We start from the raw sequence: 57,671 nt of genomic DNA on the forward strand, positions 1-57,671 counted from the left end.
TTGCGCGAAAAAAAGGGCAACCACTCTTCACTGCATTACCACCACAAAAGAATGTTTGCCAGCCGCCCCAACAAGATCGACCGCTAACGAGTCTTCTCCCTCTGTTAGTCTTCTCCCTCTTTAGAAAGACCAAGGGACGCAGCTATGCCGGTGACATCCAATCTCAACCCCGGGTTTATGGTGGTCCATGGGAATCGCCTGGATGAGCTGCGTGGCCTTGTGGTGTCATGGATGCGGCGTTACCCCCTCACTCCGCTTGAGAACGAGGTTGCGCTGGTACAAAGCAACGGCATTGCGCAGTGGCTGAAGCTCGCTTTGGCCGAAGATGCACAGGACGACGATCAAGGGGGTTGCGGCATTGCCGCTGCGATCGATGTGCAGCTCCCTGGCAGTTTCATGTGGCAGCTGTATCGTGCGGTGTTGGGCAAGGCCGAGATTCCGGAAACCTCGTTACTTGATAAAGCTCCCCTGACCTGGCGTTTGATGCGTCTACTGCCTGGCCTGATTAATCAGCCACACTTCGAGCCGCTGCAGCGATTCTTGACGGCCGACACCGACCTGCGCAAGCGCTATCAGTTGTCCGAGCGGCTCGCTGACCTGTTCGACCAATATCAGGTGTACCGCGCCGACTGGCTGGAGGATTGGGCTGCTGGCAGGCACCAACTCCGAACCGCTAGGGGAGAGGCAAAGCCGCTGAAGGCAGAGAACTGCTGGCAAGCCGAATTGTGGCGTGCGCTGCTCCATGATGTCGGGGCAGAGGGCATGGCCCAGAGCCGGGCCGGCGTGCATCAGCGTTACATCGAACGTATCAACAGCCTGACCGAGGCACCGGCCGGTTTGCCGGCGCGGGTGATCGTTTTCGGCATTTCGTCATTGCCTGCCCAGGCATTAGAGGCGCTTGCCGGGCTGGCTCGTTTCAGCCAGGTCCTGCTCTGTGTTCACAACCCCTGCCGCCATCATTGGGCGGACATCGTGGCTGACAAGGATCTCCTCCGTCACGAATACAAACGCCAATCGCGAAAACCCGGCATGCCGGTGGTGCTGAACCCTGATGCGTTGCACCAGCACGCTCACCCGTTGCTGGCTGCGTGGGGCAAGCAGGGGCGTGATTACATCAATTTGCTCGACAGCCATGACGATCCAAACAGTTACCGGTCGATCTTTCGCGACGGGCGCATCGACCTGTTCAGCGAGAGCGAGCCCACGACCCTCCTGAACCAACTCCAGGACGATATCCTCGATCTGCGCCCATTGAGCGAGACCCGTGACGTCTGGCAGCCTGTGGACATAAAGACCGACCGCTCGATTCGTTTTCATGTCGCCCACAGTGCCCAGCGCGAAGTGGAGGTGCTGCATGACCAACTGCTCGCGCGTTTCAGCAAGGATCCGGACCTTCGCCCGCGGGATGTCATCGTAATGGTGCCGGACATCGACAGCTACGCTCCTCATATTCGCGCAGTGTTTGGCCAACTGGATCGTGATGATCGTCGTTTTATCCCTTTCACCCTCGCCGACCAGGGCCAGCGGGGCCGTGATCCGTTGCTGATCGCCGTCGAGCACTTGCTGAAGATTCCGGACAGTCGATTCCCGGTCAGTGAAATCCTTGATCTGCTGGACGTTCCCGCATTGCGCGCGCGATTTGGCATTGATGAGCGTGACCTGCCGACGCTGCATCGCTGGATTGAGGGAGCAGGTGTGCGGTGGGGACTCAATGCGAAGCAGCGCGAAGGGCTGGGTCTGCCGGAACAGCTTGAGCAGAACAGCTGGCATTTTGGGCTGCGTCGCATGTTGCTGGGTTACGCCGTCGGTGCGGGTGCGGCATACGACGGCATTCAGCCGTATGACGAAATCGGTGGGCTGGATGCGGCCCTGATTGGCCCGCTGGTGTCCCTGATCGACGCGCTTCAGGTCGCGCACAATGAACTCTCCCAGCCCGCGACGCCCGCGATGTGGGGCGCGCGCCTTCAGGCGATCATGCAGCTGTTCTTCATGGCGGACAGTGAGCACGACGACTACCTGCTCAGTCAGCTGGAAACCCTGCGTGAAACCTGGCTGCAGACCTGCGAGACCGTTGGCCTGGAAGAAGAGTTACCGTTGACGGTCGTGCGTGAAGCCTGGCTGGCCGGGCTTGATCAAGGTCGGTTGTCCCAACGCTTTCTGGCCGGATCGGTCAACTTCTGCACGCTCATGCCGATGCGCGCCATTCCATTCAAAATCGTCTGCCTGCTGGGCATGAATGACGGCGATTACCCCCGCGCTCAGCCGCCGTTGGATTTCGATCTGATGGGCAGCGATTACCGTCCCGGCGACCGTTCCCGTCGTGAGGATGATCGTTATCTGTTACTCGAAGCGCTGCTGTCCGCCCGTGATCAGCTGTACATCAGTTGGGTGGGGCGCAGCATTCGCGACAATTCTGAGCGGCCGGCTTCGGTGCTCATCGGGCAGTTGCGCGATCATCTGTCCAGCGGTTGGCGGCTGGCCGATGCCATCGAGCCCGAGGACGATAAAAAGCGTGATCCGGGTCAGCAGTTGCTGCACAAACTTACCGTCGAACATCCGCTGCAGCCGTTCAGTGCCAAGTACTTCCAGGAGAGCCCGGAGTTCTTCAGCTTTGCCCGCGAGTGGCAAGTGCTGCACGAAGCCGTCACCGAAGCAGGCGAAACGGAAGCGCTGCAAAAGCACCAGCAGGAAGAGCCCTTGAGCCTGATGCAGTTGCAGGATTTCCTGCGTAATCCGGTCAAGCACTTCTTCAGCCAACGCTTGAAGATATTCTTTGAGGTCGCCGAAGCGCCATTGGCGGACGAGGAGCCGTTCGTGCTCGATGCACTCGAGCGTTATGGCCTCAGCGACAGCCTGCTGCAAGCGGCGCTCACTGACCCCGAGCGCATTCATGAATCGCTCACCGCTCAAGCAACACGCTTGCAGGGCAGCGGCTTGATGCCGATGGCCGGGTTCGGCACGTTATTGCAGGATGAACTGATCGAACCGCTGCCCGACCTCGTCGCCCGCTATCACGAGCTGCTGATTCGCTGGCCGGTGCGGCTGCACAGCGCGCTGCCGGTCAGTTATCAGCATGATGGCGTCGAACTCGATGGCTGGGTCGATGGGCTTTATCAAAACCCTCAGAACGAGTTACTCGCGATCACCGCTATCCCCAATGCCATTGCCAGCAAGAAGACGCGCAAATGGCATCGTCTGACAACGCCGTGGGTAAACCACCTGGTCGCCTGCGCGTGCGATCTGCCGTTGACCACCGCGCTGGTGGCCAGCGACGAAACCCTCTTGCTGCCGCCGCTGGACAAAGACACCGCCACGCGTACGTTGAATGACCTGCTGCTGGCCTGGCATCAAGGCATGCAGCGACCGCTGCCGATTGCGGTGAAGACGGCATTTGCCTGGCTCGGGCAGAACGATGAAATCAAAGCCGAAGCTGCCGCGCGCAAGGCCTATGAAGGCGATGGCCAGAACAGCAAGGGTGAGCGTGCCGAAAGCACTGCCCTGGCGCGTCAGTTCCCGGACTTCGACGCGTTGCTGGGCAGCGAGGAATTCGTGGATTGGTGCGAGGCCTTGTACAAACCGATTTTTGAAGCGCCCTGGCAGGCACTTTCTCGCGAGGAGGCCGGCGCATGAGTGATGCACAACAACCTCTGGCGCTGCGCTTCCCGCTGAAAGGCAGCCAGCTGATTGAAGCCAGCGCCGGCACCGGCAAGACGTTCACCATCTCGGCGCTGTACCTGCGTCTGGTGTTGGGGCATGGCAGCGAAATTTCAGGTTTTGGCCGTGAGCTGTTACCGCCGCAGATTCTGGTGGTGACGTTCACCGATGCAGCAACCAAGGAACTACGCGACCGTATTCGTACGCGACTGGCGGAAGCCGCGCGGTTCTTCCGTGAAGAAATCGAAGCGCCTGACGCACTGATCGCCGGTTTGCGTGACGAGTTCGATGCCGAACAATGGCCCGGGTGCGCCAGCCGTCTCGATATCGCGGCGCAGTGGATGGACGAAGCGGCGGTGTCGACGATTCACAGTTGGTGTCAGCGCATGCTGCGCGAGCATGCCTTCGACAGCGGCAGCCTGTTCACCCAAAGCCTGGAAACCGATCACAGCGATTTGCTGGGCGAGGTGCTGCGCGATTACTGGCGCAAGTTCTGCTACCCCATGAGCGGTGACGCGTTGCTTTGGGTGCGCGAGAACTGGAGCGGCCCTGCGGCCCTGCTGCCAAGGGTGCGCGCGTTGTTCGGCAGTGAACGGGCGAGCGTGACCCAAACGCCCACGCAGATCATCGAACAGTCGATCCAGGAGCGTCGCGAAACCCTCAGGCAGCTCAAGGCGCCATGGGCCAACTGGGCTGCTGAGCTGCATGCGATCTGCATCGACGGCGTCGCCTGCAAAGTGGTCGATGGCCGCAAGATGCAGGAGCGTTATTTCAGACCCTGGTTCGACAAACTGACCTCTTGGGCGAATGACGACGAACAGGAGCAATTGGACCTCGGCACAGGCTTCACCCGGCTGACCCCCGACGGCATCGCAGAAGCGTGGAAGAACAATCCGCCATCGCACCCCGCGTTCGAGGCGATGGTCGAACTGAAGGTTGCGCTGGACACGCTGCCAACACCTGATGCAGCGGTGCTTGAGCACGCGGCGCAATGGGTCGGCGCGCGTTTTGAAGAAGAGAAGCGGCGCCGTGCTGAAATGGGTTTCGACGACATGCTGCTGCGCCTGGACGCTGCGTTGCGCGGCAGCGGTGGCGAGCGTCTGGCGACCCTGATCCGCGAGCAGTTTCCGGTCGCGTTGATCGATGAGTTTCAAGACACCGACCCGGTGCAGTACCGCATTTTCGACAGCATCTACCGGCTTGAGGCCAACGACGAGAGCACCGGCCTGTTCCTCATCGGCGACCCGAAGCAGGCGATCTATGCCTTTCGCGGCGCCGACATCTACACCTACCTGCGCGCCCGACAGGCCACCACCGGACGCTTGCACACGCTGGGCACCAATTTCCGCTCCAGCCACGCGATGGTCGACGCCGTGAACCACGTGTTCACGCGCGCGGAAACGAGCGAGGCCGGTCGCGGCGCATTCCTGTTCCGCACGCCTGAGGACAATCCCGTGCCGTTTCTGGCGGTCGGGTCTCAGGGCCGTAAAGAGACTTTGCAGGTCGACGGTCAGGTGCTTGCGGCGCTCAACGTCTGGCAGCTGGAAACCGATCAGCCGGTGTCGGGCACGGTCTATCGCCAGCAACTGGCGGCGAGCTGCGCCAGTGAGATCGTGCGCTTGCTCAACGCCGGACAACAAGAGCGGGCAGGTTTTGCGAAAGCCGGCGAGCCGCTGAAAAAGCTGATGCCCGCCGACATCGCGATTCTGCTGCGTGATGGCAAGGAAGCCCAGGCGGTGCGAGGCGAATTGTCGGCGCGTGGCGTGCGCAGTGTGTATCTCTCGGACAAGGACTCGGTGTTCGCGGCGCAAGAAGCCCACGATTTGCTCGCCTGGCTCAAGGCCTGCGCCGAGCCTGACGCCGAGCGAACCCTGCGTGCCGCATTGGCCTGTATCACCCTCGCGTTGCCGCTGGCCGAACTTGAGCTGCTGAATCAGGACGAGCTGGCGTGGGAAAACCGCGTCATGCAGTTTCGGGATTACCGACGCCTCTGGCGCACCCAAGGCGTGCTGCCAATGCTGCGGCGGCTGCTGCACGACTTCAAACTGCCGCAGGCGCTGGTTCAGCGAACCGATGGCGAGCGTGTGCTGACCAACCTGCTGCACCTCAGCGAACTGATGCAGCAGGCCGCCGCTGAGCTGGATGGCGAGCAGGCCCTGATTCGTCATCTGAGCGAGCACCTGGCGCTGTCCGGTCAAGCGGGGGAAGAGCAGATCCTGCGCCTCGAAAGCGATGAGCAACTGGTCAAGGTCGTGACTATCCACAAATCCAAAGGCCTGGAATACCCGCTGGTGTTTCTGCCCTTCATTTGTTCGACGAAGCCAGTGGACGGCAGCCGTTTGCCTCTGCACTTCCACGACGCCGATGGCCACGCCCAGATCAGTCTCAAGCCCACGGCGGCGCTGATCGATCAGGCGGATGACGAACGTCTGGCGGAGGACCTGCGTCTGCTGTACGTAGCACTGACCCGCGCGCAACACGCGTGCTGGCTGGGCGTTGCCGATCTCAAACGCGGCAGCAACAGCGCCTCGATACTGCATCGTTCGGCGCTGGGCTATTTGCTCGGCGGCGGGCAGAAGCTGGCTGAGTCAGTGGCATTAGGCCAATGGCTGCGATCATTGGCGCAAGACCACCCAGCCGTGAAGGTTGAGCCTGTGCCGGTGCCCACCACCGAGTCCTTCAGCGCGCCGCGCAACGAGGTCGCGTTGAGCAAGCCGCGCGTACCCCGGCGCAGTGCCCGGGAGAACTGGTGGATTGCGTCCTACAGCGCGCTGCGCATCGGCGACACCATCACCGACAGTGGCGATCAGTCGCCGGACAGCCCGCAGGCGCAGAAGCTGTTCGACGATGAGCGTCTCGACCCGGATGCGCCGCGCGAGGTGACGGTCAGTGGTGGCGATATCCACCGATTCCCGCGCGGCCCCAACCCCGGCACCTTCCTGCACGGCCTGTTGGAGTGGGCCGGCGAGAAGGGTTTTGCCGAAGCGGCTGCTGATCCGCTGTCGCTGGAGAAAGTCGTTGCCCAGCGCTGCAACCGTCGCGACTGGAAAGGCTGGATCAACACGCTATCCGACTGGCTGCAGCACTTGCTGACCCTGCCGCTGCGTTTGGGCACGGACGTGCAGCCCATGGCCTTGTGCGAGCTGGATCAGCCGAACCAGTACCGCGTCGAAATGGAGTTCTGGTTCGCCTGCTCGAAGGTCGATGTGGCGCAGATGGACGCGCTGGTTCGCCGCTACACCCACAACGGTGCGCCGCGGGCGGCGGCAGAAACGGTCTCGCTGAACGGCATGTTCAAGGGCTTCATCGACCTGACGTTCGAGCACGAAGGTCGTTACTTCGTTGCCGATTACAAATCCAACTGGCTGGGCGTCGACGACGATGCCTACACCGAGCAGGCGATGGAAAACTCGATTCTGGACAACCGCTACGACCTGCAATACATGCTCTATCTGCTGGCCCTGCACCGGCAGCTCAAGGCGCGGCTGGCCGATTACGATTACGACCGGCACATGGGCGGCGCGGTGTACCTGTTCGTGCGCGGCAGTCGTGCGGCGAGTCAGGGTGCGTGGTTCACCCGACCGCCCCGCGAGCTGATCGAAGGCCTTGACCTGCTGTTTCAGGGGCGAGCGCCGGTCGCGGCCGACGCGCTGTCAGGAGACCTCGCATGAACCGCACCTTCGCTCACTTAATGCCCACGGCGCTGGACGCCGACAGCCTGGCCGACCTGAAGCCCCTCAGCCGCGTGGAGGATTTGCTGCTGTTGCTGCAACGCTGGGTCGAACGCGGCTGGCTGCGCGCGCTCGACAAAGCCTTCGTGGCGTTTCTGGCTGATCTTGATCCTGGCGCCGATTCGCTGGTGTTGTTGGCGGCCACTCTGACCAGTCACCAGTTGGGCCACGGCCACGTTTGCCTGGACCTCTACGAAACCTTAAAAGAGCCGGACTTCGCCCTGTCACTTCCGCCCGAGGGCGATGTGTTGTTGACACCGATGCTGTTGCCGTCCTCGCTGCTCAAATCCCTCGACGGCGCGACGTGGTGCAAGGCGCTGGAAGCCAGCGCGCTGGTTGCTCACGCCGGGGATGTCAGCGAAGCCGCAGCGCAGAGGCCTCTGGTTTTATCCGATCGACGGCTGTACCTGCGCCGTTACTGGACCTATGAACGGCGGATCGATGCGGCGTTGCGTTGTCGACTGGCTCAGGTGGAAACGGGGTTCAGCGATTTGCCCCAGCGGCTGGATGCGCTGTTCGGCCCGGCCATCCAAGCGCCTGACGCCTTGATCGACTGGCAAAAGCTGGCCTGCGCTCTGGCAACCCGTGGCGCGTTCAGCATCATCACCGGCGGCCCCGGCACGGGCAAAACCACTACGGTCGTGCGTTTGCTGGCGCTGCTGCAATCGCCGGCGGTTGAGCGTGGCAAACCGTTGCGCATTCGCCTCGCGGCACCGACCGGCAAGGCCGCGGCACGGCTGACCGAGTCGATCAGTCATCAGGTGCAGTCGCTGCAAGTGTCGGAAGAGGTGCGGCAGAAGATCCCCAGCGAAGTCACGACGGTTCACCGGTTGCTGGGCAGTCGTCCGGGCACGCGGCATTTCCGTCATCACGCGGGTAACCCGTTGCCGCTGGATGTCCTGGTGGTCGATGAAGCCTCGATGATCGACCTGGAAATGATGGCCAACTTGCTCGACGCGTTGCCGCCTCACGCGCGCATGGTGCTGTTGGGCGACAAGGATCAACTGGCGTCGGTTGAGGCCGGCGCGGTGCTGGGCGATTTGTGCCGCGATGCGGAGGCGGGCATGTACAGCCCGCAGACCCAGGCGTGGCTTGAATCGGTCAGCGGCGAAGATCTTTCCAGAAGCGGTTTGCAGCAAGGCGACGACCAGCATCATGCGCTGGCTCAGCAGGTAGTGATGCTGCGCCATTCCCGGCGTTTCGTGGCGGGCAGCGGCATCGGTCAGTTGGCCAAGCTGGTCAATCAGCAGCAGGACCAGGACGCGCGTGCGTTGCTCGCGGCTCGCCAATACCCGGACCTGTTTTCCCTGGTGCTCAAGGGTGAGCAGGACCGTGCGCTGTCGCGGCTGCTGCTCGACGGTCACGGCGACGGTCCGCAAGGTTACCGCCATTATCTCGGCGTGATGCACGCGCAGCGACCGCAAGACCTGACGCAGATCGAAGACTCGCGCAGCGTCGAGTGGGCGCGGCATGTCTTGAATGCGTTCGATGAGTTCCAGCTGCTGTGTGCCGTGCGCAAAGGACCGTGGGGTGTGGAAGGGCTGAATCGACGAATCACGGAAACGCTGTTCAGCGCCGGGCTGATCGAGAGCGATCATCAGTGGTACGAGGGCCGCCCGGTGCTGATGACGCGCAACGACTACGGACTGGGTTTGATGAACGGCGACATCGGCATCGCCCTGCGTCTGCCCGAAGGGCCGATCGAGGAAAACCGTCAGGCGCTGCGCGTCGCATTTCCGCGCAACGACGGCAGCGGCGGCGTGCGCTTCGTGCTGCCGAGCCGGCTCAATGATGTGGAGACGGTGTACGCGATGACGGTGCACAAATCCCAAGGCTCGGAGTTCGCGCACACGGCGTTGATTCTGCCGGAGGCGCTGAACCCGGTGCTGACCAAGGAGTTGATCTACACCGGCATCACCCGGGCCAAGCACTGGTTCAGCCTGATCGAGCCGCGTCAGGGCGTGTTTGAAGAAGCGCTGCGGCGCAAGGTCAAGCGCTTGAGCGGGTTGATGTTGGGGCTGTGAGGCTCACGCCTCTTTGAGCGCCGGCGCTTGTTGCGTAACGGCGTGATCCAGCCCCATAAACGTGCGCACGCGCGCGCCGCACTGGTTGGCAAGAATCGTCTGCGGTGCGGCGTCGACCTGCACGATGCCGTTCTCCATGAAGATCACCCGGTCGGAAATCGACAGGGCGAAGTCCATCTCATGGGTCACGATGAGCATCGTCATGCCTTCTTTTGCCAGGTCGGCAATGACCTTCAGCACGTCGCCCACCAGCTCCGGGTCCAGCGCAGAAGTCGGCTCGTCGAAGAGCATGATCTGCGGGTCCATCGCCAGGGCACGGGCAATCGCCACGCGCTGTTGCTGACCGCCGGAGAGCTGATGCGGGTATTTGTGCGCGTGGGCCAGCAGCCCGACCTTGTCGAGCAGGGCGTAGGCGCGTTGCTCGCTGACGTCCCGGTCGCGGCCGTGATAACGCGGCGCGAGGGTCACGTTGTCGAGAATGGTGCGGTGGGGGAACAGGTTGAAGTTCTGAAACACCATGCCGATGCGCTGCACGCCACGTCGAATCTGCGGCGCGTTGGGATTGTCTCCCGCATGAATGTAGCCCTCGCCAAACAGGATGATCTCGCCCCTGTCGATGGTTTCGAGGCTGTTGACCGTGCGAATCAGCGAGGTCTTGCCCGACCCTGAGGGACCGATGATGGAGATGACCTGCCCGGCGTCCACCTCCAGATTAATGCCCTTGAGCACCTCATGCTGCCCGTAGCTTTTGTGGATGTTGACCAGTTGCAGCGCTGGCGCAGACCCCGAGCCTGTTGCCGGCTGGCGTACTACCGCGGGCTGCGCGACCAGGCTGGCGCGCAGGTTAGTCAGGGCAGTGTCGTCGAGGGTCTGCGGCTTGCGATTGCTCAACTCCAGGTGTTGCTCCAGCCAGTGAAACAGCCAGCCGAACACCGTGACGATCATCACGTAATACACCGCGACGGCTGACAGCGTTTCCATGACCAGAAAGTTTTGCGCGTACAGGCGTTGGCCGACGGTCAGTAGTTCGGTCAGGGAAATCACTGAGACGAGCGAGGTCAGTTTCACCACGGTGATGTATTCATTCACCAGCGTTGGCAGGGAGATACGAAAGGCCTGGGGGATGACGATCAGACGCTGCATGCCGATGAGACCGACGCCCAAAGCGCGGCCCGCTTCTTTCTGGCCCTTGGCAACGGAGATCAGGCCGCCCCGGTGGATCTCCGCCATGTACGCCGCTTCCGTGACCACCAACGCCAGAAGACCGGAATAGAAGGGATTGGAAAGCACGTCGCGGGTGACCGGAAACATCTGCGGCAGGTTGTAGGTGAACACCACCAGCACCAGCAGCGGGACGCTGCGGAAGAACCAGATATAAATCGACGCCGGCACGCTGATCCAGCGCGCGGTCGAGAGTTTGGCCGACGCCAGCAGGAAACCCAGCAGCATGCCGATGAACCAGCCCAAGGCGCTGAGTTCGATCACGGTGATGCAGGATTCCCAGAAGTCAGCGACCGAGAACAGAGAAAAAAAGTAGGACCATTCGAATTGCATACACACCTCAGCGGGGCGGGGCCCGGCGGGATTCTCTCATCAGGCGCGCCCCCCTGTAGGAGCGCGCTTGCCCGCGATGACTTAGGTACAGTCGCTACATCTTTATCGTCTGTCCGGGCCAATCGCGGGCAAGCGCGCTCCTACAGAAGGGCGAGCATCAAGCCGTCAGTTGGCGGGCTCTTCCAGGTTGTATTTCTTCAACAGCGCAGCGTATTCGCCGGATTTTTTGGTTTCGTCGAAGGCCTTTAGTAACGCCTGATACAGCTCGTCATTGCCCTTCTTCACGTAGATGCCAAGCGTTTGCTGATAGATGGAATGCTCGGTGCTGACCACCACGCGGCCCTTGGTGCGTTCGGCGATCATGCCGGCGGCGCCGTCGATTTCTACCTGCGCCTGCACGTTGCCCGACAGCAGCGCCTGGGTCACTTCCGGTGCAGACGGGAATTCGCTGACGGCTACTGGGCCTTTGCCCTTCGGCACGCAGTATTCGGCAGACAGCTTGTTGAACTGGGTGACCCACGTGGTGCCTTTTTCCAGGCCGATTTTCAGCCCGCACAGGTCTTCCGGCACCTTGGGTTTGAGCGGGCTGTCCTTGAGCACCATGATCGCCGCGCCCGTCACGGCGTAGGGGATGGTCTGGGCCTGGGTCTGGCGCTCCGGCGTGATGTACATGCCCGAAATGATCGCGTCGTAGTGCCCGGCATTGAGGCTGAGAATCAGGCTGGAGAACTTGGTGTCGACAAACTCCGCTTTGAGGTCCATGTGCTTGGCAAGCAGGCGCGAGAGGTCAGGGTCGGCACCGACGACGTTCTTCTTCTCGTCATAGGATTCGAATGGCGGGTAGGTGATCTCCATGCCGACCTTGAACTGCCCGGGCGTCACCGTGGTGGCAGCCTGCGCGGCGGTTGCAGCAACCAGGGATGCGCCGAGCACGGCAGAGGCAAGCACGGTCAAGCGGACAGCAGTGTTCAAAGTGTTGCGCATCGTCGGTGACTCCACGTCAGGAAGGTAGGGCTGGGTGTGCTGCGTATTCGGGTGATGCAGGGCGCCGTATCGCATCACGATACGTCCTGTGTCTGATTCTTCAGATGGCCGAAGCTCGACGGCTTGCGCGCCTTTTCGTACAGCTTGAGTTCGCCGTTCTCGACCTTGCGCCGCAGGTATTGGTAGGTCTGCAACGCCTGACCGAACATGTGCTCGCCGATGGTGATTTCTTCGTAGTCGGCAGTGCCCTTGTCGAACTGCGGAAGGGGCTTGATCTGGGTGTGGAAGTCGCAGGCGAAGAACAGCGGAAACGAATAGCGCTCCTCGCTGACCGTGCGTACTCGATGAGCCGTAGCAACGAACGTACCAGCGGTCATGACCTCCAGCATGTCGCCGATATTGACCACAAACGCGCCATCCACCGGCGGCGCGTCGATCCACTGACCCAGGTCGTTCATCACTTCCAGTCCGGGCTTGTCGGCCAGCAGCATGGTGAAGCACTCGTAATCGGTGTGCGCACCAATTCCGGGCGCGTCCTGGGCGGCGCCGTCGAACGGGTAATGAATCAAGCGCAGCTTCGACGGCGGACGGGTGACCATCGCTTCGAAGTAGCCTTCCTCCAGGCCCAGCGCCAGCGCAAAGCCATCGAACAGGCGGCGGCCCAAGGCAAACACCGCCGCGTAATACGCTTCCACCGCAGGGCGAAAACCGGGCAGGTCAGGCCATTCGTTGGCGCCGATCAGCGGGGTTTTGGCGATCACCAGCGGGTCTTCGTCGCCCACTTCAAAACCGATATCGAAGGCTTCCTTGTGGTCCGGCTTGCCCTTGGCGTACACCTCTTCGCCCTCGGGCACGAAGCCTTTGTGGCTGCGTGAAGTGCCGATGTAGTGCTGCATTTTGTAGTCGAGGGATTGGGCGAACAGGTCCTTGGCCGCCTGACGCAGACCGTCGATCAACGACGGTGCAATGCCGTGATTCCTGACGTACAGAAAGCCCACTTCCCGCGCCGCCCTGCCCAGTTCGTCGGCAACGGCCTGACGCAAAGCAATGTCGGGGCTGAACATCCCGGCGATATCGACCACCGGGATGCTGCTGAAATTGGCGACCTTCGGGGCTGCCGTGTGCGACGGATCTGGCATGACGAAACGCTCCTTATCGGCTTGTGGTGTGGGTGAAACGCTGGAAATGTTCGCGTTCGGTCTGGCCCATCCACACGTTCAGCGACCAGAGATCGGCCACCGGCACATTGGTGAAAGGCAAGTGATGCAGATAGCCGTCGGCGCCGAATTCAGGCGTCATCGTGCTGACCTGACAACCCCGCGCCTGCTGGAATTTCCACACGGCTTGCCAATGCTGCTGATGGAAATTCAGCTCGCGGGCGTACTCGGGGGCAGCGGGATGCGGGACTTGCGGACCCTGGTCGTAACCGACCCGAGCCTGAATGTGATGAACGCGCTCGACGAACGCGCTGAGGTCGTCTTCCGGGTCGTCGAGCAAACGCTCGCAAGTGACGATCCAGTGGCTGATGTCGCTGGTGAAGCGCAGATCGGGCAGTTGGCGGATCAGCTCAAGGGTGACCCAGGGATTGAACAGCGAGCGCGCGCGGTGGGTTTCGAAGGTCACTGTCTGCCCATGTTTGCGCGCCACCTCCAGCGCCTGACCGAAGAAGTCCACCTGCTGCGGCAATTGCCAACGGTCGTTGCCGGCCAGCACGTTGACGAAACGCGGTGCCAGTTCTGTCGACCAGGCGAGCTTCTGTTCCAGATCGCTAAGGTGTTCTGCAGTGGTTGCTGATTGTTCCGGGAGGACGTCGTAGGCGGTGAACACCGTGGCGATGTAAGGCACATGATTGGCGCGCAGGAAGGCACCGAATTCCGCACGCTCGACAGGCGTCAGCGGCAGGCGTGCTTCCATGCCGTCGAATCCGGCTTCCAGCAGCTCATCCAGCGCCTGGGCCTTGCTGGCGCGATAGCCCCAGAGCGTGCGGAAGATTTCCAGTTTCATCGAGCGTCCTCAAAGATTGCGTCGTGCGGCTGACGTGTGACCCCAGACAGGGCTCCGCCGCGGCGCACGCCGAGACGGGGTACAGCGGCAGTCACATCAGAAAAGGCAATCTTCGGGCCGTGTCTCTCGTGGACGGGCTCCTTTATTGCGGCCGATCTTAGATTCGGCCGATGAACGGGAAGAATAGGAAAGCTCAAATGCATAGTTCAGAGATTTCTGAACTATGGCGAGGAGGGGCAGGGCAGACGTTCGGACCCGTGTAGGAGCGCGCTTGCCCGCGAAAAATGCATCAGGCGCCATTGATGGGCCTGATGCAACGCCATCGTTGGGATGCGATCCAGAAAAAGCCCGATTGCTTACAGCGTCCGATCCCGATCCGACACATTGAGGTCGGCTGTCCAGGCGCCTTCGCCAGCAAGCCGGCTCCTGCATTTTGCTGTGTCCGATCACTCAATCCACAAACGTCATCCGATCCGCCTCGCCCGACAGAAACGCCTGATTGCGCTCAGTGGTCTCGCGGATGTAATCCCACAACAACGTGATCCGCTTGAGCTTCCTCAAATCCTCGCGGCAATACATCCAGAACCACAAGGGCGTAAGGGTCCTAACCAATGATTACGGGACCTTACGACGATGATCAACGCATCAAGCTCCTCACATGTCACAAGTCCTGTCACAAGTTTTGAGCCTCACATCAGGCCGACAACGAGGCTTTCCAAGCCGTATCACTACCGCCGTAATGGGATTTACTACTTCCGCCTGAGGGTAACGGGCAGCACAACCAAAACGGTCTCTGTATCGCTCCATACGAATGACAGAAGCAGGGCTATGGATGCGTCGAGCTACATTGCAGCGTCCGTTAGGGCGTTCCATCGGGACTGTCTCGACGCTCAATGGCACCAGATCAGGGATAGGTTGGTACAGAGTGCAGCGGGCTTACTGAATCCCGATCACCACCACGATACGCAGCGACTTTGGGGCGGTCTTCACGCCGATGTTGATACACTCCGTCCGGTGCTCAATTACGGCCCTTCACCGACCTACCCAGAGCATGAAGTTGAAAGCTTGAATACAAATACCGAGCCTGCACCTAACCCGTGCCCCGTAGGGCTCGCTCCTCTGACGTTTGAGGTGCTGTCGAGGCTCTACCTTGCAGACAGGGCTGGTGAGCAGAAACCCACTACCCTGAGCAGCACACGGTTCACCCATGGCGTAATCGGGAACATTTTAGGAGAGCTGGATTTACGAACCCATACCCGTGAAGACCTCGTGACGTTGAGGGAACAACTTGTGATGACCCGCAAGCCGTCAACGGTGAATCAGATGCTGATGAAGGTCTCGGCTGTTCTGAATTGGGGGATGAACAACGGTCACCTCGTCAAAGCATTCGATAAGAAACTGAAGTTCACCAAAGGGGTAGAGTCGGCACGGAGGGCGTTCAATCAGGATCAGATTGGCATGCTGATGGACCACGCCAGTAGGCTGCCTGAGCACTCATGGAAGCGATGGTTGCTGAGCCTTGGGATTGTTACGGGTGGTCGACTGAATGAAATCTCGCAGTTGTGCGTGAGCGACATTCAAACGCTTGAGTCAGGGGTGGTGGTTATCCACATCAATGAGTTCGGTGAGGGGAAGTCAATCAAGAATAAGCGCAGTGAGCGAAAAGTGCCGCTGACTGACGGTGCCTACGGGTTCGACCTTCAAGCGTTTTTGCGGTACGTCGAAACTTCCAGACTGAGGGGGAGCGTTTCGCTGGCACAGATCGGCTACAGGTCAGCAGGCGAGTGGGTTAACCAGCATGCGATTCCTCAGGCTCTCGGGGAGTGCTACGTCAAAGGCTTGGTGTTCCACTCACTCCGCCATTCGCTTGCTTCTCTAATGCAGGCTAAAGGAGTTCCACTGACTCACGCTCAAGCGGTAATGGGACACGCTTCAGGCACAGTCGTTTTCGATACCTACGGCTCTGGAGTCCCGGTTGAAACCATCGCAAGTTTGCTCGGAGACCTGTTCGCAGCCGGTAGCAATCGATGGTCATCATATCTTGCAGCAAATCAGACAAGCCCCGGCCTCTAGCGGAAGCAAACAGGGTCTAGCTCAAAAAAAATGCCCGTATGGCTGCAGATGGCACTTAGCTCAGCGTATAGTAGCCAAACAGTGGGCTGCATGGCGGTGCAGTTCCAAAGTTTATATGTAAAAGCGCAAGTACATTGTTCAATAAATTATGGAATTCAAGGATCGATGATGGACAAAATTACTGGGTCTCTCTTGTCAACTTTTGTTAAGCAGAATGAGTTGTCCACAAACGAATTGTCGACTCAGTTTGAGCACTTCGTCAATTACGCGATCACTTCAAAAGTTTTTAGGGGTAGCTTTGAACTTGATGATGTTCATGTGGGTTCAGGTGGTGACTGTGCTATCGACGGGTTGTGCATTATCGTCAACGGTCGTCTCATTACCGATGAAGATGTTCTGAAGGATGTTGTTGATAACTCTGGATATCTAGACGCTGACATTACATTTGTGCAGTCCAAAACAAGCTCTAACTTTGATGGGTCATCGATTGGTTCTTTTATCCATGGGGTCAAGGATTTCCTTTCCGATGCTCCGCAATTGGTTCAGAACACTGCTATCAAGAAGATGAAGTATGTGTGGGAGCTTATTGTACAAATGTCGGATCATATGGTGAACCGTCGGCCTAACTGCAGGCTGTTTTATGTAAGTACAGGGAAATGGGTCGGTGATGATAATTTGGTTGCAATCATAAATAGTGGGAAAAAAGAAATAGACCAATTGAGTCTTTTTGATGCTGTATCAGTTGATGCACTAGGAGCGACTGAATTACAGAGAATGTATCAGGAAACGAAAAATCGGTTGTCTGTAACGGTGAATTTCCAAAATCGTATTACACTCCCTGACATTGAAGGGGTTGCTGAAGCTTACCTTGGAGTTATTCCATTTGATGAGTATGTGAAGCTGATTCAAGACGAGAGTGGGACGATCTACAGTATCTTTGATGATAATGTGCGCGACTTTCAGGGCGGCAACGTTGTAAATGCTAAGATTAAGAACACTCTGGATCAGGGGAAGTTCGATCTTTTCTGTGTCTTGAATAATGGGGTTACCGTAGTTGCTGGTTCTCTAACTCCTGCTGGGAATCGCTTCACAATTCGTGATTATCAAGTGGTAAATGGTTGTCAGACCAGTCATGTCTTGCACGAGTGCAGAAAAATAGAGGGTATAGAAAAAGTCTACGTTCCAATGAAAATCATTGTTACTGATGACGAGGATATTAAAACCAACATTACGCTTGCGACTAATAGTCAGACGGAAGTTAGAACCGAGCAACTTGAAGCTCTTAGTTCGTTTCAGAAAAAATTGGAGCTATATTACGCAGCCGAGAAAAACACAATCCAGCTATATTACGAGCGCCGTTCTCAACAGTATAACTCTTTTGGTGATGTCAAACGTACGCAAATCATCTCTATTCCTACGCAGATTAAGTCCTTTGCGTCAATGTTCCTGAATTCACCCCATCTGGTTTCAGGGTACTACGGGACCATAGTTAAGCGGTTCAGTGGTAAGATTTTTAATGAAGATCACAAGTACTCAGCATATTATGTTAGTGGTTTGGCTTATTATCGTATAGAGCAAATGTTCAGAAGTGGGGAGCTGGATTCGGGGTATAAAAAATTCAGGTTTCAGTTTATGCTCATAGTAAGAATGCTAGTTATTGGTGAAGCGCTGGACTACTTCAATTCTAATGCTTTTGATAAAGCATGTGAGCGGTTAAAGTCGATTCTTCTTGATGACGATAAGTCGGCGGAGTTATTTAAGCAGGCACAAACTGTATTTGACAATTCCAAGCTGGATAAGACAAAGCGGCAATATAAAGCTGAGTCGGACACAGACCTTGTAATCGAAGCTTTCAGAACGCAAAAGGCATCGAAGGCGTAATAAATATCACGCGGTTCTCAAAAAATCGTGCTGCGGACAGCATTCAAACTCGAAGGCGATTAACCTTGCCGGGGCTGCGCTGGACCAATGGTGGCGGGTTATTGAAGAACGTAATATCCGCTCACCAATCAAGGAGCGTAAGATGAGACGGTCAATTTTCGTATTAAGCCTGTGTGCAGTATTGGGCGGATGTCCCAGCGCTGACAAGGTGTCCTCGCGCAACTCAGGTTCCGCTTCGCACCAAGCAATGAAGCTCCCGTGTAGGCGTCGTCAAATACCTGAACGACGGAGCTGGGTTTGTCAGGAAGCAACGCCGTGAGGACGCCTCCAAGCAGACGTTCACCGCTTGCAATGGACGCTACAAGATCAATGCCGAGGGCTGATCACCTGAAGGCGGTGCAAGCATCGCCAACGGAAACAGCACCTATTGGATGCAGTCAAACTACTGGTATATCCAGTTTTCCTGCCAGTAGCCTTCACAACGACTATAAATCTACTAGAAGATAAATCGATGAAATGGCTAGACTTCGATCCGCATACCACCTTCCTTAAGCTCAAGGCTGTCGTGTATGTAGTTGCCACGATATTTGCACTCGCTGCCACGGTGACATTCACTATTGTCTGTTTTACTTCAGGACTGAAGTTAAATTTTTCGAGTCAAGGATGGAACAACGCGTTAGAGATATTCAAAGTACCCCTTGGGCTGCTCGCAGTCGCGATTCCACTCATAGCTTTGCTTGCAGCCAACCATCGTTCAGTTCAGTCCAAGGCTCAGATGGAGCTAACCCAGTTTCAGATAAATCATACCCAGACAAACAATTATGTAACTAACTATTACAAACATGTTGACGAGTTCCAGAAATACCTTGGAAGTCATCATTTCGGGTTTACTGAAGAGAAAGAAGGGCATCCGGAGGTTGCCTACCCTAGGAAGCTTCATAAAACGCTATTTCCTGAAGCTAGGAGGGGCATCCTCACAGTCGATAAGGAATTTATAATCACGTTTATAGCAGACTTAGAGAAGATACTGTCTATAACTTCTGTCTTTGAAGCAAGTTACTATGATAAGCGACTCCAAGGGTGTATAGACATAAATCGAAAACTAGAATCTTTAGCTAGGAAGAATTTCATTGTAGGCTTTCGCTCCCAAGATTTTCCTCACATCGTCCATGAGGGTGGAGTAGTTAAATCAGGGCCAACAGTGCGTGAAATAATACGCCCTATAGGGATAATCGCGACTATTCTAAATGAAGCAATGCTGTTTGACGAAACTTATGATGTGCCAGAAATACTTAGACAGCTTACGGCATTTCGTTTTGATCTGGTGCCTGATGATGTTCCAGATAACAGCGTCAACTATCATTTTAAAAGGCAACTCTTGGATCAGACGATGCAATGGCCCGATGATGAGGACTAAGTGCCCCTGATATTTCAGTAACGAAGCTCACTCCGCCGCCCAGACATTCACTTTCGAGGGCATACTGCCGTTGCATGAAATCAAGGGGGCGCTGGAAGTGGCGTTGCATGAAGCTAAAGAGCGTGATGGTGTTGCACATGAAAGGCTGGAACAGGATCAGCCTGCACCAGCGACGTTTTCGCTGGAGTAGTAAGACCGATTTGTTAGCCATACTCTGCTGCGCCTAACCTTCGAAGGAATCGAACATGACCGCCGAGCTTCACATCGCTGACCAGATATCTCTCAAGGCAGCAGAGGAATCCGCCAAGCTCGATCAGTTTCTACTCGGCGCCACAATGGCCGTTTGTGCATACCTCGCACAGAACAACGTCTACATGCCGATAGGCATGAATCGCAGCACAGTGATGATTGGTTGCATGCTGATCTTCGCCACCAGTGCAGCGCTCGGGTTCATGCGACTGAACACTGTGGTGAAGGTCTATCAAGAGAACGCCAAGCTCGTGGGTGCGGACAACACTGAAGACGAGACCGATTACAAGGATGAATGCCAAAGGTTGCTATTGTCGTCCAGAAGGTATGGGCACATTCGGAACGTCTTGCTGTTTATAGGGCTCGCCTACTACATTGCTGCCAAGGTTGGAGCGTCTTACTACTGCCAAGGCTGCATGCCCAACCTTCCCGGTTAAAGTCTTCGCTGGTGATAATCCCCACTGCCCGGAACAGACCCGCGCATACGACAATCCGACCGTGCGAGCCTATCCGACGAGCGACAGTGGCAATGTGGCATTGCATCAGGATAATGCAGCGCCCTATGTCCGTTACCCTGCTGAGGATTGCAACAAATGAAGTCGTGTGTGGCTGCACTGGTGAGCTGTGTCTTTGCGTTGAGCTTGATCGGGTGGGAAAGGTTGTCCAAAGCCGGAGAAGCGTTAGCACCGGCGAAATCCGAGGCTATGCATCCGTTGAGGGAACAGGATGATCGTCACTTTGTAATGTAAAGGTGTGTGCGGAATCGCCAAGGTGCTTTTGGGCCTTTGCTGGAAAATTCGGCCCGGCAAGGGCAACCATTGCCAATGTGCCTGAGTGAGATTGCAACTTCTGGCCGTTACGCTCCCTCTCCCCTCTCATGGAACGTGCACTGATGATTTACGACGCACATGGTGTAAACGTCGTTACAGGGAAAGTGGTCATCGTTGAGGATGACGTACTGATGTCCAGCATTCTCATGGACATACTCACGGACATGGGCGGCTCTTGCATATCGTTCATCACTGCCGATGACGCACTGATGAACATGTTGCAAGACAATACCCCTTGCTCGCTGGTGGTAACTGATCACACGTTGCCGGGTCAGCTGAGTGGACACGAATTTGCCCTAATGGTGAAAGAGCGCTGGCCCACTGTGCCCGTGGTCGTGACATCGGGTTTCGGCTTTAACGTCGTGGGCGAGCTTCCTGCTGGGGCTGTCTTCCTGCCCAAGCCTTGGTCTGTGCGACAGATGGTCGAGGCGGTCAGTTTCTTGGTGAAGTAACCCCCGCCGCCCAGAACAGAGATGCACATTCGAAGGCGACTGAGTTTTCTGGCTGGAAAATAAGCTGGGGCGCTTTGAACGCTGGGGACGGATTTACACCTGAACGGTTGAGTGAGTGTCACCACTCGCAAGGCTACTTCGCTGTTTTCCACAAATAACACCTGACGACCCTGCTCGATGGCGCTCTTGGCGTGCTCACTGCTGTGGTTTGGTCACCTGTTCCGCCAGGAACAGACATGACAAAGCCCGCATCGCGGGCCTGTAGTGAGCGTGTAGGACTAGAACACGAACTCGTGGTACGTCGCAGCAACTTCAGCTTGAGTGATGCCGATGTACGCCATCGTCACGGCTGGGCTGCTGTGGTTCAGCACCTTGCATATCATCTCAATAGACCTTCCACCGTCGTACATCAGCCAGCCACGGGTTTTACGCATGCTGTGTGTGCCCAGTTGCAGGCTCATCTCATCGCCTACAGCCTTGAAGGCGTTAGCCACTGCTACCCGGCTCACCGCTTTGCCCTTGGCACGGTTGCTGTCAACTTCGAACAGAAAGGTATGGGAAGGGTGAGCTGCCCTACGGCGGGCGATGATGGCCTTCGCAGAACTATTTAGGTCGATGGAACGAGGCTTGCCGGTCTTGCCCTCCTTGATCACCAGCTTGTCACCTTGCACATCATCAAAGGTGAGACCAAGTAAATCGCTGATGCGGAGTGCGGTATTGATGCCGAAGCGCCAGATGTCGGCATACAGAGTATTGCCCCGAGCGTTCTTGGTCAGCTTACGGCTGATCGTTTCTGCCTCGCCTTCCGTCTTGACCGCCTCAACGATGTTCATCTTAATTAACACTCCGTGGCAAATTTGCTCGATGTGTTAATTAGACCATGAGCTACCACTCTGTGTCCAGCGTTTCCGTGGCTTCGCTTATTTACACAACCCTATTCTGTTAATTAGGACTGCTGGCGAGCGGGTTGCAATGGAAAGCGGATTACTTGCCGTGGCGACTCACCTCGCCGCTGGAAACAATTCTGACCTCGCGGTCAGGATGACTTGCTGGCGCTCGCCTTGCAGAATTTCCTGCACAAATGAAATCGGGGAGGCGATTTCAATCGTTAGCGTGCTAATTAATAGGTTTGAAAGCATCCAGCCTAGCAACTGGTCAGCACAGGCCCCGGAAACACTGGGCTACAGCTGAGCAACTATAAAAGACATGCAGCTAAAACCATAGTTTTCGTATGGTTAATTTGAATTATTGTGGTCTTACGACCGAATTCCCCAGATGAAAGCCAAGCGCCCTATACCGTGTAACCACTGAGTCATTTTTCTGGAACCACTGACGTGTGTCGCCGCCAAAGCTGTAAACCAACAGCAATTTGTAGTCAGCGCGAGCGAGAACGTTATGATTTCACGAAACGATAAGCTCTTTGCATGGAATTTCCATTGGCGACTCAAGCAGCACGTCATTATGTGTCGAGGCTGCCAAGCTATCCAACGGAAAGACGCTCAACACCAAGCATTTGAACATGCACCGAATTGCAGCATGGCAGGCAAAAGGGATGTGCCTTGGCGTGATCTGGATGAAATCTCAGAGCGGACGGGCTGATGTCCTTGATTGGATGCGTGGGTGATCTGTATTCTTGACGCACCCTGATCAAGATGAGTGCTCGACAGCATGGCAAAGAATGGCCCGACAGTCAGAGACGTAGACTTTGCCGGTGTGTCCTTCAATGTGTTGCTCACGCTCATCGCTATCATCTGGGGCGCTGGGATCATGTATGTGCTCGTACACATCTGATCGCCCCAACGAGAAGTCACGCTCATAGCGTGCATCGCTTCGCTCGCCTTGACGCTATGGAATGTAACGTTTTAGCTAGGATCAAATCGGCTGGAGGCCACGTATATCAAGGGGTGTAGCGTGGTTACAACTGGGCAATGACTGGCTTCGCCCCTTGGGTAAGTCAGGCTCATAGCGGAGCTATAGGGTGATGTCAGGCGTTCTGCACTGGCAGACCAAGAGCTGATGCACGGTCAAGGCAGTGATCATCACAGCGGTTAGCTGTAAGGTCATTCACCATTGAGGTTAATCCCCACCTCACGGTGGACGCATCTACCCATGACCTTCGGTCGAACACTAACCAATAAATGAGATCAACAAAAATCCTGCTCTTCGCTTGTGATCTTCTGTTTCGTGCACAATCACGAAGTGCGACAGCACTCGTTACCACGAAGAAGTGGCTAACCCGTATGCGGAGCATACAGTTTTAAGATCAAAGGCAAGAGCAAGAGCGGTTTTGTGTAGACTTATTTTATTTGAGTGTGATTCTGTGCTGAGTTTCTTCAGTGGTGCGAAGTCACAGAGTGTAAACCTTAGACGTTGACGTCTGGTTGTTCCGTATGCACTTCTGCACCTTATATATATCTTCTGTTCAAAAAGTGCAGATGCGATCCATTGGGTGTGAACCACTCTCTGACATGACTCACCACACCTGTGCACTATATGTATATTCTTTGTTCAGAAGGTGCAGTTACATGCAAAGAGCCTCATACTCTGTATCCATCGCAAGTGGCGGACGCTCAGACGGGGTGATCTGAGGCATGCGCACCACCATCCTCTCCACCGCCCGTTCCATGTGCTGGCCTTGGACCAGCGGTCCGCCCGGATAATCGCCGGTCAGTTGCTTGAGCATGTAATCACGAACATGCCATGCGGAAGCGCCGGGGCAAAGCTGGCATACATCAGCTGTCAGTTCCTCAAGCCGATCCATCAAAATTGTCGTGCCAATGACGATAGCTCTTTGAGTTGCCTCTGCCGACTGTGGGTCCATCCAATCAGGCCGGACAAACACATCATCAGGTAGTGCCCGCTTCACTCGTTGTAAAATCTTTGGCGGGATAGGTTCGCCGCTTTCAATGCCGAATGCTTTACGGATGAACCTGTTTAGTTCGCTGCGAGCGATTCCTTCCGGGCGAACACCCAGTGGAGTAATTTGCTCTATCAGGAAGTAATCAGTGTCATACACCTTCACGGTGCTTAGATTCCGTTTGCACCAGTCAAAGGTGACACCTTCACTGGAGAGACTTTCTGCAATCTGTTTGTACTGTGCCCCTTTCGAGCGCATTTGGATCGCACGTGCACGGGCTTCTTCTGTGACTTTACTCTTCGCCATTGTTCATTCTCCTATTTAAGTTCATTTCATGGGCAGTTCCTCGCGGTTGTGCCAGATGGGTAAGTGTCAAAACCCAGACATCAGAAAACCACACTCCGAGATCACCTTGCGGTGGCGGATGTGAGGTCTGGGTCTTCGTGTTGAGGGGCCGAATATACGCCTAAATGCCTTTCAGGTCAAGCGCCCATCAACGGTACAAGTTGCCATGCTGCTATTGCCTGCAACGTTCTAGATGCATTGTAGATGAGTCAAAGTGACTTCAGTGAATACCCGGCTAGAATTTCAGCTAAAACCATTGACTCAGGCTTTGCTGCAAAAATACCACGTAGCACAATGCTGGCAAGAATCGGGAATGTTTGAGCGACGGGTGTTCCGAATTTCTCTACGACGTATGTTCGAGCTGCGGACTCGTAGTCCGATTGCTGCATGATTTGCTGGTAGTTCATTGATTATGCTCCCGCTTGATAACCCAATCGCCCATGCTCCCTACTCCAGTCAAATCCGCCGGGAGGATGAAAGATTGATATGGCTGACGACCGTTGGCCTTGTTGTGCTCTGTGCATGCAGTAAAAACATGACCTTCGCCATGCTCGCTGGCTTTCATCACGAGTGTCCATGTCGCCTGCGACTTTTGCACCGGCACTTCAACTGGCAGTGTTTCAGGCGCCCAGCGGCGCCTTAGAATTAGTTCAAGGTTGTCCATTAAGCAGCTTCACCGTTTTCATTCAACTTGCCTTTCGCAATCAGTGTAGTACGAAGCTTGTTTCTACTGTCCTGCATTTCAGCTCTCACCCTATCTGCGAGTGCTTTTTGCGCAGCCTGCTGTTTTTCTGCTTCCTTTCGAGCAGCAGCGGTAAGCGCAATCTCGACTTGGCGATCTTCTTCTTTGCGCTGGGCCTCTTCGATATCGGCAAGGTATTGGCTTTTGAGGTCGGCATACATAACTTCCAAGTCTGCCGCCTGTTGCTCTGGTGTCTTCAATAGTGAGATTTGCACGAGATAGACCCCGTTAGCATTCCCCAACATGTTGAAGCTGTTCAGTGGCGATGTATCAGGGAGTTTCGCGTACCCTGCTGAAAGGAGTCGATGGTATTCATCAGCGGCAGCTTGTAGTCCTTCTACCTGAACTTCCACGATGGCGCCCTTGTGTTGACTGTGAGGCATCTGAATAGAGGACTCATAGCGAGACTTCAAATCCCGAGACATTCTGTCGAACGTAGTCTGTGAAAACACATTCTGCATAACTGTTGTAACTGGCTCAATCACTGGATTTACGATGGCATCTTTTTCAAGTGCAGCGGCGAATAATGTGTCTTTCATTTAATTTTCCTCTAAGGTTGTTGTTTGCCTGAATGTAGGCAGGGATAGCGTGATATTTGCTGTTTTGATGCTTGTTCTACGAGGGCTGTAGGCGTGTGAAAGCTGCAAGTGACACTATGCCCTTACTTGCATGTTCTGATGCCCTGTAGGGCCATTAAAATCCGTATAGCTTGAGATAAGCACGAGCAGCGACAATGCCCATGCCGATAGCGTGATGCAGATCGTATTCGTCAGCGTCAGGATGGTTACGAATCCAAGTGAGGATGTATTCTTCTCGGTCTTGCACCGAGACTGTTTGTTCCGCTCTGGTTCGCTGCGATATTGCCTTGGCGTTCCCTATCTTACCTTTTGACACTTGATCAGCAATGTGAGCGGACTTCTTCATCAGCTCGCCAATGTCTAACAGAGTCTCATGACTTTGGCTCATGTGCTTATCATAGAACCAGAGGGATTGCTCGTTAGCAAGGACAAACTTTTTCAGTTGTGTATCAATTGGCGTGTAACTTGTAGCAATAACCCCCACAACAAGATTGCTGGGACGGTTGACAACAAAGTAATTGCTCATAGTGAATCTCCATAGAAAGTTTCCTCCTTTCGTTTGGGTTGGGTTGGATTGGGTTAAGCGATTGCAGGTATGAATGGGTTTGCTTTCTTACGCATTAACGTACGATGGCAATCAAGACTGCATGTCGTAAGCGTCCCATTCTCCGGAAAACTCCGCTGACAGATGACGCAGCGTATATACGGGGTTGTTAACATAGTGGTTTTTCCTCCTAGGGTTGGGTTTGTTATTTAATACGTTTACGGTACAAGATCGTGTAGCACTTCAAGCCGCATGTCGGCGTTGATGTTGCTCTTTGTGTTGCTACAGGATCGCCGCATACGACGCACGGACGGTAGATGACATTATTGCGTTTTCTGGGCAAGATGATGCCTCCTTAATAAATGTGCAGGATTGCAAGATTAGCGAAGTCTGGATAAAAAAGAAGGCCACGAAGTGGCCAAAGCATCCAGATGCCGGGAGCGGTGTTACTTTAGGAATTTGTGCCTATGCCGAAGAAAGCTTAAAGCTTAAGGCGAAGCTTGCGAGTCACAACCACGAAACTCTAACTGTTGTCGATCCATGTTACAGCTGGAACACGAGGTAGGCGGTGGATAACGCCTCGATCTATCGTACGTCCGAACGCAACTACTCGAAGGAGGACGAGACTGGTTCGGAGTTTGAATTAGGGGTCTGGCGATATTTCGGCAGGATTGAAAGCTTACTACTCAAAACTGCCCTACCTATCTCTATTTTACACCCTTAAAGGCTATTTGTCAAGAATCTTTACACTTATACCGTTGTTTTCTGATTCTATATGTGCTAGCGCCGTAAATGTTAGGGCGACTTCGCCATGTAGGACGCAGTTGTCGTGACACTCCCTCCAGTTCCGGGAACAGCCGTTCTGCAAAAGCGTAGCGACTGACTTTACTGACTGACACGCACCGCGACGAGCCGTGCGTGGGCTGTGTAACAAGTCCTGTCACAACCGCTGTCACAAGTCATTGCAACAGAAGCCCGCTCGTCGTTAGGATTGGTCTCCCTTACCCCTGTGGTTCTTCAATCCACAAACGTCATCCGCTCCGTCCTGCCCAACAGAAACGCCTGATTGCGCTCAGTGCTCTCGCGGATGTAATCCCACAACAACGTGATCCGCTTGAGCTTCCTCAAATCCTCGCGGCAATACATCCAGAACTGCCTCGTGATATCCACCTCACCCTCCAGCACCGGCAGCAGCCGCGCATCCTGTGCCGCCAGAAAGCACGGCAGAATCGCCAGCGCTCGTCCCTGCAATGCAGCGACGTATTGGGCGATGACGCTGGTGCTGCGCAGGGTGGCGTGGGCGCCGGGGAGGAGGTTGCTGAGGTAGAGCAATTCCGAGCTGAACGCCAGGTCGTCGACATAGCTGATAAACGGATGGTCGGCGAGGTCTTCGGTCTTGAGGATCGGCGCGTGATTGTCGAGATAATCCTGAGTGGCGTAGAGCCTCAGGCTGTAATCGCACAGTTTGCAGCACACGTAGGGCCCGTGCTCCGGACGCTCCAGCGCGATGACGATGTCCGCCTCGCGCTTGGACAGGCTGATGAAGTGCGGCAGCGGCAGGATATCCACCGAAATGGCCGGGTACGTGTCGGTGAAGTGACTCAGTTGCGGGGTGATGAAGAAGCTGCCGAAGCCTTCGGTGCAGCCCATGCGCACATGCCCCGACAGCGCCACGCCGGAGCCGGAAACCTGCTCGCAGGCGATGTGCAGGGTGCTTTCGATGGACTCGGCTGCGCCCAGCAGTCGTTGGCCTTCTGCGGTGAGGATGAAGCCGTTGTTGCGGGATTTTTCGAACAGCAGCGTGCCCAGTGAAGTCTCCAGCGAGCTGATCCGACGCGACACCGTTGTGTAGTCCACCGCGAGGCGCTTGGCCGCGGAACTGGCCTTGCGCGTGCGTGCCACTTCGAGAAAAAACTTCAGGTCATCCCAGTTCAGCGCACTCAGGGACGTGATGTTTTTTTGCATGTTGAACCTGCTTTTATGTGCGTTCTTATTAGAAGTTTGCACATCTATACTCCGAAGCGCGGCCGGATCCAACCGATGCAGCCCCCAGCAATGACGCAGTTCTACGGAATCAGTGATCTATCGAGGACGATTTCCAGTTTCAAATAAATCCACATCCCACACGCCATAACACCCTGCACAACAATAAATAAGCGGAGGAGTTTATGAAGAACGCTATTACGGCGGACGCTGGCGCACTCGATGCCAGCCCCGTGAAAAACGCACGATCCTACCGGCTTGCCGGTGCGGCGAGCATGGCTGGTACGACCATCGAGTGGTATGACTTTTTCCTCTACGGCACGGCTGCCGCCCTGATCTTCAACAAGATTTTCTTCCCTGCACTGGACCCGATCATCGGTGTGCTGGCGGCATTCGCCACCTACGCCGTGGGCTTTCTTGGCCGGCCATTGGGCGGCATCGTGTTTGGCCATTTCGGCGACAAGATCGGGCGCAAGTCCATGCTCTTGTTCACCCTGATGCTGATGGGCATTCCGACCATCATCATCGGCCTGATTCCCACCTACGAACAGATCGGCTACTGGGCCGCAGTGCTGCTAGTGGCGATGCGGTTTCTGCAGGGCATGGCGGTCGGCGGGGAGTGGGGCGGTGCGGTGTTGATGGCCGTCGAGCATGCGCCCGAGGGCCGCAAAGGTTTCTACGGCAGCCTGCCGCAAACCGGCGTTGGCGCAGGGCTGGTGCTGGCCTCGCTGGCGATGGGCATGGTCGCCAAATTGCCGGAGGCCGACATGCTCAGCTGGGGCTGGCGGATTCCGTTTCTGGCCAGCGTTGTGTTGCTGGGCGTGGGCTGGCTGATTCGCCTGAAAGTCCCGGAGTCGCCCGATTTCGAGAAGCTCAAAAAAGACAACATCGCCGTCAAGGTGCCGTTGTTCAAAGTGTTCAGCGAGCATCCGAAGGAAACCCTGACCATCATCGGCGCGCGCACTGCCGAGAACGCCTGGTTTTACATGTCGGTGACCTTCGCATTGGCGTACGCCGCCAATCAGTTGCTCATCCCCCGTGCCGACGTGCTGAGCGCGATCACTGCTGGCGCTGCGCTTTCTCTGGTGACCATGCCGCTGTGTGGCCACCTGTCCGACAAGGTCGGGCAGAAACGTCTGTATTTCGCCGGGCTTCTGCTGCTCTGCGCCTTCGTCTACCCGTTCTTCGCCATGCTCGGCACCCGCGAACCACAGATGGTGTGGTGGGCGATGGTGCTGGCAGTGGGCGTGGTCTTCCCGATCCTGTATGCGCCGGAATCCCTGTTGTTCGCCCGGCAGTTTCCGGCGGAAATTCGCTACAGCGGCATCTCCGTTTCGGTGCAGTTGGCGGGCGTCCTGGGCGGCGGATTTGCGCCGATGATCGCCACGCAATTGCTGGCCATGGGCGGCGGCAGTCCGCGCTACGTGATCGCCTACCTGATCGGCATGGCGCTGGTGGCATTGGTCTGTACTGCGCTGATGAAGCGCGATCCCCCTCGCCATCGCGCTGCCTGAAATCGACTTTTTTCAGCGCGCTCAAGCAGGCGCGCTGCCTTGAATGGAGCAATGGCAATGAACGTGTCACTGAACAAAAACAACACCACCGTGGCCCGCGTGAAGCTGCTGATCGGCGGTGAATGGGTTGAGTCGCAAACCACCGAATGGCTCGCCGTGGTCAACCCCGCCACCCAGGAAGTGCTGACCCACGTGCCATTCGCGACGGCCGCTGAGGTCGATGCCGCCGTCGCCGCCGCGCAGAAGGCGTTCACCACTTGGCGGCACACGCCGATTGGCGCCCGCATGCGCATCATGCTCAAGTTGCAGGCGTTGATCCGGGAACACTCCAAGCGCATCGCCGTGGTGCTTAGCGCCGAACAGGGCAAGACCATCGCGGACGCCGAGGGCGATATCTTCCGCGGCCTGGAAGTGGTCGAGCACGCGTGCTCCATCGGCACGCTGCAGATGGGCGAATTCGCCGAGAACGTCGCCGGTGGCGTTGACACCTACACGCTGCGTCAGCCCATCGGCGTCTGCGCAGGCATCACGCCGTTCAACTTCCCGGCGATGATTCCGCTGTGGATGTTCCCGATGGCCATCGCGTGCGGCAATACCTTCGTGCTCAAGCCGTCCGAGCAGGACCCGATGTCGACGATGCTGTTGGTGGAGCTGGCCGTCGAAGCGGGTGTGCCAGCGGGCGTGCTCAATGTCGTGCACGGCGGCAAAGAGGTGGTCGACGGGATCTGCACCCACAAGGACATCAAGGCAGTGTCCTTCGTCGGCTCGACGGCGGTGGGCACTCACGTTTACGACCTGGCCGGCAAACACGGCAAGCGCGTGCAGTCGATGATGGGCGCGAAGAACCATGCCGTTGTATTGCCGGATGCCAATCGCGAGCAGACCCTCAACGCACTGGTCGGCGCCGGTTTTGGTGCGGCGGGTCAGCGCTGCATGGCGACGTCGGCGGTGGTGATGGTCGGCGCGTCGAAGCAGTGGATTCCCGACCTGAAGGCGCTGGCGCAGAAGCTCAAGGTGAACGCGGGAAGCGAGCCGGGCACCGATGTCGGGCCGGTGATTTCCAGGCGCGCGAAACAGCGGATTCTCGATCTGATTGAAAGCGGCGTTCAGGAAGGCGCCACCCTCGAACTGGACGGGCGCGGCATCACGGTTGCGGGCTTTGCGGACGGCAACTTCGTCGGGCCGACGCTGTTTACCGGCGTGACCACCGAGATGCAGATCTACACTCAGGAAATCTTCGGGCCGGTGCTCGTGGTGCTGGAGGTGGAGACGCTGGATCAGGCCATCGCATTGGTCAACGCCAACCCGTTCGGCAACGGCGTCGGGCTGTTCACTCAGAGCGGTGCGGCGGCGCGCAAATTCCAGAGTGAAATCGACGTGGGTCAGGTCGGCATCAATATCCCGATTCCGGTGCCGGTGCCGTTCTTCAGCTTCACGGGGTCTCGCGGTTCGAAGCTGGGAGATCTGGGGCCGTACGGCAAACAGGTGGTGCAGTTCTACACTCAGACCAAGACCGTCACCAGCCGCTGGTTCGATGACGACAGCGTGAATGACGGGGTGAACACGACGATCAATTTGCGTTGAGTGCGAGGCCCTTTTGCAGGAGCGCGCTTGGCCGCGAAAGCGATCTGCCTGTGACGGGTGAGTTGAGAGACACGACGCCATCGCGGGCAAGCGCGCTCCTACAGGGATCGTACTCCGTCAGTTGGCTTGAGCTGGGTTTTGAACAAGGAGAACAATCATGAAGATCGCATTTATCGGCCTGGGCAATATGGGGGCGCCGATGGCGCGGAACCTGATCCGTGCCGGGCATCAGCTGCATCTGTTCGACCTGAACCAACAGGTGCTGGCCGAGCTGGCCGAATTGGGCAGCCGCATCAGTGAGTCGCCCAAACATGCTACTCAGGGTGCCGACCTGGTCATCACCATGCTCCCGGCGGCCGCTCACGTTCGCGCGGTTTACCTGAATGAAGACGGCGTATTGGCTGGCATCAGCGCAGGGGTGCCGGCGGTGGACTGCAGCACCATCGATCCACAGACCATCCGCGATGTGGCGGCCGCAGCGGCGAAACAGGGTGTAGTCGTTGGCGATGCGCCGGTGTCGGGCGGCACTGGCGGCGCGCAGGCCGGGACGCTGACATTTATGGTCGGCGCGAGTCTTGAGCACTTCACGGTGCTCAAGCCGATCCTGGCGCAGATGGGCCGCAACATCGTCCATTGCGGCGATGTCGGCACTGGCCAGATCGCCAAGATCTGCAACAACATGCTGTTGGGCATTTCCATGATCGGCGTGGCAGAAGCCATGGCGCTGGGCAATAGCCTGGGCATAGACACGGGCGTGCTGGCGACCATCATCAACAGCTCGACCGGGCGCTGCTGGAGCTCGGAAATGTACAACCCGTGGCCCGGTGTTGTGGAAACCGCCCCGGCGTCGCGCGGCTACACCGGAGGGTTTGGCGCGGAGCTGATGCTCAAGGACCTGGGCCTGGCAACCGAGGCCGCCAAAGCCGCGCGCCAACCCGTGATCATGGGCGCGCTGGCGCAGCAGCTGTATCAGGCGATGAGTCTGCGCGGCGATGGTGGCAAGGACTTCTCGGCGGTGGTTGAGGGGTACATCAAGAAAGAAAACTGATGGCGCACACCCCGGCGTCTTCCCGGCTAAAGCCGGTCCTACAATATGCGCTGGGTCAGTTAGTGGGACCGGCTTCAGCCGGGAAGAGGCCAGCACCAACAGCGCAATTTCGCGGCGTGACATCCGGCGCCTTCCCGGCTAAAGCCGGTCCTACAATATGCGCTGGGTCAGTTAGTGGGACCGGCTTCAGCCGGGAAGAGGCCAGCACCAACAGCGCAATTTCGCGGCGTGACAACCGACGCCTTCCCGGCTAAAGCCGGTCCTACAATATGCGCTGGGTCAGTTAGTGGGACCGGCTTCAGCCGGGAAGAGGCCAGCACCAACAGCGCAATTTCGCGGCGTGACATCCGACGCCTTCCCGGCTAAAGCCGGTCCTACGGGACGACTGCGCGCAATCAACCCCGCGGGCCGCTGTAATCCTTGGCCCACTGCTCCTGCGCCGACAAGTGCAACTTGAACCGCGCGATCTGCTCGGCCACCCGCACCGGCGACGTGCCGCCCCAGCCGTTGCGCGCCGCCAGTGCAGCTTCCAGCGTCAGGCTCTCCAGCACCTCCGGCGTCAGGCGCGGGTCGGTGTCGGCGAGCATTTTCGGCGTCAGCTCCGGCAGCCCGATATCCTGCGCCTCACACAGCTGAACCAGTTGCCCGGTGATCTCGTGGGCTTCCTTGAACGGCACGCCGCGAACGGCCAGCCAGTCGGCGATTTCCGTCGCCAGGGTGAACCCCAATGGGGCCTGACGCAGCAACTCGTCCTTGCGCACCTTCATCGTCCGCACCATGCCGGCGAAGGCCGGAAGGACCAGATTCAGCGTGTCCAGCGCGTCGAAGATGGCGTGCTTGTCTTCGCTCAAATCCCGGTTGTACGACAGCGGCTGCGCCTTGAGCACAGACAGAATCGCTGTGAGTGAACCGATCAAACGGCCGGATTTACCCCGGGCCAGTTCGGCGATGTCCGGGTTCTTCTTCTGCGGCATGATCGAGCTGCCCGTGGCGTACGCATCGTCCAGCTCGACCCAGCGAAACTGCCGCGACGTCCAGATGCAGAACTCCTCGGCCATGCGCGAAATGTTGATCCCCAGCATGCTCGCGCAGAACAGAAACTCGGCCACGTGATCGCGGCTGGCGACGGCGTCGATGGAGTTTTCACACGGGCCGGCGTAGCCCATTTCCGCCGCCGAACGTTGAGGGTCGCGGGCGATGGCAGACCCGGCCATGGCGGCGGCGCCGAGCGGCGATAGATTAAAGCGCTGATCCCAATCCTGCAGGCGCTGGATGTCACGATGAATCGCCTGGGCGTGGGCCATCAAATGGTGACCGAAGACAATCGGCTGCGCCTGTTGCAAGTGGGTGAAACCGGGCGCAATGGTCTCGATATGTGCTTCGGCCTGACCGACCAATGCCTGCTGCAGATCAAGAATCGACAGGGTCAGCACGCGAATTCGGTCACGCAAAAACAGCCGCATGTCGTTGGCCGTCTGATCGTTGCGCGAGCGCCCGGCGCGAAGCTTGCCGCCCAGTGCGCCGAGGCGTTCGGTAAGCAGGCGTTCGATGAAGGTGTGCACGTCCTCGTCGGCGGGAATCGGCTGAATCGTGCCGGCGGCGAAGTCCTCGTCGATTGATTGCAGCGCGTCGATGATACGGCGGGTTTCGTCGGCATCCAGCAAGCCGGCGCGCTCCAGTTCATGGGCGTGGGCCTTGGACCCCGCGACGTCATAGGGCGTCATGCGGAAATAGACGGCGGGCGAGCGTGACAGGTTGGCCATCGCTTCCGCCGGCGCTGACTTGAAGCGCGCGCCCCACAGACGCTCAGTTGCATCGGACATATGCATTCCCCCTTCAAACACGTGATTGCTGGCGAGCCAGGCGTCGACGACGTCAGGGAATCCTAGGAAAAACCGGCTGCCGTTGAAACGTGACAAATGGCAAGTCGGGTTGGCAGAAATGGAAAGTTGCGTCAGCAAATCGCTATTCAGATACGGGGTGCTGACTATTTTTCTGTTACCGCAGGTGCCCGAATGTGTTGAAGTGGCGCCGATTGCAACGCCCTATGTTTCCCCTTGTCGACTTTTTCGCAGGATGCGCCCATGGATGGTTTCCTATCGCTTTATCAACACCTTGGCTGGACCTTGTCAGTGCTGGTCATGTTGACGTTTCTGCTGGCGGGGACGGTCAAGGGCGTGATCGGCATGGGCCTGCCGACGGTTGCGATGGGCCTGCTCGGTGCGATGATGCTGCCGACCCAGGCGGCGGCGCTGCTGCTGATTCCATCGACGCTGACTAACCTATGGCAGCTGGCAACCGGTGGGCATTTGCGCGGACTGTGTACGCGGTTGTGGCCGCTGCTGCTGACGATCGTCATCGGCACGATGCTAGGCTCCTACGCGCTCGGCCTCGGCAACGGGCACGGCATGGCGAGGGCGCTGGGCGGCGCGCTGTTTGTGTATGCGCTCTGTGGCTTGTTTCTGCCGACGCTGAAGGTGCCGCCTACTGCCGAGCGTTGGCTCGGGCCGCTGTGCGGATTTATCACTGGCCTGGTCACTGCGGCCACCGGTGTCTTCGTCATCCCGGCGGTGCCCTACATCCAGGGCCTGGGGCTGGATCGCAATGAACTGGTGCAGGCGCTGGGGCTGTCGTTCACCGTCTCGACCCTGGCACTGGGCGTTGGCCTGTTCTGGAACGGCGCGGTGGGCAGCGCCGAAATGGGCGCCTCGTTGCTGGCGCTGATTCCCGCGTTGCTCGGCATGATGTTCGGTCAGTGGCTGCGTCAACGGATCAGCGCGCTGGTGTTCAAGCGGATGTTCTTTATCGGCATGGCGCTGCTGGGCGCGCACCTGATGATCGCGGGCTGATTACGCAGTGTCCGGCCCACATTCACGCTGTCGTTCAGTCAACGTAAATTCATCAATAAGCGTCTGATTCGTGATTCACGCGCAAATGTATTTTGCCCCTCCCCGGCTTATTCCCGTCTCGTCTGCCAGATATTCTGCCGTCCATTCCAATTGAAGACCCTCAATCCAGTACCGCTGAACCGCGGGCTGCATTGACGACGGACGAGGCTTGATATGAAAAAAGTACTGTTTCTCAACGGCGGCAAACAATTCGCGCACTCCGACGGCCGCTACAACACCACGCTGCACGAAGCCGGCCTGGCGGTCCTGGACCGTGCCGGTTTCGAAGTGCAGCAGACCTTCATCGATGGCGGCTACGACGTGGCCGAAGAAGTGCAGAAATTTCTCTGGGCCGACGTGATCATCTGGCAGATGCCGGGCTGGTGGATGGGCGCGCCGTGGACGGTGAAAAAGTACATCGACGAAGTCTTCACCGAAGGTCACGGCAGCCTGTACGCCAGCGACGGTCGCACCCGTTCCGATGCGTCCCAGCGGTACGGCAGCGGCGGCTTGCTGCACGGCAAGCAATACATGATTTCGGCCACCTGGAACGCGCCGCAGCAGGCGTTCGATGACCCGACGGATTTCTTCGAAGCCAAGGGCGTGGATGCTGTGTACTTCCCGTTCCACAAGGCCAACCAGTTCCTTGGCATGACCGGCCTGCCGACCTTTCTGGCGGTGGACGTGATGAAGATGCCGAATGTGGAAGCAGACGTGAAGCGGTATGAAGCACATCTGGCCTCGGTGTTCGGAATCTGAACGCGGACCCGCAAGCGCGCTAATATCCAGCCTCTTGTGAGCGGGAGACAACAGTGAAAGCCAGGTCGGATGAGTTGCAGGTGTTTGTCACGGTGATCGAGAGCGGCTCGATTTCCGCTGCGGCCGAGCAGGTCGGGCAGACGCCATCAGCGATCAGCCGCACATTGTCGCGACTCGAAGGCAAGCTGGGCACGACGTTGATCAACCGCACCACGCGGCGCATGGACCTGACCGAGGAGGGCAAGTATTTCCTTGAGCGGGCCAGGCAGATTCTGGATCAGATGGAAGAGCTGGAAGAGCGCATGTCGGTGCGCCAGCAGACCCCGTCCGGCCGTTTGCGGATCAACGCGGCGTCTCCCTTCATGCTGCATTCCATCGTCCCGTACGTCGCCGAGTTTCGCGCGCTGTACCCGGACATCCAGCTGGAGCTGAACAGCAACGATCTGATCATTGATCTGCTGGAACAGAGCACCGATGTGGCGATCCGCATTGGCGTGCTGGCCGATTCCACCCTGCACGCCCGGCCCCTCGGCAGCAGCCCGCTCAACATTCTCGCCAGCCCTGAATACCTCGAAAAGCACGGCACGCCGAAAACCGTGGCGGCGCTGAGCGGGCATTCGCTGCTCGGCTTCACCCAGACCGAAACCCTCAATCACTGGCCGTTGCGCCACGCCGACGGGGATCGGCTGTTCATTCAGCCGACGGTCTCGGCATCCAGCGGCGAGACGTTGCGCCAGCTGGCGTTGGCGGGTGAGGGCATCGTGTGCCTGTCGCACTTCATGACCCACGAAGACATCCGCCAAGGCCGCCTCAACGTCATCCTGCCCCAGGCCAACAGCGGCTATCGCCAGCCGATCCACGCCGTTTACTACCGCAACTCGCAGCTGGCGTTGCGGATTCAGTGCTTTCTGGATTTCATTCAGAAAAAGCTGGCGGTGTACGCGTCTTGAGCCTGGTCACTTGGCATTGCATCCGGTCGCTCCCGATTTGACCTTTCGCACTCACTTCCTGCCGCTGAAGGGTTGCTCGCAGGGGGGCATCGTAGGAGCGCGCTTGCCCGCGAACGCAGTGTGTCTATGACGAAAATGCAATCTGACACACCGCCTTCGCGGGCAAGCGCGCTCCTACAGTGGGTCGTGTGAACCTTCAAGATTTTGGAAACACCCGTGGCATTCCACGTCTTGTTCATCCAGCTGGAGGCGCGTGGTCGATTGGGTTTCGGTGCGCCGTCAATCTTGAGCCACCCCGCTGAACTCTGCCCTCAGCATCTGCACAAACGCTTCCCGCGCCGGGTGATGTTCTGCGTTCTCGTGCCAATAAAACAGGTTGTCGATGGAGGTCAGTTCAGGGAATTCATAACCGACCCAGCCCGAGCCTTTCCGGTACTGCTCGTAAACGCCTTTGGGCACCAGCGCCACGCCTGCCCCGGCGCTGACGCAACCGACGATGGTGCCGTAATTGGCGATACTGACGATGGGCTGAGTCTGGCCGTCGTGCTGCAACCATCGCTCCAGCGCTGCGCGATAAGGGCAGCCTTCGGGCCACATGAAAATCGATTTGCCTTGAAGATCCGCCGCGCTGCGAATTGGCCCCAACGACTCGGCGGCAATCAGCACCAGATCCTCCCGGTACATCGACGTGCGCTTGAGCCGTGGGCGTTTGACATCGATGGCGACAATGGCGCCATCGAGCTTTTGATTGAGCGTCGCGTCGAGCAGTTGCGTGCCGGTGCCGGTGGTCAGCTCCAGCGAAACCTGCGGATAACGTGCGTGAAAGCGCGCCAGCAGTCGCGGCAGCCGCGCCGTGGCCGAGGATTCGATGGCGCCGATACGCAACGGCCCGGATGGCGCGGCGTCCGGGTGCACCGCGCGTTTGGCTTCGTCGGCAAGGCTGAGCATTTTGCCGGCGTAGGTGAGGAAGATTTCCCCCGCCGGACTGATGCGCAAACCGCGGCCCTGACGGTAGAACAACTCGGTGCCCAGCTCCGCCTCAAGCGCCTTGATCCGCGCGGTGATATTCGACGGCACGCAATGCAACACCTCCGCTGCGCGGGCAATACTGCCGGTGTCGACGACAGTCTTGAACATGCGAATCTGGGCCAATTCCATTCATCACCAATAGTGAGGGTTTGAGTCATTATTGTTCGGTTGTGGTGAGCATAGGTTGTTTCGATACTTGCAGCCATGGGCAGGCGCCGGGCTTGTCGGCAGGAGTATCGAGATGAGCGTGGTGGCTGACCCAGTTCCTGATTCGGATATCACGGTCAATGGCGCGGTGCCTTGGCAGGGGATGAAAGTCGCCCTTGCCACTTTCTTCGTGGTCGCCTGCTGGGGCTTCTCGCCGACCGGCATTCGCATCGGTTTGCAGGCCTACGATCCCGGGCATCTGGCGCTGCTTCGTTTTCTGATCGCGTCGGTCTTCATGCTGTTAATCGCCTCATCGCAACGCATCGCGTTGCCGCGCCTGAAAGATCTGCCGTTGCTCGCGGTGCTGGGTTTCTTCGCCGTCAGCCTGCACCACATCGCCCTCAATTTCGGCCAGGCGGGGGTCAGCGCGGGGGCGTCCAGCGTGCTGGTGCAGTCGACGCCTCTGTTTACCGCGTTGCTGGCGCATTTCGTGTTCAAGGAGCGGGTCAGCGCCTGGCGTTGGGGCTGTGTTGCGCTCGGGTTGGTGGGCGCCGCGATCGTCGTCACCGGTGATCGCGGCATCGGCCACATGGATGCGCGCGGGCTGCTGATCCTGGTGGCGGCGTTTTCCTGGAGCGTGTATTTCTCTTTGCAAAAGCGACACAGCCATCGGTACGACGGCCTGACCATGGTCTGTTACACGGTCTGGGCCGGCACGCTGTTCCTGCTGGTTTATCTGCCGGGGCTGATCGGCGAAATCGTCAACGCGCCGCTTAGGGTCAATGTGGCGGTGGGTGTGTTGGGGCTGTTCCCCAGCGCGCTGGCGTATCTGGCCTGGGCGTATGTCTTGAAGCACATGGAGGTCAGCCGCGCGTCGATGAGTTTGTACCTTACGCCGCCGATGGCCATCGCCATCGCGTCTGTGATGCTGGGCGAGTTGCCTTCGCAGCGGGTGATCGTCGGGTCGATTGTGGTGCTGGCGAGTGTCTTGGCGCTCAATCTGCGGCGGGAGAGGGCAGTGGTATTTCCCGTTCGGGATAAATCTGAGCGTGCGCCGGTTTAGGCGCCTGTCCGTTTGCGTTTGCGGGAAGTTTCATCATTAATGTGCAGCCGGACCGTTAGTCTCTTCAGCCTCCAGACAGCACATCGGTAACAAGCTGTCGCATTTGTCATCAAGGAAGCCCCATGCGTGCAGTGACCCTTAAAACCCTTGCCCTGTCGGTGATCTTCGCCGCGAGTTCGCCGGTGTATGCCGTGGTGCTGGAAGGCGGCGCCGTGGCGTCCCCGGATCAATACGGTGCTCAGGTCGCTGCGCAGATTCTGAAAAAGGGCGGCAACGCCGTTGATGCCGCTGTCGCCACGGCGTTCACCCTGGCGGTCACCTACCCCGAAGCGGGCAACATTGGCGGTGGTGGCTTCATGACCCTGTTCATGAACGGTCGACCTTACTTTCTCGACTACCGCGAAGCCGCGCCGAAAGCGGCGACGCGCAACATGTACCTGGACGACAAAGGCGAGGTCATCCCGGGCATGAGTCTGGTGGGCGCACGTGCGTCGGGGGTGCCCGGCACCGTGATGGGGCTGTGGGAAGCGCATCAGAAATTCGGCAAGCTGCCGTGGGCTGAGCTGCTGACGCCGGCCATTGGTTACGCGAAAAATGGCTTCAAGGTCGCCGACAAGCAGTACATGTATGGCGCCGAGGCGATCAAGCAACTCGACGGCAAGACCAATTTTGCGGATTACTTCGGCGACATGAAGACCGGCGAGACCTTCCGTCAACCGGAGCTCGCCAAGACCCTGGAACGCATCGCCGATAAGGGCGCCAACGAGTTTTACCAGGGCCAGACGGCTGACCTGCTGGTGGCGCAGATGCAACACGACAACGGCCTGATCACCAAAGAGGACCTGCAGGATTACAAGGCGGTCTGGCGCAAGCCGCTGCACGTGAATTTCAACGGCAACACGCTCTACACCGCCCCGCTGCCCAGTTCCGGTGGCATCGCGCTGGCGCAATTGATCGGCATGAAGCAGCAGCTTTCCGATGACTTCAAAGACGTGCCCCTCAATTCGGCGCGGTATATCCATCTGTTGGCAGAGATTGAAAAGCGCGTGTTCGCCGATCGCGCCAACTACCTGGGCGATCCGGACTTTTCCGTGGCGCCGGTGAATCAGCTGACCGACAACGCCTATCTGGCCAAGCGCGCCCACGAGGTCAACCCGACGGCGATTTCGCCCACAGAGAACGTGAAGGCCGGGCTTGAATCGCACCAGACCACGCACTTTTCCATCGTCGATGCCAAGGGCAACGCGGTCAGCAATACCTACACCCTGAACTGGGATTACGGCAGCGGCGTGGTGGTGAAGGGCGCAGGGTTTTTGCTGAACGACGAGATGGATGATTTTAGTTCCAAGCCGGGCGTTGCCAATGCGTTTGGCGTGGTGGGCGGGGATGCCAACGCCATCCAGCCCGGCAAACGCATGCTGTCGTCGATGAGCCCGAGTCTGGTCACCCGCGATGGCGCGGTAACCTTGGTGTTGGGCACGCCGGGTGGCTCACGGATTTTCACTACGGTTTTTCAGGTGCTGAACAACATCTATGACTTCCACATGCCGCTGAAAGACGCCGTTGCGGCGCAGAGGGTTCATCACCAGTTGCTGCCGAAGGACACGATCTACACCGAGAAATTTGCACCGCTGGCGGCCCCGGTGGCCGACGAGTTGACGGCCATGGGTTACACGCTGAAGGACCAGGGCTGGTCGATGGGCAATGTGCAGGCGATCAAGATCGACGGCACGAAAGTCGAAACCGCGTCCGATCCGCGCGGACGGGGCGTGGGGATGGTGGTGAAGTGAGGGCATGACGGCTGATCACCGAGTTTGCGGTCATACGCAAATCTGGCTCGCGCCGCTTCCCCAATGTAGGAGCGCGCTTGCCCGCGAATGGTAGGTCCATCCGACACACATCTGTCGTTCGAACCTAAGTTTCGCGGGCAAGCGCGCTCCTACAGGGTGTTGTGTCTGGCTGCAGATCGGATGCCACTGCAGACTGACCGTCACCAGCGCTTAATGATGCTCCCGCGTCGCGCGGAATTTCACGTCGGGCCAGCGCTCTTCCATCAAAGCGAGGTTGACCCGCGTTGGCGCGAGGTAGGTCAGGTGACCGCCGCCGTCCACTGCCAGGTTTTCCACGGCCTTGTTCTCGAATTCCTCGAGCTTCTTCTTGTCGCTGCACTCGATCCAACGCGCCGAATAGACAGTGATCGGCTCGTAGGCGCATTCGACTTTGTATTCTTCCTTCAAGCGGCTGGCGACCACATCGAACTGCAGCACACCGACGGCGCCGAGGATGATGTCGTTGCTGCGCTGCGGGAAGAACACCTGAGTGGCGCCTTCTTCGGCGAGCTGCTGCAGACCCTGACGCAGTTGCTTGGATTTCAGCGGATCCTTCAGGCGCACGCGGCGGAACAGCTCCGGGGCGAAGTGCGGAATGCCGGTGAAGCTCAGGGCTTCGCCTTCGCTGAACGTATCGCCGATCTGAATCGTGCCGTGGTTGTGCAGGCCGATGATGTCGCCGGCGTACGCTTCTTCCAGTTGCTCACGCTCGCTGGAGAAGAACGTCAACGCGTCGCCGATGCGGACGTCCTTGCCGGTGCGCACATGGCGCATCTTCATGCCCTTGTCGTACTTGCCGGAACAGATGCGCATGAACGCGATGCGGTCGCGGTGTTTCGGGTCCATGTTCGCCTGAATCTTGAATACGAAACCGGCGAACTTCTCCTCGATCGGCTCGACCGTGCGCTCGTTGGCAACGCGGGCCAGTGGCTTCGGTGCCCAGTCCACCACGGCGTCGAGCACGTGGTCGACGCCGAAGTTGCCCAGCGCCGTGCCGAAGAACACCGGCGTCAGTTGGCCGTCGAGGAACTCCTGCTGGTTGAATTCATGACAGGCGCCTTGCACCAGTTCCAGCTGATCGACAAAGCGATCGTATTCATCACCCAGGTGCGCGCGCGCTTCGTCCGAGTCGAGCTTCTCGATGATTTTCACATCGGTGCGCTCATGGCCGTGACCGGCGGTGTAGACGATGATGTAGTCGTCAGCCAGGTGATACACGCCCTTGAAATCGCGGTAGCAACCGATCGGCCAGGTGATGGGTGCGGCTTTGATTTTCAGGACCGCTTCGATCTCGTCCAGCAGCTCGATCGGGTCGCGAATGTCGCGGTCGAGCTTGTTGATGAAGCTCACGATCGGCGTGTCGCGTAGGCGGCAGACGTCCATCAGTGCGATGGTGCGGGGCTCAACCCCTTTACCGCCATCGAGCACCATCAGCGCCGAGTCGACAGCGGTCAACGTGCGGTAGGTGTCTTCGGAAAAGTCTTCGTGGCCCGGGGTGTCGAGCAGGTTGATCATGTGATCGCGATACGGGAATTGCATGACCGAGGTGGTGATGGAAATGCCGCGCTGCTTCTCCATTTCCATCCAGTCGGAGGTGGCGTGACGGTCGGATTTACGCGACTTCACCGTACCGGCGACGGAAATGGCCTTGCCCATCAGCAAAAGCTTTTCAGTGATGGTGGTCTTACCCGCATCGGGGTGGGAAATGATGGCGAAAGTGCGGCGTTTCGCGACTTCGGCGGCCTGTCTGGTCATGGGAAATCGCCCGAGAGGTGATTCAAAAAAGGGCGGCGATTATAGCCCAAACCAGAGCAATAACCGAACCGTTCAGTCAATAAGGGGTGGCCAGACACCATCGCACGTGGGAACCTTTGCGGTTACGGAGACGTCCATTCCCAGGTATCGCAAGACGCCAAGGGTTGCAAAATCAGCAAGTTAGCTTGACGAAGCTGCGCTCATGGCTTGTGTTTTCGCCGAAGTATCAACCTTTCCGGCGACCCACCCGCTGCTCTTCGCGAACGTTCGCGTGCTGCCTGAAAAGGCCAGTTCCACGCCAGATGTTCGCCGACTGAAATAAGGAGTCCGCCCGTGGCAAATCGCTATGGCAAGGGGCTGTTGGGAGGTGTGATTGTCATCGCACTCCTGGCCCTGCTGGTCCAATGGATCGGCATCAGTACCATCAGGCAATATCAGGATGATCTGCTGTTTTATCTGCAAGCCCATGTCTGGCTTGTGCTGGCTTCGATGCTGGCGGCACTGGTGGTCGGGATCCCGACCGGCATTGTCCTTAGCCGACCGAACATGGTTGGCCGCGCCGAACGCTTCATGCAGATCTTCAACATCGGTAACACCGTTCCTCCTCTCGCCGTGCTGGCTATCGCTCTGGGTATTCTGGGTATCGGCAGCGGTCCGGCGATCTTCGCTTTGTTCCTCGCTTCGTTGTTGCCCATCGTGCGCAACACCTACGAAGGCCTGAAAAACGTTCAGGGTTCCCTCAAAGAAGCCGCTCGCGGCATCGGCATGACACCGCGCCAGGTGCTGTGGCGTGTCGAGTTGCCCAATGCTGTGCCGATCATCATCGGCGGTGTGCGCGTGGCGCTGGCGATCAACGTCGGGACCGCGCCACTGGCGTTCCTCATCGGCGCGAACAGCCTGGGCAGCCTGATTTTCCCCGGCATCGCCCTGAACAATCAGCCGCAACTGGTGCTGGGCGCCGCATGTACGGCGTTGCTGGCGCTGCTGCTCGATGGTGCCGTGACCCTGGCAAGCCGTCTCTGGCTGGAACGCGGCCTGGCTCGATAAGTCGAGCCCCGCCGAGAAAGGAATTGGTATGAAGAAGTTATGCACATTAATCATGGGCGTCGGGATGTTGCTGTCCGGTTTCGCCCAGGCTGCGGATGCACCGGCCGAAATGCCCGTGTTGCGCATCGGCGCGCGGGTGTTCACCGAGCAGACCATGCTGGCCGAACTGACCGCGCAATACCTGCGCGACAAGGGCTATCAAGTCCAGATCACCGGCGGCCTGGGCAGTAACCTGGCGCGCAGTGCTCAGGAAAGCGGCCAATTGGATCTGCTGTGGGAGTACACCGGGGTTTCGCTGGTTGCCTACAACCATGTCGACGAGAAGCTCGACAGCGAGCAGACCTACCAGCGCGTCAAGGAGCTGGACGCCAAGAAGGGCCTGGTCTGGCTGTCGCCGTCCAAGTTCAACAACACCTACGCGCTGGCGCTGCCGGACAAGATTGCGCAGCAGTATCCGCAGGTCAACAACATGTCTGACCTGACCACGGTGCTCAAGGCTGAGGCCGACAAGGGCCACATCGTTGCGCTGGACACTGAGTTCGCCAACCGTTCCGACGGTCTGGTGGGCATGGTCAAGCATTACGGCATGAACCTGGGGCGTGAAAACACCCGGCAGATGGACGCCGGCTTGGTCTACACCGCGCTGCGCAACGGGCAGGTTTTTGCGGGCCTCGTCTACACCACCGATGGCCGCTTGAACGCGTTCAAACTCAAGGTGCTCGCGGACGACAAGCACTACTTCCCGGACTACACCGCAGCGCCCGTGATCCGCAAAGAGTACCTGGACAAGCACCCGCAACTGGCCGATCTGCTCAAGCCGCTTGCTGCGCTGCTGGATAACCAGACCATGCGTACGCTGAATGCGCGCATCGATGTCGACCATGAAAGTCCTACCGTGGTGGCGGCTGAATTCCTGCGCGCACATCCGATCAATCCTTCCGCCGACAGCGTGCCTGTCGCGCCGGCGCCGGCGGCAAAACAGGAGGAGAAACCATGAGTTTCCTCAGCGCTTTCTCCCATCTGGACTGGAATCAGGTCATGCACCTGACCCTGCAGCACATCACCCTCGTCGGCATCGCGGTAACGCTGGCGATTGTTGTCGGCGTGCCGTTGGGCGTATTGATGACGCGCTCCCCGACCCTCGCCGGGCCGTTGCAGGCCAGCGCCACCGTGCTGCTGACCATCCCCTCGATTGCCTTGTTCGGCTTGCTGCTGCCGTTCTACTCCAAGTTCGGTCAGGGCCTCGGGCCAATGCCAGCGATCACCGCAGTGTTTCTCTACTCGCTGCTGCCGATCATGCGCAACACCTACCTGGCGCTGACCGGCGTCGAGCCCGGCATTCGTGAGGCCGCCAAGGGCATCGGCATGACCTTCGGCCAGCGCCTGCGCATGGTTGAGCTGCCGATCGCCGTGCCGGTGATTCTCGCCGGCGTACGCACCGCCGTGGTCATGAACATCGGTGTCATGACCATCGCCGCCACCATCGGCGCGGGCGGTCTGGGCGTACTCATCCTCGCTTCCATCAGCCGCAGCGATATGTCGATGCTGATCGTCGGCGCCGTACTGGTCAGCATTCTGGCCATCTTCGCCGACCTGCTTCTGCAATGGCTGCAACGCTCGCTGACTCCAAAAGGACTCCTGAAATGATCGCCAAACAAATGATTGAGCTGCAGAACCTCACCAAGACTTTCCAGAGCAACGGCAAGGAAGTGAAGGCCGTCGATTCCGTGAGCCTGACCGTCAATGAAGGCGAGATCTGCGTGTTCCTGGGCCCGTCGGGTTGCGGCAAAAGTACAACGCTGAAAATGATCAACCGGCTGATCATGCCGACCTCCGGCAAGGTGCTGATCAATGGCGAGGACACCACGGGTCTCGACGAGGTCACCCTGCGCCGCAACATCGGCTACGTCATTCAGCAGATCGGTCTGTTCCCGAACATGACCATCGAAGAAAACATCGTGGTTGTGCCCAAGCTGCTCGGTTGGGACAAGCAGAAATGCCACGACCGCGCTCGCGAACTGATGAGCATGATCAAGCTGGAACCCAAGCAGTATCTGAATCGCTACCCGCGCGAGTTGTCGGGCGGTCAGCAACAGCGGATCGGCGTGATTCGTGCGCTGGCCGCAGACGCGCCGCTGCTGCTGATGGACGAGCCGTTCGGTGCGGTCGACCCGATCAACCGCGAGATGATCCAGAACGAGTTTTTCGAGATGCAGCGCGCGCTGAACAAGACGGTGATCATGGTCAGCCACGACATCGACGAAGCCATCAAGCTGGGCGACAAGATCGCCATCTTCCGCGCCGGCAAGCTGCTGCAGATCGATCACCCGGACACGCTGCTGGCGCACCCGGCGGACGATTTCGTCAGCAACTTCGTGGGTCAGGACAGCACGCTCAAGCGCCTGCTGCTTGTCAAAGCCGAAGACGCCGCGGACAACGCGCCGTCCGTGAGCCCGGAAACGCCAGTCGCCGATGCGCTGGAGATCATGGACGAAAACGACCGCCGCTACGTGGTCGTCACCGATGCCGAAAACAAGGCGATGGGCTACGTCCGCCGCCGCGACCTGCACCGTCAGGCCGGCACGTGCGACCAGTACCTGCGCCCGTTCAACGCCACCGCCGCCTACGATGAACACCTGCGCATCCTGCTGTCGCGCATGTACGAGTTCAACCGCTCGTGGCTGCCGGTGCTGGATGCCGAAAATGTGTTCCTGGGTGAAGTAACCCAGGAATCCATCGCGGCTTACCTGAGTTCCGGCCAGTCGCGCGGGATGAAGACCAGCATTGTTTCGCCGGCGGAGTTGGTGGAGCAGGCTGCTTCGGCTTGAGGTAGTCGGGGAACTGTAGGAGCGCGCTTGCCCGCGATCGTGGTGTGTCACTGAGAAATATGTCGGCTGACACACCGCCTTCGCGGGCAAGCGCTCTCCTGCCAGGGCTGTTGATAACTCTGACATTGGCAATCACCGGGAACATCACCCTGTCACATCGGTCGGTTACTACGGGTTGATTGAACGCGCGTGAATTCCCGTCTGGCAAAAACGGGCAGAAACGCGACATTTTTAGTTGATCTCCGGCCCCTCAGGTCCTACAGTTCGCGCCGAACGTCCATGCTGGAAACGATCCATCCGGCTCAAGTACTGACGACGAGACAGCAAGGCCAACCGTGGCGTATCACCGGGTGGCCTTTTTGCTTTCGGCCGAGCAGCCTTGGGAAGTAGGCGAACCAAAGTGGGGATACGGAGGACGTTCACGAGCCGCGCGCTCACACCCATTGTTTTTTACCGTTTGCCAACAGGAGTCCCCGCATGTCGATTCAGGTCGAAGACTATTTCGAGAAAAGCACCTTCGATAAAATGAAGGCGTTTGCCGACAAGCAAGAAACCCCGTTCGTGGTCATCGACACCGCGATGATCAGCAAGGCCTACGACGACCTGCGTGCAGGCTTCGAATTTGCCAGCATCTATTACGCCGTGAAAGCCAACCCTGCGGTCGAAATCATCGACTTGCTAAAGGAAAAAGGTTCGAGCTTCGACATCGCCTCGATCTACGAGCTGGATAAAGTGATGGACCGTGGCGTCAGCCCGGATCGCATCAGCTACGGCAACACCATCAAAAAATCCAAAGACATTCGCTACTTCTACGAGAAGGGCGTGCGCCTGTTTTCCACCGACTCCGAAGCTGACCTGCGCAACATCGCCAAGGCAGCCCCGGGTTCGAAAGTCTACGTGCGCATCCTCACCGAAGGCTCGACCACCGCTGACTGGCCGCTGTCACGCAAATTCGGCTGCCAGACCGACATGGCCATGGACCTGCTGATTCTCGCCCGTGAACTGGGCCTGGTGCCATACGGCATTTCGTTCCACGTCGGTTCGCAGCAGCGTGACATCAGCGTCTGGGACGCCGCGATCGCCAAAGTAAAAGTGATTTTCGAGCGCCTGAAAGAAGAAGACGGCATCGTTCTCAAGCTGATCAATATGGGCGGCGGCTTCCCGGCCAACTACATCACCCGCACCAACAGCCTGGAAACCTACGCTGAAGAAATCATTCGTTATCTGAAAGAAGACTTCGGTGATGACCTGCCGGAAATCATTCTGGAGCCGGGCCGTTCGTTGATCTCCAATGCCGGCATTCTGGTCAGCGAAGTGGTGCTGGTGTCGCGTAAATCCCGCACCGCCGTCGAGCGTTGGGTATACACCGACGTGGGCAAATTCTCCGGCCTGATCGAAACCATGGACGAAGCCATCAAGTTTCCGATCTGGACCGAAAAGAAAGGCGAAATGGAAGAGGTGGTCATTGCCGGCCCGACCTGCGACAGCGCCGACATCATGTATGAAAACTACAAGTACGGCCTGCCGCTGAACCTGGCCATCGGTGACCGCCTGTACTGGCTGTCCACCGGCGCCTACACCACCAGCTACAGCGCCGTAGAGTTCAACGGCTTCCCGCCGCTGAAGTCGTTCTACGTTTAAACACTGGCTGTTGTGAAAAGAAACCCGTGAGCGATCGCGGGTTTTTTTATGGCGGTTTAATCGTCGGACTTGCTTAAGTCCGCCGCCTTGCGGGAGTAGTCGGTGGCCATCGCGCGGACTTCGGGATGGATGGACAGCACGAGTGTCCTGATACTGACCCGAAGAAAATTCAGGTTGCCCAGCTCAAGCGCAGCTGTGAACCACCTGAGGGCTTCGTCGACCTGACCGTGATCCGCCAACACCGACGCATGACTGAACTGCCCGCGAAAGTCGCCGCCTTCTGCTGAGCGTCGATACCACTCATGGGCTGCAGCGAGATCCTGCACGCAGCACAGACCTTCTTCGAGATAACGCCCGACCAGATTCATCGACTTTGCGTGGCCCAACTCGGCCGCCTTTCGATAGCAAGCCAGCGCGCGAGCTTGGTCTTTATTGACGCCACGGCCGGTCGCCAGAAGATTGCCGTAGTTATAAAAGCCCCAATCCAGACCGGCTTCGGCGGCGAGACGATAATGCTCGGCAGCCTTTGCGGCGTCCGGCTCACAGCCCCACCCATGCTCGTGGCAACGGCCCGCCATATTCTGCGCCATGGCGTGGCCGCAACGGGCCGCGATCTGAAACCAGACCAGCGCCAGCGCCGGGTCGCGTTCTATGCCGGTACCGTCGAGCAGGATCTGCCCGAGCAGCGCCTGGGCGTCGACGATGTTTGCCTGCGCCGCGCTCAGAATCGCCCGTGCGGCACTGGCAGGGCTTTCTTCAAGCATGGCGCGCAACTGGTCGCCATCGAGCACCTCTTCACGTCGCAGGTTCCAGGTCATGACTCAGACCTCGACCCACTGCCGCAGCAGATTGTGATAGGTGCCGGTGAGCTGAAGCAGCGAGGGGTGATCGGGCACATCGCGGCTGAGTTGCTGGATTGCTGCGTCCATTTCGAACAGCAGCGTGCGGTGGCCATCATCGCGCACCAAGCTCTGGGTCCAGAAAAAAGAGGCGTACCGCGCGCCCCGCGTCACGGCGTTGACCTTGTGCAGAGTGCTGGCCGGATAAAGCAGCAGGTCACCCGCCGGCAGCTTGACCTGACGTGTGCCGAAGGTGTCCTGAATCACCAGCTCGCCGCCGTCGTAATCATCGGGATCGCTGAAGAACAGCGTCGATGACAGATCTGTGCGCACACGCTCGGTGCTGCCCTTGGCCTGACGCACGGCGTTGTCGATGTGGAAATCGAAACTGCCGCCGCCGGTGTAGCAATTTACCAATGGCGGAAAGACCTTGTGGGGCAGGGCGGCGGACATGAACAGCGGGTTCTGCCAGAGGCGCTCGAGCAGCGCCGCGCCAATCTCCACGGCAAGCGGATGGCCTTCAGGCAACTGCAGGTTGTGCTTGGCTTTCGCTGACTGGTGCCCGGCGGTGATCCTGCCGTCGGCCCATTCGGTTGCTTCCAGCGCCTCTCGGATGCGACGCACCTCCTCGGGTGAAAACAGACCGGGGATATGTAGGAGCATGAATCGCGACCTGCGAGAAGAATGAAGCGGCGGATGATAGTGATTCTTATTGATCGTGTAAAACGTCACCCGCGCGCGTGAATGGGTAGATGTGAAAATTGGGTAATGGGAAAGTGTAAAGAATGTAAGTTTTCTGCGAATGCGAAGCAGTCTCAACTATATTCCGCCGCCTTATTGTTTCCTTGGGGAAGGAAAATGTCGCGCCAAGCACAACCTGTTACCGCACATTCGCAGCGCTCCATCGTCGGCGCCGTCAGCGTTGCCCTTGCAGCGATGTCAGCCGCCCACATGGCGCAGGCTGCGGAACCTGGATCGGATGCTCTGAATCTCGGGGCCACCAACATTGACGGCGAGCGCGCCGATACGGCCTACAAGACCGAAGAGTCGGCCTCGAAAAAGTACACCGCGCCGCTGCGCGAGACGCCAAAGAGCGTGACGGTGATCCCGCAGCAAGTGATTCGCGACACCGCAGCCACGAGCCTGGCTGACGCATTGCGCACCACCCCCGGCATTACCTTTGGCGCGGGCGAAGGCGGTAACCCCAGTGCGGATCGCCCGATCATTCGCGGCTTCAACGCAGAAAGTGACGTGTTCGTGGATGGCATGCGCGACGTGGCGGCGCAGAGCCGGGAGATTTTCAACGTCGAATCCGTCGAGGTCAGCAAAGGCCCGGGCTCGGCCTTCACTGGCGCAGGCTCCACGGGTGGCAGCTTGAACCTCGTCACCAAAGGCGCCCACCTGGGCGATGCCTTCAACGGCGGCTACACTTTCGGCTCGGACCAGACCCAGCGCTATACCCTCGACGTCAACAAGCAGATGACCGACACCTCGGCCTTCCGCCTGAACCTGATGAAGCACGATTCCAACGTCGCCGGCCGCAACGATGTCGACAACAGCCGCTGGGGCGTCGCGCCTTCGTTCGCGTTCGGTCTGGGCACCGACACGCGGGTCAAGGTCGATTACTACCATCTGTCCACAGACGACATGCCCGACTACGGCATTCCGCTGACCAACACCACCGGCCGCAGCAAGTACGTGGTCGACAAGCCGGCCCACGTCAATGAAAACAACTTCTATGGCCTGACCGACCGCGACTACCGCAAGAGCGTCAACGACAGCGGCACGATCCGCCTCGAACACGACCTCAACGACAACCTGACAATCTCCAACAGCTTTCGCATGTCGCGCTCGACGCTGGACTACATCGTCACCAACCCGGACGACAGCCGCGGTAACGTCGCCAACGGCTTGGTCTCGCGCTCGGCGAAGAGCCGCAATTCCACCTCCAGCGGCTTCGTCAACCAGACCGACCTGCAAGCGAAATTCGACACCGGTTTCATCCAGCACAGCCTGGTGACGGGTCTCGAGTTTTCGTATCAGGACACCCACAACCGCGGCTACAACGTGCTCAGCGCCAGCGGCGGGACCATCGGCTCGACGTGTAACGCAGCGCTGCTGGCGTCGGGCGACTGCACCAGCCTGTCCAACCCGTCGCCGAAAGACGACTGGAACGGCACCATCACCGACAGCCAGGCGTACACCGATACCGACACCAAAACCAGCGCTGCCTACGTCTTCGACACACTGAAATTCAACGAGCAGTGGTCCCTGAACCTTGGCCTGCGCTATGACGATTACGACGTGCGCTCCAGCGGTTACAGCACTGGTGGCCGTGGCTCGGTCGCGGGCAGCTTCAAACGCGAGAACACCAGCCAGTTGTGGAATTACCAGGTCGGCGTGACCTACAAGCCGCTGCCGAACGGCAGCATCTACGCGGCATGGTCGACATCCAGCAATCCGTCGGGTGAAACCAGCGGCAATGGTGGTCTGGAAATCGCGGCGAACAACGCCAACCTCGACCCGGAAAAGAACCGCAACTATGAACTGGGGACCAAGTGGGATTTCTTCGACGACAACCTGTCGATGACCGCCGCGCTGTTCCGCACCGAGAAAACCAACGCGCGGATCACCGATCCTGACAACGCGACGTTCCAGGTGCTGGACGGCGAGCAACGGGTCGATGGCCTGGAGCTGACTTACAGCGGCAACATCACCGGCAAGTGGAAAGTCTACGGCGGCTACACCTACATGGAGAGCGAGATCGTCAGCGCGACCAGCAAGGCGGACGAGGGCAATCACATGCCGAGCACGCCGCGCAACAGCTTCAACTTCTGGTCGACCTACGAACTGATGCCGAAGCTGACCGTGGGCGGCGGCGCGACCTTCGTCGATTCGCGTTTCGGCAACGAAGCCAACTCCGTGGAAGTGCCGTCCTACTGGCGCTACGACGCAATGGCCACCTACGCGCTGACCAAGAACGTCGACCTGCAGCTGAACGTGCAAAACCTGACCGACAAGCGTTATTACGATCAGGTGTTCAGCACCCACTACGCGCACATGGCAGCCGGGCGTACCGCGCTGATGAGTGCCAGCTTCCACTTCTGATCTGAAAGCGGACGCATCACCTGTGGGAGCGCCACCCCGGTCGCTCCCACAGGTTCAGCATTAAGAATCAGCCACAGATGAGAATGTATGCCGTTTGTGCGCATAATGCGCGCCGTAGCGGGTGAGTGAGGTCGAGGGTGTTGAAGAAAGTCCTGTTTCAAGTGCACTGGTTCTTCGGAATCACGGCCGGTCTGGTGCTCGCCTTGATGGGCATCACCGGCGCGCTGTATTCCTTCGAGGACGAGATACTCGACGTGCTCAACCCCGATGTGTTGTTCGTACAGCCCGAGGGTCGTCAACTGTCACTGGCGGAAATGGTCAGCAAGGTTGAAGCCCAGGGCAAAGACACGGCGGCGATGTTCCGTATCGATGTCGACGGCGACAGGATCGCCCAGGTCTGGTTCAAACCCCCTCCGGGTCAGCGCCGCGGCGAGATGCACAACTTCAACCCCTACACCGGCGCGTTCACCGAGGACGCGACTGGTCAGGACTTTTTCGGCTTCATCCTCAACCTGCACCGGTTCCTCGCCGCAGGGGAATACGGCAAACAAGTCACTGCGGCATGCACACTGATCCTCGTTTTCTTCTGCCTGTCCGGGCTGTATCTGCGCTGGCCGCGCAAGCCGCTGAACTGGCGCGTCTGGCTGACGATGGATTGGGCGAAGAAGGGACGCAGTTTCAATTGGGACCTGCATTCGGTGTTCGGCACCTGGTGCCTGATCATCTATTTGCTGCTGGCGATCACCGGGCTGATGTGGTCTTACGACTGGTTCAGCAACGGCATGACCAAACTGATTGGCGACGCTCCTGTGGCGGGCGAACAGCGCCGTGGCGGAGGGCCGCGTCCTGGCCCAGCCGTGAAAGAGGCGCCCAGGGAAATCACGGCTTCGGCGCCGGACTATGACGCCATCTGGCAGACCATCCAGAACGCCGCCGGGCCGGACCTCAAGACGTACAACCTGCGCATGCCCCAGGCACCGGGCCAGATGGCGACGGTGTTTTACCTCCTTAAAACGGCGCAGCACCCCCGTGCGTTGAACCAGATCACCCTCGACCCGGCCGACGGCGCGCTCAAGGCGGTGTCGCGCTATTCCGAGAAAAGCCTCGGCGCGCAGTTGTTGATCAGTAACTACGCGATCCATACCGGCAGCTACTTCGGCCTGATCGGGCGCATCGTCGTCACCGTGGCTGCGTTGCTGATGCCGCTGTTTTTCATCACCGGCTGGTTGCTCTACCTGGACCGTCGACGCAAGAAGCGCGAGATCCGCAACGCTCGCGGTGAAGTGTCGGCAACGACGGAAGAGCAGGGCGCGGCATGGTTGATCGGCTTTGCCAGCCAGAGCGGGTTTGCCGAGCAGCTTGCCTGGCAGACGGCCAGCCAACTGCAGACCGCCGGTGTGCCGGTGAAGGTACAGCGTCTGGGCGACATCACCGAGCAGGACCTGCATCAGAGCCGTAACGCGCTGTTCGTGGTCAGCACTTTCGGCGACGGCGAAGCACCGGACAGCGCTCGAGGCTTCGAGCGCAAGGTATTGGGCCGGCCACTGGCGCTGGACAATCTCAACTACGCGGTGCTTGGGCTGGGTGATCGCCAGTATCAACAGTTCTGCGGTTTCGCTCAGCGGCTGCACGGCTGGTTGGCCGAGCGCGGCGGCCGCACGCTGTTCGCACCGGTGGAAGTGGACAGCGGCGATGGTGTGGCGCTGCAACACTGGCAACAGCAACTGGGCCAGTTGACGGGCTCGACGCCGACGACTGTCTGGCAAGCGCCGGATTACCAGAACTGGACCCTAATGGCCCGGGAATGGCTGAACCCCGGGAGCGTGGGTTCGAAGGTGTTCTTGCTCGGCCTGACGTGCGATTCAGCGGCTCGTTGGGAGGCCGGCGATTTGGTGGAGGTGTTGCCACGCAACCCGGCATCTGCGGTCAAGCAGTTCCTGTCCGGACTGGGCATTCCTGCTGACACGCAGGTCATCGTCGACGGCTTGGGCGAGACCCTCGGCCAAGCCTTGTGCACGCGTCAGTTGCCGATCAATCGCAGTCATCTGGTGGGGTTGCACGCGCAGGCGCTGATCGATGCGCTGGTGCCGTTGGCGATGCGCGAGTATTCAATCGCCTCGATTCCCGAGGATGGTGTTCTGCAACTGATCGTGCGTCAGGAGCTGCACCCCGATGGCAGTCTTGGGCTGGGTTCGGGCTGGCTGACCGAGCATGCCGCGGTGGGTGGTGCCTTCAGTGTGCGGGTGCGTCGCAACAGTAGTTTCCATCTGCCTGCCGAGTCGGCGCCGATGATTTTGATGGGTAACGGCACCGGGTTGGCGGGTTTGCGCAGCTTGCTCAAGGCGCGTGTTGCGTTGGGTGAGCAGCGCAACTGGCTGTTGTTTGGTGAGCGCAACGTTGCCCATGATTTTTACTGCGCCGAAGAGCTGAACGGCTGGCTGGCGAATGGGGATCTGGCGCGTCTGGACCTGGCGTTTTCCCGGGATCAGGCTGAAAAAATCTACGTGCAGGACCGGTTGCGTGAGGCGGCTGATGAGCTGCGGCGCTGGCTGGCCGAGGGCGCTGTGATTTACATCTGCGGTAGCCTGGAAGGCATGGCGGCCGGGGTGGATGCGACATTGAATGCGCTGCTGGGTGAGGACGCGGTGCGGGAGTTGATCGAGCAGGGTCGGTATCGGCGGGATGTTTATTGATCGCGCTCTGCTTGTGAGCCTGTCGGGTCATTCCCGGCTAAAGCCGGTCCTACAAAAAGCAATTCCCGGCTAAAGCCAGTCCTGCTCAAGCCACAAAAAAAGGCCGTTGCGCTCACACGCAACGGCCTTTTCTTACTCTTTCGTCACAGGTCTATCACGCCACAAACTGCTCCGCGTAATGGCAGGCAACCTGACGGTTGTCGACCAGGCGCAGCTCCGGCACTTCGGCGGCGCAACGCTCGGTCGCGTAAGGGCAGCGCTTGTGGAACGCGCAGCCAGACGGCGGGTTCAGCGGGTTGGGCAGCTCGCCGACGATTTTGATCTTCGGCTTCGACGGGTCTGGGTGGATCGTCGGAGTCGCTGACAGCAGCGCCTGGGTGTACGGGTGCAGCGGACGGTTGTAGATCTCTTCCTTGGGACCCATTTCGGCCGGGCGACCGAGGTACATCACCAGCACTGTGTCGGCGACGTGACGCACCACCGCCAGGTTGTGGGAGATGAACACGTAACCGGTGTTGAACTCTTGCTGCAGATCCATGAACAGGTTCAGCACCTGAGCCTGAATCGACACGTCGAGCGCCGACGTCGGTTCGTCCGCCACCAGCACTTTAGGCTGCAGCATCATCGCCCGCGCCAGCGCGATACGTTGACGCTGACCGCCGGAGAACATGTGCGGGTAGCGCTGATAGTGCTCGGGACGCAGACCGACCTGCGCCATCATTGCCTGCACTTTCTCGCGGCGTTCGGCGCTGGAAAGGCTGGTGTTGATCAGCAGGGGCTCGCCCAGTTGATCACCGACTTTTTGCCGTGGATTGAGCGACGCGTACGGGCTCTGGAATACCATCTGCACGTCTTTGCGCAGCTGTTTGCGCTGTGCCTTGGTTGCGCCGGTGACTTCCTGGCCAGCGATTTTCAACGAACCCGAAGAGGGCTCTTCGATCAGCGTCAGCGCGCGGGCCAGCGTCGACTTGCCGCAGCCGGACTCACCGACCACCGCCAGCGTTTTGCCAGCTTCGAGTTCGAACGACACGCCGTTGAGCGCGCGCACGGTTGCATGGGGCTTGAACAGCCCACGGGACACATCGTAGTGACGAGTAAGGTCACGAGCGGTCAGTACGATTTCGCTCATCACGCCACCTCCTGATTCAGCGGAAAGAAGCAACGCGCCAGACTATGGGCTTTCGGGTCAAGGCCCGGGCGTTGCTGGCGGCATTTATCCTGGACGTAAGGGCAGCGCGGCGAGAGCAGGCAACCACTTGGACGGTCGTAGCGACCCGGTACGATACCCGGCAGCGTCGACAGGCGCGCGGCGCCCATGCTGTGCTCGGGAATCGCCGCCAGCAGGGCTTCGCTGTACGGGTGCGCCGGGACGTTGAACAGCCCCGGCACCTGACCCACTTCCACGGCCTGACCGGCATACATCACGCAGACCCGCTGAGCGGTTTCAGCCACCACGGCGAGGTCGTGAGTAATGAGCACCAGCGCCATGTCCTGCTCTTTTTGCAGGGCCAGCAGCAGGTCCATGATCTGCGCCTGAATGGTCACGTCCAGCGCGGTGGTCGGTTCGTCGGCGATCAGCAGTTTCGGCTCGCCGGCGATTGCCATGGCGATCGCGACGCGCTGGCTCATGCCGCCCGAGAGTTGATGCGGGTAGGCGTCCAGACGCTGTGCAGCGCCCGGGATTTCCACCTTCTGCAACAGCTCCAGTGCGCGCTGATGGGCAGCACGCCCCGACAGACCCAAATGCTGCTTGAGCACTTCCTTGATCTGGAAGCCCACGGTGTAGCTTGGGTTCAGCGCTGTCATCGGGTCCTGAAAGACCATCGACATGTCTTTGCCGACGATCTTGCGACGCTGGCGCGCATTGAGCGTGAGCATGTCCTTGCCGTCGAAGACCAGGGCGTCGGCGGTGACAATGCCGGGGTGCTCGATCAGGCCCATGAGCGCCATCATGGTCACGGATTTACCCGAGCCCGATTCGCCCACGATCGCCAGTACTTCGCCCTTGTCGACGGCCAGATCCAGGCCGTCAACGACCGGGGTGGCCGTGGCGTCGCCAAAGCGCACGTTGAGGTTCTTGATGTTTAAAAGAGACATTCGGACGTCCTCAGGCGGCGTTCTTGAGTTTCGGGTCCAGCGCATCGCGCAGACCGTCGCCCATCAGGTTGATTGCCAGCACGCTGAGCAAAATGGTCAGACCCGGGAGGCTCACCACCCACCAGGCGCGTTCGATGTAGTCGCGGGCCGAAGCGAGCATGGTGCCCCACTCAGGCGTCGGCGGTTGTACACCCAGACCCAGGAAGCCCAGCGCCGCAGCGTCGAGGATCGCCGAGGAGAAACTCAAAGTGGCCTGAACGATCAGCGGCGCCATGCAGTTGGGCAGCACGGTGATGAACATCAGGCGCGGCAGCGTTGCGCCGGCCAGACGCGCGGCGGTCACGTAGTCACGGTTCAGCTCGCCCATGACCGCTGCACGGGTCAGACGCACGTACGACGGCAGCGAAACGATGGCGATGGCGATGACGGTGTTGATCAGGCCAGGGCCGAGGATCGCGACAATGGCCACAGCCAGCAGCAGCGACGGCAGCGCCAGCATGATGTCCATCAGACGCATGATGGTCGGGCCGAGGATTTTCGGGAAGAAACCGGCCAGCAGACCCATGAGGATCCCCGGAATCAGCGACATCACCACCGACGACAGACCAATCAGCAGCGACAGGCGCGAGCCCTGAATCAGACGCGACAGCAGGTCGCGGCCCAGTTCATCGGTGCCCAGCAGGAACCGCCATTGGCCGCCTTCAAGCCAGACCGGTGGGGTCAGCAGGAAGTCGCGGTATTGCTCGCTCGGGTCATGGGGGGCAACCCACGGCGCAAACAGGGCGCAGAACACGATTACCAGCATGAACGCCAGGCCCGCGACGGCGCCTTTGTTCTTGGAAAAGTGCTGCCAGAACTCTTTGTAGACGGACGGGTAGAGCAGGCTTTGATCGACTGCTGCTACGGGAGTAGGTGTGCTCATAAAAAGGGATCTCAGCGCTGATGACGAA

General features: G+C 58.7%; 43 protein-coding genes and 1 pseudogene (1 of these 44 running past the window's edge). 23 read left to right on the plus strand and 21 right to left on the minus strand.

All coding sequences use genetic code 11. The features are described 5' to 3' along the window. Nucleotides 1-144: 144 nt before the first annotated feature. From recC to recD, 3 genes are read left to right on the plus strand one after another with little or no spacing between them, the layout of a single operon-like run. A complete protein-coding gene (gene recC / locus L4G42_RS24325) occupies nt 145-3,630 on the plus strand; it encodes an exodeoxyribonuclease V subunit gamma (protein ID WP_237261263.1) in 3,486 nt (1,161 codons plus the stop codon). Beyond that, complete coding sequence (gene recB / locus L4G42_RS24330) at nt 3,627-7,325, plus strand: exodeoxyribonuclease V subunit beta (RefSeq protein ID WP_237254260.1); 3,699 nt, start codon at nt 3,627-3,629, stop codon at nt 7,323-7,325. Before recC ends, recB begins: the two co-directional genes overlap by 4 nt. Continuing rightward, nucleotides 7,322-9,409, plus strand: coding sequence for an exodeoxyribonuclease V subunit alpha (gene recD, locus L4G42_RS24335; protein ID WP_237254259.1), 2,088 nt, complete (start codon nt 7,322-7,324; stop codon nt 9,407-9,409). The genes recB and recD overlap by 4 nt, the downstream gene beginning before the upstream one ends. Nucleotides 9,410-9,412: 3 nt before the next feature. On the opposite strand, the gene L4G42_RS24340 is transcribed toward recD, so the two are convergent. From L4G42_RS24340 to L4G42_RS24360, 5 genes and pseudogenes are all read right to left on the minus strand, one after another. Further along, nucleotides 9,413-10,963, minus strand: coding sequence for an amino acid ABC transporter permease/ATP-binding protein (locus tag L4G42_RS24340; protein ID WP_237254258.1), 1,551 nt, complete (start codon nt 10,961-10,963; stop codon nt 9,413-9,415). Between the two features lie 165 nt (nt 10,964-11,128). Continuing rightward, entirely contained in the window at nt 11,129-11,947 is an 819-nt protein-coding gene (locus L4G42_RS24345) for an ABC transporter substrate-binding protein (RefSeq protein WP_237254257.1), read from the minus strand. Between the two features lie 74 nt (nt 11,948-12,021). Continuing rightward, a complete protein-coding gene (locus tag L4G42_RS24350; protein WP_237254256.1) occupies nt 12,022-13,086 on the minus strand; it encodes an isopenicillin N synthase family dioxygenase in 1,065 nt (354 codons plus the stop codon). 13 nt (nt 13,087-13,099) lie between these two features. Next, on the minus strand, nt 13,100-13,951 hold the full coding sequence (locus L4G42_RS24355) for a sugar phosphate isomerase/epimerase family protein (RefSeq protein ID WP_237254255.1): 852 nt from the start codon (nt 13,949-13,951) through the stop codon (nt 13,100-13,102). Between the two features lie 450 nt (nt 13,952-14,401). After that, nucleotides 14,402-14,536: pseudogene (locus tag L4G42_RS24360) on the minus strand (LysR family transcriptional regulator); the annotation flags it as partial. A gap of 243 nt (nt 14,537-14,779) precedes the next feature. On the opposite strand from L4G42_RS24360, the gene L4G42_RS24365 reads away from it, so the two are divergent. From L4G42_RS24365 to L4G42_RS24385, 5 genes are all read left to right on the plus strand, one after another. Further along, on the plus strand, nt 14,780-16,024 hold the full coding sequence (locus L4G42_RS24365; protein ID WP_237261265.1) for a tyrosine-type recombinase/integrase: 1,245 nt from the start codon (nt 14,780-14,782) through the stop codon (nt 16,022-16,024). Between the two features lie 90 nt (nt 16,025-16,114). After that, nucleotides 16,115-17,905: an AIPR family protein gene (locus tag L4G42_RS24370; RefSeq protein ID WP_237261268.1), complete on the plus strand. Its 1,791-nt coding sequence runs from the start codon at nt 16,115-16,117 to the stop codon at nt 17,903-17,905. 427 nt (nt 17,906-18,332) lie between these two features. Next, entirely contained in the window at nt 18,333-19,322 is a 990-nt protein-coding gene (locus L4G42_RS24375; RefSeq protein ID WP_237260003.1) for a hypothetical protein, read from the plus strand. A gap of 245 nt (nt 19,323-19,567) precedes the next feature. Further along, nucleotides 19,568-20,008, plus strand: a complete 441-nt coding sequence (locus tag L4G42_RS24380) for a hypothetical protein (RefSeq protein WP_237260002.1) — start codon at nt 19,568-19,570, stop codon at nt 20,006-20,008. A 455-nt stretch (nt 20,009-20,463) separates the two neighbouring features. Next, complete coding sequence (locus tag L4G42_RS24385) at nt 20,464-20,853, plus strand: response regulator (protein ID WP_237260001.1); 390 nt, start codon at nt 20,464-20,466, stop codon at nt 20,851-20,853. A 278-nt stretch (nt 20,854-21,131) separates the two neighbouring features. On the opposite strand, the gene L4G42_RS24390 is transcribed toward L4G42_RS24385, so the two are convergent. The 7 genes from L4G42_RS24390 to L4G42_RS24420 all read right to left on the minus strand — a co-directional run bounded on the left by L4G42_RS24390 (nt 21,132) and on the right by L4G42_RS24420 (nt 27,884). Further along, nucleotides 21,132-21,686: a tyrosine-type recombinase/integrase gene (locus tag L4G42_RS24390; protein ID WP_237260000.1), complete on the minus strand. Its 555-nt coding sequence runs from the start codon at nt 21,684-21,686 to the stop codon at nt 21,132-21,134. 1,688 nt (nt 21,687-23,374) lie between these two features. Continuing rightward, the gene (locus L4G42_RS24395) at nt 23,375-24,016 is read right to left on the minus strand and encodes a hypothetical protein (RefSeq protein WP_237259999.1); all 642 of its coding nucleotides are present in this window, start codon (nt 24,014-24,016) and stop codon (nt 23,375-23,377) included. Nucleotides 24,017-24,264: 248 nt separating this feature from the next. Beyond that, a complete protein-coding gene (locus L4G42_RS24400) occupies nt 24,265-24,462 on the minus strand; it encodes a hypothetical protein (RefSeq protein WP_237259998.1) in 198 nt (65 codons plus the stop codon). After that, nucleotides 24,459-24,719 carry a hypothetical protein gene (locus tag L4G42_RS24405; protein WP_237259997.1) on the minus strand — a complete coding sequence of 87 codons (261 nt, stop codon included), beginning with the start codon at nt 24,717-24,719 and terminating at the stop codon, nt 24,459-24,461. Before L4G42_RS24405 ends, L4G42_RS24400 begins: the two co-directional genes overlap by 4 nt. Next, entirely contained in the window at nt 24,719-25,336 is a 618-nt protein-coding gene (locus L4G42_RS24410) for a hypothetical protein (protein ID WP_237259996.1), read from the minus strand. The genes L4G42_RS24405 and L4G42_RS24410 overlap by 1 nt, the downstream gene beginning before the upstream one ends. A 154-nt stretch (nt 25,337-25,490) precedes the next feature. Continuing rightward, a complete protein-coding gene (locus L4G42_RS24415; RefSeq protein WP_237259995.1) occupies nt 25,491-25,901 on the minus strand; it encodes a hypothetical protein in 411 nt (136 codons plus the stop codon). 1,035 nt (nt 25,902-26,936) lie between these two features. After that, nucleotides 26,937-27,884: a LysR family transcriptional regulator gene (locus L4G42_RS24420; RefSeq protein WP_237261270.1), complete on the minus strand. Its 948-nt coding sequence runs from the start codon at nt 27,882-27,884 to the stop codon at nt 26,937-26,939. 203 nt (nt 27,885-28,087) lie between these two features. On the opposite strand from L4G42_RS24420, the gene L4G42_RS24425 reads away from it, so the two are divergent. The 3 genes from L4G42_RS24425 (at nt 28,088) to mmsB (ending at nt 32,048) form a co-directional block, all read left to right on the plus strand. Continuing rightward, nucleotides 28,088-29,416, plus strand: coding sequence for an MFS transporter (locus tag L4G42_RS24425; protein ID WP_237254240.1), 1,329 nt, complete (start codon nt 28,088-28,090; stop codon nt 29,414-29,416). 57 nt (nt 29,417-29,473) lie between these two features. Further along, nucleotides 29,474-31,000 (plus strand): CoA-acylating methylmalonate-semialdehyde dehydrogenase, encoded by a 1,527-nt coding sequence (locus tag L4G42_RS24430; protein WP_237254239.1) that lies wholly within the window; start codon nt 29,474-29,476, stop codon nt 30,998-31,000. A 157-nt stretch (nt 31,001-31,157) separates the two neighbouring features. Then, complete coding sequence (mmsB, locus tag L4G42_RS24435) at nt 31,158-32,048, plus strand: 3-hydroxyisobutyrate dehydrogenase (protein ID WP_237254238.1); 891 nt, start codon at nt 31,158-31,160, stop codon at nt 32,046-32,048. Between the two features lie 395 nt (nt 32,049-32,443). On the opposite strand, the gene argH is transcribed toward mmsB, so the two are convergent. Next, nucleotides 32,444-33,871 (minus strand): argininosuccinate lyase, encoded by a 1,428-nt coding sequence (gene argH, locus L4G42_RS24440; protein WP_237259993.1) that lies wholly within the window; start codon nt 33,869-33,871, stop codon nt 32,444-32,446. 261 nt (nt 33,872-34,132) lie between these two features. Here argH and L4G42_RS24445 point away from each other — a divergent pair, with 261 nt between their 5' ends. The 3 genes from L4G42_RS24445 (at nt 34,133) to L4G42_RS24455 (ending at nt 36,645) form a co-directional block, all read left to right on the plus strand. Beyond that, nucleotides 34,133-34,897: a sulfite exporter TauE/SafE family protein gene (locus L4G42_RS24445; protein ID WP_237254236.1), complete on the plus strand. Its 765-nt coding sequence runs from the start codon at nt 34,133-34,135 to the stop codon at nt 34,895-34,897. A 213-nt stretch (nt 34,898-35,110) separates the two neighbouring features. Continuing rightward, nucleotides 35,111-35,695, plus strand: coding sequence for an NADPH:quinone oxidoreductase MdaB (mdaB, locus tag L4G42_RS24450; RefSeq protein ID WP_237254235.1), 585 nt, complete (start codon nt 35,111-35,113; stop codon nt 35,693-35,695). 53 nt (nt 35,696-35,748) lie between these two features. Next, complete coding sequence (locus tag L4G42_RS24455; RefSeq protein ID WP_237254234.1) at nt 35,749-36,645, plus strand: LysR substrate-binding domain-containing protein; 897 nt, start codon at nt 35,749-35,751, stop codon at nt 36,643-36,645. A 279-nt stretch (nt 36,646-36,924) separates the two neighbouring features. Here the strand turns inward: L4G42_RS24455 and L4G42_RS24460 are convergent, their stop codons facing one another. Then, complete coding sequence (locus L4G42_RS24460) at nt 36,925-37,803, minus strand: LysR family transcriptional regulator (RefSeq protein ID WP_237254233.1); 879 nt, start codon at nt 37,801-37,803, stop codon at nt 36,925-36,927. A gap of 181 nt (nt 37,804-37,984) precedes the next feature. On the opposite strand from L4G42_RS24460, the gene L4G42_RS24465 reads away from it, so the two are divergent. Together L4G42_RS24465 and ggt are read left to right on the plus strand one after the other, a co-directional pair. Continuing rightward, nucleotides 37,985-38,884, plus strand: coding sequence for a DMT family transporter (locus tag L4G42_RS24465; RefSeq protein ID WP_237260009.1), 900 nt, complete (start codon nt 37,985-37,987; stop codon nt 38,882-38,884). 122 nt (nt 38,885-39,006) lie between these two features. Then, nucleotides 39,007-40,674, plus strand: coding sequence for a gamma-glutamyltransferase (ggt, locus tag L4G42_RS24470; protein ID WP_237259992.1), 1,668 nt, complete (start codon nt 39,007-39,009; stop codon nt 40,672-40,674). 210 nt (nt 40,675-40,884) lie between these two features. On the opposite strand, the gene L4G42_RS24475 is transcribed toward ggt, so the two are convergent. Beyond that, entirely contained in the window at nt 40,885-42,468 is a 1,584-nt protein-coding gene (locus tag L4G42_RS24475; protein WP_237254231.1) for a peptide chain release factor 3, read from the minus strand. A 333-nt stretch (nt 42,469-42,801) separates the two neighbouring features. Here L4G42_RS24475 and L4G42_RS24480 point away from each other — a divergent pair, with 333 nt between their 5' ends. From L4G42_RS24480 to L4G42_RS24500, 5 genes are all read left to right on the plus strand, one after another. Further along, on the plus strand, nt 42,802-43,515 hold the full coding sequence (locus L4G42_RS24480; protein ID WP_074886589.1) for an ABC transporter permease: 714 nt from the start codon (nt 42,802-42,804) through the stop codon (nt 43,513-43,515). 28 nt (nt 43,516-43,543) lie between these two features. Next, a complete protein-coding gene (locus L4G42_RS24485; RefSeq protein ID WP_237254230.1) occupies nt 43,544-44,512 on the plus strand; it encodes a glycine betaine ABC transporter substrate-binding protein in 969 nt (322 codons plus the stop codon). Next, nucleotides 44,509-45,162 (plus strand): ABC transporter permease, encoded by a 654-nt coding sequence (locus L4G42_RS24490; protein WP_237261272.1) that lies wholly within the window; start codon nt 44,509-44,511, stop codon nt 45,160-45,162. Before L4G42_RS24485 ends, L4G42_RS24490 begins: the two co-directional genes overlap by 4 nt. A gap of 11 nt (nt 45,163-45,173) precedes the next feature. Further along, nucleotides 45,174-46,343 carry an osmoprotectant ABC transporter ATP-binding protein OsmV gene (locus L4G42_RS24495; protein ID WP_237254264.1) on the plus strand — a complete coding sequence of 390 codons (1,170 nt, stop codon included), beginning with the start codon at nt 45,174-45,176 and terminating at the stop codon, nt 46,341-46,343. 477 nt (nt 46,344-46,820) lie between these two features. Continuing rightward, nucleotides 46,821-47,984 carry a type III PLP-dependent enzyme gene (locus tag L4G42_RS24500; protein WP_237254229.1) on the plus strand — a complete coding sequence of 388 codons (1,164 nt, stop codon included), beginning with the start codon at nt 46,821-46,823 and terminating at the stop codon, nt 47,982-47,984. A 56-nt stretch (nt 47,985-48,040) separates the two neighbouring features. Here the strand turns inward: L4G42_RS24500 and L4G42_RS24505 are convergent, their stop codons facing one another. Both L4G42_RS24505 and L4G42_RS24510 read right to left on the minus strand, forming a co-directional pair. Further along, on the minus strand, nt 48,041-48,802 hold the full coding sequence (locus tag L4G42_RS24505; RefSeq protein ID WP_237254228.1) for a tetratricopeptide repeat protein: 762 nt from the start codon (nt 48,800-48,802) through the stop codon (nt 48,041-48,043). Nucleotides 48,803-48,805: 3 nt separating this feature from the next. Next, the gene (locus L4G42_RS24510) at nt 48,806-49,486 is read right to left on the minus strand and encodes a Fe2+-dependent dioxygenase (protein ID WP_237254227.1); all 681 of its coding nucleotides are present in this window, start codon (nt 49,484-49,486) and stop codon (nt 48,806-48,808) included. Nucleotides 49,487-49,681: 195 nt separating this feature from the next. Here L4G42_RS24510 and L4G42_RS24515 point away from each other — a divergent pair, with 195 nt between their 5' ends. Both L4G42_RS24515 and L4G42_RS24520 read left to right on the plus strand, forming a co-directional pair. Further along, nucleotides 49,682-51,931 carry a TonB-dependent receptor gene (locus L4G42_RS24515; protein ID WP_237254226.1) on the plus strand — a complete coding sequence of 750 codons (2,250 nt, stop codon included), beginning with the start codon at nt 49,682-49,684 and terminating at the stop codon, nt 51,929-51,931. 140 nt (nt 51,932-52,071) lie between these two features. Then, complete coding sequence (locus L4G42_RS24520; protein WP_237254263.1) at nt 52,072-54,624, plus strand: PepSY domain-containing protein; 2,553 nt, start codon at nt 52,072-52,074, stop codon at nt 54,622-54,624. Nucleotides 54,625-54,778: 154 nt separating this feature from the next. On the opposite strand, the gene L4G42_RS24525 is transcribed toward L4G42_RS24520, so the two are convergent. The 4 genes in view from L4G42_RS24525 to L4G42_RS24540 are tightly spaced (at most 11 nt apart) and all read right to left on the minus strand, a layout consistent with a single transcriptional unit that may run on beyond the window. Then, nucleotides 54,779-55,753, minus strand: a complete 975-nt coding sequence (locus tag L4G42_RS24525) for a peptide ABC transporter ATP-binding protein (RefSeq protein ID WP_237254225.1) — start codon at nt 55,751-55,753, stop codon at nt 54,779-54,781. Continuing rightward, entirely contained in the window at nt 55,753-56,721 is a 969-nt protein-coding gene (locus L4G42_RS24530) for an ABC transporter ATP-binding protein (RefSeq protein WP_237259991.1), read from the minus strand. The genes L4G42_RS24525 and L4G42_RS24530 overlap by 1 nt, the downstream gene beginning before the upstream one ends. Before the next feature lie 10 nt (nt 56,722-56,731). Beyond that, a complete protein-coding gene (locus L4G42_RS24535) occupies nt 56,732-57,643 on the minus strand; it encodes an ABC transporter permease subunit (protein ID WP_237254223.1) in 912 nt (303 codons plus the stop codon). Nucleotides 57,644-57,654: 11 nt separating this feature from the next. Then, nucleotides 57,655-57,671: the end of an ABC transporter permease subunit gene (locus L4G42_RS24540; RefSeq protein ID WP_065990182.1), read on the minus strand. 994 nt of this gene lie beyond the right edge of the window; the window shows 17 of its 1,011 coding nt (coding positions 995-1,011); its start codon lies beyond the right edge, outside the window; its stop codon occupies nt 57,655-57,657.

This window comes from Pseudomonas petrae (assembly GCF_021728295.1).
Taxonomy (GTDB): domain Bacteria; phylum Pseudomonadota; class Gammaproteobacteria; order Pseudomonadales; family Pseudomonadaceae; genus Aquipseudomonas; species Aquipseudomonas petrae.

Excerpts from the sequence above, each read along its gene's own strand:
- recC (WP_237261263.1), top strand. The coding sequence starts at position 145 with ATGCCGGTGACATCCAATCTCAACCCCGGGTTTATGGTGGTCCATGGG.
- recB (WP_237254260.1), top strand. The coding sequence starts at position 3,627 with ATGAGTGATGCACAACAACCTCTGGCGCTGCGCTTCCCGCTGAAAGGC.
- recD (WP_237254259.1), top strand. The coding sequence starts at position 7,322 with ATGAACCGCACCTTCGCTCACTTAATGCCCACGGCGCTGGACGCCGAC.
- L4G42_RS24340 (WP_237254258.1), bottom strand. The coding sequence starts at position 10,963 with ATGCAATTCGAATGGTCCTACTTTTTTTCTCTGTTCTCGGTCGCTGAC.
- L4G42_RS24345 (WP_237254257.1), bottom strand. The coding sequence starts at position 11,947 with ATGCGCAACACTTTGAACACTGCTGTCCGCTTGACCGTGCTTGCCTCT.
- L4G42_RS24350 (WP_237254256.1), bottom strand. The coding sequence starts at position 13,086 with ATGCCAGATCCGTCGCACACGGCAGCCCCGAAGGTCGCCAATTTCAGC.
- L4G42_RS24355 (WP_237254255.1), bottom strand. The coding sequence starts at position 13,951 with ATGAAACTGGAAATCTTCCGCACGCTCTGGGGCTATCGCGCCAGCAAG.
- L4G42_RS24365 (WP_237261265.1), top strand. The coding sequence starts at position 14,780 with ATGGATGCGTCGAGCTACATTGCAGCGTCCGTTAGGGCGTTCCATCGG.
- L4G42_RS24370 (WP_237261268.1), top strand. The coding sequence starts at position 16,115 with ATGGCGGTGCAGTTCCAAAGTTTATATGTAAAAGCGCAAGTACATTGT.
- L4G42_RS24380 (WP_237260002.1), top strand. The coding sequence starts at position 19,568 with ATGACCGCCGAGCTTCACATCGCTGACCAGATATCTCTCAAGGCAGCA.
- L4G42_RS24385 (WP_237260001.1), top strand. The coding sequence starts at position 20,464 with ATGATTTACGACGCACATGGTGTAAACGTCGTTACAGGGAAAGTGGTC.
- L4G42_RS24390 (WP_237260000.1), bottom strand. The coding sequence starts at position 21,686 with ATGAACATCGTTGAGGCGGTCAAGACGGAAGGCGAGGCAGAAACGATC.
- L4G42_RS24395 (WP_237259999.1), bottom strand. The coding sequence starts at position 24,016 with ATGGCGAAGAGTAAAGTCACAGAAGAAGCCCGTGCACGTGCGATCCAA.
- L4G42_RS24400 (WP_237259998.1), bottom strand. The coding sequence starts at position 24,462 with ATGAACTACCAGCAAATCATGCAGCAATCGGACTACGAGTCCGCAGCT.
- L4G42_RS24405 (WP_237259997.1), bottom strand. The coding sequence starts at position 24,719 with ATGGACAACCTTGAACTAATTCTAAGGCGCCGCTGGGCGCCTGAAACA.
- L4G42_RS24410 (WP_237259996.1), bottom strand. The coding sequence starts at position 25,336 with ATGAAAGACACATTATTCGCCGCTGCACTTGAAAAAGATGCCATCGTA.
- L4G42_RS24415 (WP_237259995.1), bottom strand. The coding sequence starts at position 25,901 with ATGAGCAATTACTTTGTTGTCAACCGTCCCAGCAATCTTGTTGTGGGG.
- L4G42_RS24420 (WP_237261270.1), bottom strand. The coding sequence starts at position 27,884 with ATGCAAAAAAACATCACGTCCCTGAGTGCGCTGAACTGGGATGACCTG.
- L4G42_RS24425 (WP_237254240.1), top strand. The coding sequence starts at position 28,088 with ATGAAGAACGCTATTACGGCGGACGCTGGCGCACTCGATGCCAGCCCC.
- L4G42_RS24430 (WP_237254239.1), top strand. The coding sequence starts at position 29,474 with ATGAACGTGTCACTGAACAAAAACAACACCACCGTGGCCCGCGTGAAG.
- mmsB (WP_237254238.1), top strand. The coding sequence starts at position 31,158 with ATGAAGATCGCATTTATCGGCCTGGGCAATATGGGGGCGCCGATGGCG.
- argH (WP_237259993.1), bottom strand. The coding sequence starts at position 33,871 with ATGTCCGATGCAACTGAGCGTCTGTGGGGCGCGCGCTTCAAGTCAGCG.
- L4G42_RS24445 (WP_237254236.1), top strand. The coding sequence starts at position 34,133 with ATGGATGGTTTCCTATCGCTTTATCAACACCTTGGCTGGACCTTGTCA.
- mdaB (WP_237254235.1), top strand. The coding sequence starts at position 35,111 with ATGAAAAAAGTACTGTTTCTCAACGGCGGCAAACAATTCGCGCACTCC.
- L4G42_RS24460 (WP_237254233.1), bottom strand. The coding sequence starts at position 37,803 with ATGGAATTGGCCCAGATTCGCATGTTCAAGACTGTCGTCGACACCGGC.
- L4G42_RS24465 (WP_237260009.1), top strand. The coding sequence starts at position 37,985 with ATGAAAGTCGCCCTTGCCACTTTCTTCGTGGTCGCCTGCTGGGGCTTC.
- ggt (WP_237259992.1), top strand. The coding sequence starts at position 39,007 with ATGCGTGCAGTGACCCTTAAAACCCTTGCCCTGTCGGTGATCTTCGCC.
- L4G42_RS24475 (WP_237254231.1), bottom strand. The coding sequence starts at position 42,468 with ATGACCAGACAGGCCGCCGAAGTCGCGAAACGCCGCACTTTCGCCATC.
- L4G42_RS24485 (WP_237254230.1), top strand. The coding sequence starts at position 43,544 with ATGAAGAAGTTATGCACATTAATCATGGGCGTCGGGATGTTGCTGTCC.
- L4G42_RS24490 (WP_237261272.1), top strand. The coding sequence starts at position 44,509 with ATGAGTTTCCTCAGCGCTTTCTCCCATCTGGACTGGAATCAGGTCATG.
- L4G42_RS24495 (WP_237254264.1), top strand. The coding sequence starts at position 45,174 with ATGATTGAGCTGCAGAACCTCACCAAGACTTTCCAGAGCAACGGCAAG.
- L4G42_RS24500 (WP_237254229.1), top strand. The coding sequence starts at position 46,821 with ATGTCGATTCAGGTCGAAGACTATTTCGAGAAAAGCACCTTCGATAAA.
- L4G42_RS24505 (WP_237254228.1), bottom strand. The coding sequence starts at position 48,802 with ATGACCTGGAACCTGCGACGTGAAGAGGTGCTCGATGGCGACCAGTTG.
- L4G42_RS24510 (WP_237254227.1), bottom strand. The coding sequence starts at position 49,486 with ATGCTCCTACATATCCCCGGTCTGTTTTCACCCGAGGAGGTGCGTCGC.
- L4G42_RS24515 (WP_237254226.1), top strand. The coding sequence starts at position 49,682 with ATGTCGCGCCAAGCACAACCTGTTACCGCACATTCGCAGCGCTCCATC.
- L4G42_RS24525 (WP_237254225.1), bottom strand. The coding sequence starts at position 55,753 with ATGAGCGAAATCGTACTGACCGCTCGTGACCTTACTCGTCACTACGAT.
- L4G42_RS24530 (WP_237259991.1), bottom strand. The coding sequence starts at position 56,721 with ATGTCTCTTTTAAACATCAAGAACCTCAACGTGCGCTTTGGCGACGCC.
- L4G42_RS24535 (WP_237254223.1), bottom strand. The coding sequence starts at position 57,643 with ATGAGCACACCTACTCCCGTAGCAGCAGTCGATCAAAGCCTGCTCTAC.